The 53945-nt window shown below is 69.4% G+C and carries 60 protein-coding genes (1 of these 60 running past the window's edge); 31 read left to right on the forward strand and 29 right to left on the reverse strand.

The features are described 5' to 3' along the window. Positions 1–60 precede the first annotated feature (60 nt). The 3 genes from AVR91_RS16655 to AVR91_RS16665 all read right to left on the reverse strand — a co-directional run bounded on the left by AVR91_RS16655 (position 61) and on the right by AVR91_RS16665 (position 4422). Positions 61–1503 (reverse strand): ArnT family glycosyltransferase, encoded by a 1443-nt coding sequence (locus tag AVR91_RS16655; protein WP_063272610.1) that lies wholly within the window; start codon positions 1501–1503, stop codon positions 61–63. Positions 1504–1528: 25 nt separating this feature from the next. Beyond that, positions 1529–2824, reverse strand: coding sequence for a GGDEF domain-containing protein (locus AVR91_RS16660; protein WP_394329955.1), 1296 nt, complete (start codon positions 2822–2824; stop codon positions 1529–1531). 338 nt (positions 2825–3162) lie between these two features. Continuing rightward, positions 3163–4422: an MFS transporter gene (locus tag AVR91_RS16665; protein WP_063272612.1), complete on the reverse strand. Its 1260-nt coding sequence runs from the start codon at positions 4420–4422 to the stop codon at positions 3163–3165. 119 nt (positions 4423–4541) lie between these two features. Here AVR91_RS16665 and AVR91_RS16670 point away from each other — a divergent pair, with 119 nt between their 5' ends. Beyond that, entirely contained in the window at positions 4542–4832 is a 291-nt protein-coding gene (locus AVR91_RS16670; RefSeq protein ID WP_063272613.1) for a hypothetical protein, read from the forward strand. Here AVR91_RS16670 and AVR91_RS16675 read toward each other — a convergent pair. Continuing rightward, positions 4829–5767: a GlxA family transcriptional regulator gene (locus tag AVR91_RS16675; protein WP_063272614.1), complete on the reverse strand. Its 939-nt coding sequence runs from the start codon at positions 5765–5767 to the stop codon at positions 4829–4831. The two genes, AVR91_RS16670 and AVR91_RS16675, sit on opposite strands and share 4 nt — an antisense overlap. 92 nt (positions 5768–5859) lie before the next feature. On the opposite strand from AVR91_RS16675, the gene AVR91_RS16680 reads away from it, so the two are divergent. Together AVR91_RS16680 and AVR91_RS16685 are read left to right on the forward strand one after the other, a co-directional pair. Then, on the forward strand, positions 5860–6279 hold the full coding sequence (locus AVR91_RS16680) for a DUF6010 family protein (RefSeq protein ID WP_063272615.1): 420 nt from the start codon (positions 5860–5862) through the stop codon (positions 6277–6279). Positions 6280–6304: 25 nt separating this feature from the next. After that, positions 6305–6598 carry a putative quinol monooxygenase gene (locus tag AVR91_RS16685; protein ID WP_063272616.1) on the forward strand — a complete coding sequence of 98 codons (294 nt, stop codon included), beginning with the start codon at positions 6305–6307 and terminating at the stop codon, positions 6596–6598. Between the two features lie 6 nt (positions 6599–6604). Here AVR91_RS16685 and AVR91_RS16690 read toward each other — a convergent pair whose 3' ends face one another. Continuing rightward, positions 6605–7369, reverse strand: coding sequence for a hypothetical protein (locus tag AVR91_RS16690; protein ID WP_063272617.1), 765 nt, complete (start codon positions 7367–7369; stop codon positions 6605–6607). Between the two features lie 98 nt (positions 7370–7467). Between AVR91_RS16690 and AVR91_RS16695 the strand changes: the two genes are divergently transcribed. Genes AVR91_RS16695 through rnhA form a run of 4 tightly spaced genes read left to right on the forward strand, consistent with a single transcriptional unit; the run spans position 7468 to position 10848 of the window. Next, on the forward strand, positions 7468–8127 hold the full coding sequence (locus AVR91_RS16695) for a HEAT repeat domain-containing protein (RefSeq protein ID WP_063272618.1): 660 nt from the start codon (positions 7468–7470) through the stop codon (positions 8125–8127). Further along, entirely contained in the window at positions 8127–9110 is a 984-nt protein-coding gene (locus AVR91_RS16700) for a HEAT repeat domain-containing protein (RefSeq protein WP_063272619.1), read from the forward strand. Before AVR91_RS16695 ends, AVR91_RS16700 begins: the two co-directional genes overlap by 1 nt. A gap of 42 nt (positions 9111–9152) precedes the next feature. After that, complete coding sequence (gene dinB / locus AVR91_RS16705; protein WP_063272620.1) at positions 9153–10343, forward strand: DNA polymerase IV; 1191 nt, start codon at positions 9153–9155, stop codon at positions 10341–10343. Between the two features lie 22 nt (positions 10344–10365). Then, entirely contained in the window at positions 10366–10848 is a 483-nt protein-coding gene (rnhA, locus tag AVR91_RS16710; RefSeq protein ID WP_063272621.1) for a ribonuclease HI, read from the forward strand. Here the strand turns inward: rnhA and AVR91_RS16715 are convergent. The 4 genes from AVR91_RS16715 to AVR91_RS16730 all read right to left on the reverse strand — a co-directional run bounded on the left by AVR91_RS16715 (position 10845) and on the right by AVR91_RS16730 (position 14305). Further along, complete coding sequence (locus AVR91_RS16715; RefSeq protein ID WP_063272622.1) at positions 10845–11516, reverse strand: hypothetical protein; 672 nt, start codon at positions 11514–11516, stop codon at positions 10845–10847. The two genes, rnhA and AVR91_RS16715, sit on opposite strands and share 4 nt — an antisense overlap. Positions 11517–11712: 196 nt before the next feature. Next, positions 11713–12210: a hypothetical protein gene (locus AVR91_RS16720; RefSeq protein WP_063272623.1), complete on the reverse strand. Its 498-nt coding sequence runs from the start codon at positions 12208–12210 to the stop codon at positions 11713–11715. Next, positions 12207–13619, reverse strand: coding sequence for a sensor histidine kinase (locus AVR91_RS16725; RefSeq protein WP_063272624.1), 1413 nt, complete (start codon positions 13617–13619; stop codon positions 12207–12209). The genes AVR91_RS16720 and AVR91_RS16725 overlap by 4 nt, the downstream gene beginning before the upstream one ends. Continuing rightward, the gene (locus tag AVR91_RS16730) at positions 13616–14305 is read right to left on the reverse strand and encodes a response regulator transcription factor (protein WP_043848050.1); all 690 of its coding nucleotides are present in this window, start codon (positions 14303–14305) and stop codon (positions 13616–13618) included. The genes AVR91_RS16725 and AVR91_RS16730 overlap by 4 nt, the downstream gene beginning before the upstream one ends. 110 nt (positions 14306–14415) lie before the next feature. On the opposite strand from AVR91_RS16730, the gene AVR91_RS16735 reads away from it, so the two are divergent. Beyond that, a complete protein-coding gene (locus AVR91_RS16735; protein WP_072027727.1) occupies positions 14416–15363 on the forward strand; it encodes a phosphatase PAP2 family protein in 948 nt (315 codons plus the stop codon). 192 nt (positions 15364–15555) lie between these two features. Here AVR91_RS16735 and AVR91_RS16740 read toward each other — a convergent pair whose 3' ends face one another. Next, complete coding sequence (locus AVR91_RS16740; RefSeq protein WP_228709224.1) at positions 15556–17058, reverse strand: GGDEF domain-containing protein; 1503 nt, start codon at positions 17056–17058, stop codon at positions 15556–15558. A 148-nt stretch (positions 17059–17206) separates the two neighbouring features. On the opposite strand from AVR91_RS16740, the gene AVR91_RS16745 reads away from it, so the two are divergent. Beyond that, a complete protein-coding gene (locus AVR91_RS16745; RefSeq protein ID WP_063276232.1) occupies positions 17207–18427 on the forward strand; it encodes a cytochrome P450 family protein in 1221 nt (406 codons plus the stop codon). Here AVR91_RS16745 and AVR91_RS16750 read toward each other — a convergent pair. Next, positions 18424–20706: a tetratricopeptide repeat protein gene (locus AVR91_RS16750; RefSeq protein WP_228709225.1), complete on the reverse strand. Its 2283-nt coding sequence runs from the start codon at positions 20704–20706 to the stop codon at positions 18424–18426. The two genes, AVR91_RS16745 and AVR91_RS16750, sit on opposite strands and share 4 nt — an antisense overlap. A 390-nt stretch (positions 20707–21096) precedes the next feature. On the opposite strand from AVR91_RS16750, the gene AVR91_RS16760 reads away from it, so the two are divergent. After that, the gene (locus tag AVR91_RS16760) at positions 21097–22032 is read left to right on the forward strand and encodes a DMT family transporter (protein WP_063276230.1); all 936 of its coding nucleotides are present in this window, start codon (positions 21097–21099) and stop codon (positions 22030–22032) included. On the opposite strand, the gene AVR91_RS16765 is transcribed toward AVR91_RS16760, so the two are convergent. Beyond that, positions 21957–22463: a GNAT family N-acetyltransferase gene (locus AVR91_RS16765; protein WP_394329672.1), complete on the reverse strand. Its 507-nt coding sequence runs from the start codon at positions 22461–22463 to the stop codon at positions 21957–21959. The two genes, AVR91_RS16760 and AVR91_RS16765, sit on opposite strands and share 76 nt — an antisense overlap. A gap of 133 nt (positions 22464–22596) precedes the next feature. On the opposite strand from AVR91_RS16765, the gene AVR91_RS16770 reads away from it, so the two are divergent. After that, the gene (locus tag AVR91_RS16770) at positions 22597–22797 is read left to right on the forward strand and encodes a hypothetical protein (RefSeq protein WP_063276229.1); all 201 of its coding nucleotides are present in this window, start codon (positions 22597–22599) and stop codon (positions 22795–22797) included. Positions 22798–23090: 293 nt separating this feature from the next. Here AVR91_RS16770 and AVR91_RS16775 read toward each other — a convergent pair whose 3' ends face one another. Further along, positions 23091–23450, reverse strand: coding sequence for a VOC family protein (locus AVR91_RS16775; protein WP_063276228.1), 360 nt, complete (start codon positions 23448–23450; stop codon positions 23091–23093). A gap of 89 nt (positions 23451–23539) precedes the next feature. On the opposite strand from AVR91_RS16775, the gene AVR91_RS16780 reads away from it, so the two are divergent. From AVR91_RS16780 to fgd, 5 genes are all read left to right on the forward strand, one after another. After that, positions 23540–24733 (forward strand): zinc-dependent alcohol dehydrogenase, encoded by a 1194-nt coding sequence (locus AVR91_RS16780; RefSeq protein WP_063276227.1) that lies wholly within the window; start codon positions 23540–23542, stop codon positions 24731–24733. Positions 24734–24794: 61 nt separating this feature from the next. Further along, the gene (locus AVR91_RS16785; RefSeq protein WP_016333456.1) at positions 24795–25211 is read left to right on the forward strand and encodes a CBS domain-containing protein; all 417 of its coding nucleotides are present in this window, start codon (positions 24795–24797) and stop codon (positions 25209–25211) included. 15 nt (positions 25212–25226) lie between these two features. Next, complete coding sequence (locus AVR91_RS16790; protein ID WP_063276226.1) at positions 25227–25754, forward strand: hypothetical protein; 528 nt, start codon at positions 25227–25229, stop codon at positions 25752–25754. A gap of 43 nt (positions 25755–25797) precedes the next feature. Continuing rightward, the gene (locus AVR91_RS16795) at positions 25798–26274 is read left to right on the forward strand and encodes a DIP1984 family protein (RefSeq protein ID WP_228688357.1); all 477 of its coding nucleotides are present in this window, start codon (positions 25798–25800) and stop codon (positions 26272–26274) included. Between the two features lie 330 nt (positions 26275–26604). Next, positions 26605–27609 (forward strand): glucose-6-phosphate dehydrogenase (coenzyme-F420), encoded by a 1005-nt coding sequence (fgd, locus tag AVR91_RS16800; RefSeq protein WP_037344247.1) that lies wholly within the window; start codon positions 26605–26607, stop codon positions 27607–27609. 47 nt (positions 27610–27656) lie between these two features. Here fgd and AVR91_RS16805 read toward each other — a convergent pair whose 3' ends face one another. After that, complete coding sequence (locus tag AVR91_RS16805) at positions 27657–28070, reverse strand: SsgA family sporulation/cell division regulator (RefSeq protein WP_038515280.1); 414 nt, start codon at positions 28068–28070, stop codon at positions 27657–27659. Between the two features lie 536 nt (positions 28071–28606). Between AVR91_RS16805 and AVR91_RS16810 the strand changes: the two genes are divergently transcribed. From AVR91_RS16810 to kstD, 5 genes are all read left to right on the forward strand, one after another. After that, positions 28607–29530, forward strand: coding sequence for a tetratricopeptide repeat protein (locus tag AVR91_RS16810; protein WP_063276225.1), 924 nt, complete (start codon positions 28607–28609; stop codon positions 29528–29530). 60 nt (positions 29531–29590) lie between these two features. Beyond that, a complete protein-coding gene (locus tag AVR91_RS16815) occupies positions 29591–30097 on the forward strand; it encodes a winged helix-turn-helix transcriptional regulator (protein ID WP_063276224.1) in 507 nt (168 codons plus the stop codon). Positions 30098–30153: 56 nt separating this feature from the next. Next, positions 30154–30672: an SRPBCC family protein gene (locus AVR91_RS16820; RefSeq protein WP_063276223.1), complete on the forward strand. Its 519-nt coding sequence runs from the start codon at positions 30154–30156 to the stop codon at positions 30670–30672. Further along, positions 30672–31709, forward strand: a complete 1038-nt coding sequence (locus AVR91_RS16825) for an LLM class flavin-dependent oxidoreductase (RefSeq protein WP_063276222.1) — start codon at positions 30672–30674, stop codon at positions 31707–31709. The genes AVR91_RS16820 and AVR91_RS16825 overlap by 1 nt, the downstream gene beginning before the upstream one ends. A gap of 131 nt (positions 31710–31840) precedes the next feature. After that, complete coding sequence (gene kstD, locus AVR91_RS16830; RefSeq protein WP_063276221.1) at positions 31841–33583, forward strand: 3-oxosteroid 1-dehydrogenase; 1743 nt, start codon at positions 31841–31843, stop codon at positions 33581–33583. Here kstD and AVR91_RS16835 read toward each other — a convergent pair. Continuing rightward, a complete protein-coding gene (locus tag AVR91_RS16835; RefSeq protein ID WP_063276220.1) occupies positions 33568–34059 on the reverse strand; it encodes a DUF1772 domain-containing protein in 492 nt (163 codons plus the stop codon). The genes kstD and AVR91_RS16835 overlap by 16 nt on opposite strands. A gap of 499 nt (positions 34060–34558) precedes the next feature. On the opposite strand from AVR91_RS16835, the gene AVR91_RS16840 reads away from it, so the two are divergent. Then, positions 34559–35098: a TetR/AcrR family transcriptional regulator gene (locus tag AVR91_RS16840; RefSeq protein WP_063276219.1), complete on the forward strand. Its 540-nt coding sequence runs from the start codon at positions 34559–34561 to the stop codon at positions 35096–35098. A gap of 154 nt (positions 35099–35252) precedes the next feature. Here AVR91_RS16840 and AVR91_RS16845 read toward each other — a convergent pair whose 3' ends face one another. Together AVR91_RS16845 and AVR91_RS16850 are read right to left on the reverse strand one after the other, a co-directional pair. Continuing rightward, on the reverse strand, positions 35253–36815 hold the full coding sequence (locus tag AVR91_RS16845; RefSeq protein ID WP_063276264.1) for an amidase: 1563 nt from the start codon (positions 36813–36815) through the stop codon (positions 35253–35255). 339 nt (positions 36816–37154) lie between these two features. Beyond that, the gene (locus AVR91_RS16850; RefSeq protein WP_063276218.1) at positions 37155–37847 is read right to left on the reverse strand and encodes an IclR family transcriptional regulator; all 693 of its coding nucleotides are present in this window, start codon (positions 37845–37847) and stop codon (positions 37155–37157) included. Between the two features lie 229 nt (positions 37848–38076). Between AVR91_RS16850 and AVR91_RS16855 the strand changes: the two genes are divergently transcribed. Continuing rightward, entirely contained in the window at positions 38077–39480 is a 1404-nt protein-coding gene (locus AVR91_RS16855) for a serine/threonine-protein kinase (RefSeq protein WP_083737606.1), read from the forward strand. On the opposite strand, the gene AVR91_RS16860 is transcribed toward AVR91_RS16855, so the two are convergent. Together AVR91_RS16860 and AVR91_RS16865 are read right to left on the reverse strand one after the other, a co-directional pair. Then, entirely contained in the window at positions 39455–40312 is an 858-nt protein-coding gene (locus tag AVR91_RS16860; RefSeq protein WP_063276216.1) for an LLM class F420-dependent oxidoreductase, read from the reverse strand. The genes AVR91_RS16855 and AVR91_RS16860 overlap by 26 nt on opposite strands. Positions 40313–40338: 26 nt before the next feature. Then, positions 40339–41529: a cytochrome P450 family protein gene (locus tag AVR91_RS16865; protein WP_083737608.1), complete on the reverse strand. Its 1191-nt coding sequence runs from the start codon at positions 41527–41529 to the stop codon at positions 40339–40341. A 107-nt stretch (positions 41530–41636) separates the two neighbouring features. Between AVR91_RS16865 and AVR91_RS16870 the strand changes: the two genes are divergently transcribed. Continuing rightward, positions 41637–42713: a TetR/AcrR family transcriptional regulator gene (locus AVR91_RS16870; RefSeq protein WP_063276215.1), complete on the forward strand. Its 1077-nt coding sequence runs from the start codon at positions 41637–41639 to the stop codon at positions 42711–42713. Here the strand turns inward: AVR91_RS16870 and AVR91_RS16875 are convergent. Then, entirely contained in the window at positions 42710–43234 is a 525-nt protein-coding gene (locus tag AVR91_RS16875; RefSeq protein WP_063276214.1) for a GNAT family N-acetyltransferase, read from the reverse strand. The two genes, AVR91_RS16870 and AVR91_RS16875, sit on opposite strands and share 4 nt — an antisense overlap. 78 nt (positions 43235–43312) lie before the next feature. On the opposite strand from AVR91_RS16875, the gene AVR91_RS16880 reads away from it, so the two are divergent. From AVR91_RS16880 to AVR91_RS16890, 3 genes are all read left to right on the forward strand, one after another. Next, positions 43313–43681 (forward strand): winged helix-turn-helix transcriptional regulator, encoded by a 369-nt coding sequence (locus AVR91_RS16880; protein ID WP_063276213.1) that lies wholly within the window; start codon positions 43313–43315, stop codon positions 43679–43681. Between the two features lie 435 nt (positions 43682–44116). Beyond that, complete coding sequence (locus tag AVR91_RS16885; RefSeq protein ID WP_063272062.1) at positions 44117–44713, forward strand: TetR/AcrR family transcriptional regulator; 597 nt, start codon at positions 44117–44119, stop codon at positions 44711–44713. Positions 44714–44748: 35 nt separating this feature from the next. After that, on the forward strand, positions 44749–45510 hold the full coding sequence (locus tag AVR91_RS16890; protein ID WP_063272063.1) for a glucose 1-dehydrogenase: 762 nt from the start codon (positions 44749–44751) through the stop codon (positions 45508–45510). Positions 45511–45513: 3 nt separating this feature from the next. Here AVR91_RS16890 and AVR91_RS16895 read toward each other — a convergent pair whose 3' ends face one another. From AVR91_RS16895 to AVR91_RS16920, 6 genes are read right to left on the reverse strand one after another with little or no spacing between them, the layout of a single operon-like run. Then, positions 45514–47304, reverse strand: a complete 1791-nt coding sequence (locus tag AVR91_RS16895; RefSeq protein WP_063272064.1) for a thiamine pyrophosphate-requiring protein — start codon at positions 47302–47304, stop codon at positions 45514–45516. Between the two features lie 29 nt (positions 47305–47333). Continuing rightward, on the reverse strand, positions 47334–47837 hold the full coding sequence (locus AVR91_RS16900) for a hypothetical protein (RefSeq protein WP_063272065.1): 504 nt from the start codon (positions 47835–47837) through the stop codon (positions 47334–47336). An 11-nt stretch (positions 47838–47848) separates the two neighbouring features. Beyond that, positions 47849–49144, reverse strand: coding sequence for an NAD(P)/FAD-dependent oxidoreductase (locus tag AVR91_RS16905; RefSeq protein ID WP_063272066.1), 1296 nt, complete (start codon positions 49142–49144; stop codon positions 47849–47851). A gap of 2 nt (positions 49145–49146) precedes the next feature. Next, positions 49147–49413, reverse strand: coding sequence for a DUF4235 domain-containing protein (locus AVR91_RS16910; protein ID WP_007030245.1), 267 nt, complete (start codon positions 49411–49413; stop codon positions 49147–49149). Further along, positions 49410–49715, reverse strand: a complete 306-nt coding sequence (locus AVR91_RS16915) for a DUF3618 domain-containing protein (protein WP_063272067.1) — start codon at positions 49713–49715, stop codon at positions 49410–49412. The genes AVR91_RS16910 and AVR91_RS16915 overlap by 4 nt, the downstream gene beginning before the upstream one ends. After that, positions 49712–50125, reverse strand: coding sequence for a phage holin family protein (locus AVR91_RS16920; RefSeq protein ID WP_063272068.1), 414 nt, complete (start codon positions 50123–50125; stop codon positions 49712–49714). The genes AVR91_RS16915 and AVR91_RS16920 overlap by 4 nt, the downstream gene beginning before the upstream one ends. A gap of 136 nt (positions 50126–50261) precedes the next feature. Between AVR91_RS16920 and AVR91_RS16925 the strand changes: the two genes are divergently transcribed. The 3 genes from AVR91_RS16925 (at position 50262) to AVR91_RS16935 (ending at position 51643) form a co-directional block, all read left to right on the forward strand. After that, positions 50262–50723, forward strand: a complete 462-nt coding sequence (locus tag AVR91_RS16925; RefSeq protein WP_037344283.1) for an SRPBCC family protein — start codon at positions 50262–50264, stop codon at positions 50721–50723. A 97-nt stretch (positions 50724–50820) separates the two neighbouring features. Further along, the gene (locus AVR91_RS16930; RefSeq protein ID WP_063272069.1) at positions 50821–51285 is read left to right on the forward strand and encodes a hypothetical protein; all 465 of its coding nucleotides are present in this window, start codon (positions 50821–50823) and stop codon (positions 51283–51285) included. 28 nt (positions 51286–51313) lie between these two features. Beyond that, entirely contained in the window at positions 51314–51643 is a 330-nt protein-coding gene (locus AVR91_RS16935; RefSeq protein WP_063272089.1) for a DUF3140 domain-containing protein, read from the forward strand. Between the two features lie 179 nt (positions 51644–51822). Here AVR91_RS16935 and AVR91_RS16940 read toward each other — a convergent pair whose 3' ends face one another. The 3 genes from AVR91_RS16940 to AVR91_RS16950 form a co-directional block, all read right to left on the reverse strand. After that, positions 51823–52611, reverse strand: coding sequence for a SigB/SigF/SigG family RNA polymerase sigma factor (locus tag AVR91_RS16940; protein ID WP_063272070.1), 789 nt, complete (start codon positions 52609–52611; stop codon positions 51823–51825). Then, positions 52608–53060 carry an ATP-binding protein gene (locus tag AVR91_RS16945; RefSeq protein ID WP_063272071.1) on the reverse strand — a complete coding sequence of 151 codons (453 nt, stop codon included), beginning with the start codon at positions 53058–53060 and terminating at the stop codon, positions 52608–52610. The genes AVR91_RS16940 and AVR91_RS16945 overlap by 4 nt, the downstream gene beginning before the upstream one ends. 64 nt (positions 53061–53124) lie before the next feature. Then, on the reverse strand, positions 53125–53457 hold the full coding sequence (locus AVR91_RS16950; protein WP_063272072.1) for a hypothetical protein: 333 nt from the start codon (positions 53455–53457) through the stop codon (positions 53125–53127). Positions 53458–53568: 111 nt separating this feature from the next. On the opposite strand from AVR91_RS16950, the gene AVR91_RS16955 reads away from it, so the two are divergent. Then, positions 53569–53945, forward strand: the 5' portion of a protein-coding gene (locus tag AVR91_RS16955; protein WP_063272090.1) for a TIGR03557 family F420-dependent LLM class oxidoreductase. 586 nt of this gene lie beyond the right edge of the window; the window shows 377 of its 963 coding nt (coding positions 1–377); it begins with the start codon at positions 53569–53571; its stop codon lies off the right edge, out of view.

The following is a 53945-nucleotide window of genomic DNA, read 5'->3' on the forward strand; positions in this document are numbered from 1 at the left end:
ACGGTTGTCATGACACGGCCGCACACGGAGAACATACGACCGACCACCGACAGTTTCGGATCAGTAGTAGTGCCTCAACTCGCTCCAAAGCGCGGCCCAAGGCCGGGAAGTCCCCGCACACAAGGAAATCCGTACTCCCTGCTCGTCGTTTTCCACCCCGAGCCCGTTGTCGTGCACGGCCGCCTCGTGGCAGCCGGTGAACCACTCCGGAAGGTACGGACCCACCACGACCACGGGCCCCGAAGCCGTGGCGGGAGGTGGCCCCCAGTCCGCATAGGACATATGCCCCGAGTGCACCGCGGGAAGCCCGTAGTACTCCAGAGCCCCCGCCTGTCCGTAGTTCCGCGTGAAGATCACCGCGGTCGAGCGCTGTTCCGCCGGGATCCGCTCCCAGACCCGGGTGACCGAGGAAGCCAGCTCGGGCCAGCCCGCCTGCTCGCCTTGCTCCTTGTTCACCACCAGGACCGGCGCCAGCGCGGACACCGGCAGCAGGGGCAGTCCGACGACGAGTGAGATCGCGGCACCCAGCACGGCCAGCGCCGCCGCCCCGACACGACGCGAGACCCGGTCCAGTGAACGCAGGCAGGGTTCGGCGCCCGCCGCCGTGAGCAGCAACAGGAAAGGCGCCGAGTAGTACGGCTTTCCGCCCAGTACCAGCAAAATCACGCACAACACCGGAAAAGCGAGCGCCAGGGAACGGGCCCAGCGCAATTCCGGATCACGCCAGAGCCGGAGGCCGCCCGCGATCCAGACGGGCACCACCACCGGGGAAAGATAGAGCAACTGCATCGGCACGAACAGGATCCGGTTCTCCGCGCCGTCGTCCTCGCTGATACCGGAAGCCACGGTCAACAAAGGGAAATCATGCGCCGCCTGCCAGATCAGGCCCGGCGCGGCCAGCACGAGCGCGAGCAGGACGCCGACGGCGAGCCAGCCGCTGCGGAACACCGTCCGCGGGCCGACGGCGAGCACCGCCAGGCCGATCGAGGCGACCATCAGCAGGACAAGCCATTTGGCCTCCAGCCCGATGCCGACGACGGCGCCGATCGCGAGCCACCATCGTCCGTCGCCGGTGCGGAACAGGCGCAGGATCACCAGACCGAGCGCGCTCCAGATCAGCAGGTCGACGGTGGCCGTCGACAGCATGTGCCCGTCGACCACGACGAACGCCGCCAGCGCGGTCGTCGCGGCGGTGAGGACCTGCGCGCCGCGGCCGCCGCCGAACTCGCGGGCGACCAGGGCCAGCAGGACCACCGTCGCGGCGGCGCACAGGGTCGCGGCCACGCGCAGGCCGGCGGGAGTGGCGCCGAAGACGTCGGTGGAGATCCGTGCGAGCAAGGGTGTCAGCGGCGGCTGGTCGACATATCCCCAAGCGAGCCGTTTCCCCGCGGCGAGGAAGTACAGCTCGTCGCGGTGGAAGCCGTATCGCCCGGAGACCAGTGTCAGCACCAAAACCTGGATCGCGACCACCAGACCGACCGGACCCCGAGCGAATCGCTCCATCGCGCCTCCCCAGACGCGGCGAATCCTACTGCGCGGGCGGTGCCAATTCGACCCTGTTGCGGCCACCCTGCTTCGCCCGGTAGAGCGCGGTGTCGGTGGCGACGAGGAGGTCGTCGACGCTGGTGATGTTGGCCGCCGGGTACAGCGCCCCGCCGATCGACACCGTCAGGTCGGTCAGCACGGTGTCGCGATCGGGCAGCGCGACCGAGACCACCGCCACCTGGTGCCGGATCCGTTCGGCCACCTGGCGCAGCGTCTCCTCGCCGTGGATGTCCGGGATGACGATCGCGAACTCCTCGCCGCCCCATCGCCCGCAGACGTCCTGTTCGCGGACCTCGGCGCGCAGCGCGTCGCCGACCGCGCGCAGGACGAGGTCGCCGTTGGGATGGCCGTAGGTGTCGTTGATCGTCTTGAAGTTGTCGAGGTCGAGGAACAGCACGCCGAGTTTGCGGCCGGCGCGCGTGCGACCCAGCTGTTCTTCGGCCAGCTGACGCCAGCGGCGTTTCGTGACGAGACCGGTGGTGGCGTCGGTGTGCGCGTCGCGCCGGTACTGCGTCAGCAGCAGCCCGCGGTGCAGCGCGACCAGCGCGATGACGACGCCGACCAGCACCAGCGGGTTGGCCTGGACGAGGACGACGGCCGTCACGAGGCCGAGGCCGAGCGCGCCAGCCTCGAGGATCTGATCGCCGAACCCGGAGAACAGCTCGCCGATCGATTTCGGCGGCGAAGAGAGCGCGATCGCGACCATCACCAGCACGGTGTTGATCGCCCAGCGCAACGCCGCGGCCACGATGATGACGGCGAGATCACCCAGCCCGGCGAGCAACCCGGAGTCCGGTGCGCCTGGGTAGTGGCGCATCCCGAGGCTGAGGACGACGACGGCGGCCTGCGTGCCGCAAAGCACCGTCGCGGCGGAAAAGATCCACCGATGGGGGAGAACCGGCCGTTGGTGTGGCCAGATCCGCAGCCATGCGATGGTGTAGGTCACCACGACCATCGCGGCGGCGAGCACCGGCGGCAGCGCGATGACGGCGGCGACGCTCCAGACCGCCTTGGTGTCGACGTAGGCGACCGACGGGGCCCTGTCGTACTCCCGTTGGCGTTCGATCTGCCGGGTGCCCTCGATCGCGATGGCCGCGCACAGCGTCAAGACGCCGAACCGGACGAGATCGGTACCGGTCACCGGGACCAGCCGGGCCGTGGCGGCGGTCGAGAGGACTGCGATGAGATTCACGACCAGGACGTAGGAACGCACAGGTCGCGGCAGGCTCCACAGGTGCCAGGCCCTGAGCCGCCGCGCGCCGCCGAGTCGTCCGTCCACGCACCCTCTTCCGTCGGTGATCTACACCGTAATCGAACCGGGACTGCGACGACCGTCGTTGTCCGGACGATGAGAGTCGTGGCCCCGAATTCCCCCGGACAGCCCAACCGAAACGACGGAGGTGCACCGATGCAGGACAACAACTGGTGAGTCTTTTGCCGGATGAATCGCTATTTCGAGGGAGGTGAACGACATGCGGGACAACAACTGGACCACTCGGCGTGACAACAACTGGACGTGAGTGATCTCGCCCACGAGCGCGGCTTCGCGAAGGGAGGTGAACGTAGTGCGTGACAACAACTGGACGACCCGTCGTGACAACAACTGGACGTGATGTGTCAGGAACCGTGTTCGCCAACGGGTGTCGTCCCGCCGACCGGACCCACGGGATCTTCGGGTTCCTCAGGGCCGCGGCGGGACGACACCGCCCGTGACCAGCCTGCTCCGGCGACGAGCGCGACCACCACGCCGGCGATCGCCGCGACGGTGACCACGGTGGTCGGCGCGACGATCTGGGCCAGCAGCCCGGCCAACGCGATCCCCGCCGCCTGAGCCGCCCGCAACGCCGCGATCGCGACCCCGATCACCTGGCCGCGATGGGCGGGCGGCGCGGCGAGGCTGTACTGCGTCTGCGTGATCATGTCGTGCGCGGAGAAGACACCCGAGATCGTCCACAGCACGACGATCGTGACCAGGCCCGGAGCCCAGCCGGTCGGGATCAGCACCAGGCTGCTCGCCACCGTCAGCGCGCCCAGCACCCGGACCTGCCGTTCGCGCGGGATCCGGCTCAGCAGGAGACCGCCGAGCACCGAACCGACGGGATTCGCGGCCAGCAGCCACGGCAGCGCGCCCGCGCCGCCCAGTTCGGCGGCGACCGGGACGGCGAGGCCCTCGGGCACGACGTAGAAGCCGCAGCAGCAGGCGATGAGCAGCAGCCAGCGCAGTTTGCGGTCGCGTGCCACCAGCCGGCAGCCCTCGATCAGCGACGGACGTTCGTGATGGGCGGGTGCCGAGGGCGGGAAGCGGTCGAGCCCGAAACGGAGCATGAGCGCCGAAAGCGCGAACGTTCCCGCGTCGATCAACAGCGCCCCGGGGACGCCGAGCCCGGTGACGACGGCTGCGCCCGCGCCGAAGCCCACCACGAGCCCGGCCTGATACGTGGACGAGATGACGGCCTGGCCGACGACCAGCCGGTCCGGATCGAGCAGATCCGGCAGCATCGCCTGGCGGGCCGCGTGGAACGGCCCGGCCATGAGCTGGACGAGGAACAACAGCGCGGCCGCGGCCGGGAGCGGAAGACCGGGCACCGCCATCAGCGCGATCAGGACCGCGCGGCCGACGTCGGTCACCACCATCACGGTGCGTCGCGAGAACCGGTCCGCGACACCGCCCAGCGCGCCGCCGAGGAGATCGGGCACGAAGGTCAGCGCGTACGCCGCCGAAGCCCAGCCCGCCGACGACGTCCGGTCGAACACCAGCACCGTGAGCGCGACCCTGGCCAGCTGGTCGCCGGCGACCGAGAGCAGATGCGCGAGCCAGATCCGGCGGAATCCGGCGACCGCGAAGACGCTGCGGAACGACGCCGCTCGGGCTGGCATGCGCTTCAGGCTGTCCTGAAGCGGCCACTTTGCGCAACCCTCGGAAAAAATCCGTCCGCCGTGTCGAACCAGGGCGGTCCCGTTCGACGTGTCGGTAAGAGTAAGGAACGGAGAATCCGATGTCGCATTCACTGGGCCCGCTGGCGAACAACCTCGCCGCCTACGCCATCTACTCGACCGCGCAGACCGAGATGCGCCACGCCTACAAGCTGATCGAGGCCGGCGACTACCTCGGCGCCGCCGCGGAGATCGAGTCCGCCGCGCACGCCGCCGAGGTGCTCGCCCGCGCCACCTCCGAGCTGGACGCCGAGCGTTCGGAACGATGGCTCAGAGTCGTCGTGGCGCGGAGGAGGTTCGCCGACCAGGCCCGGGCGCGGGCGTCGGACACCGCGCTGGCCCTCGCCGCTTAACGGAAAGCGCGCCGGTAGGTGCCAGGGCTGACGCCGGTCGTGCGCTTGAACCGGTCACGGAACGAGGTGGGCGAACCGAAGCCGACTTCGGCGCCGATCCGTTCGACGGCGTACTCGGTGGTCTCCAGCAGATGCTGCGCCTGCCGGACCCGGGTCCGGTGCAGCCACTGCAACGGCGTCGTCCCGGTCTGCTCGCGGAAGTGCCGGATCAGCGTGCGCGTGCTCATCCCGGCGCGTGTGGCGATGTCGGCGAGCGTGAGTTCGCGCGCGAGATTTTCCTGCATCCACAACAGAGTCGGCTCCAGTTTCGCGCCACGGGGCGCGGGTGGATGCCGCAACGCGATGAATTGAGCCTGGCCCCCCTCGCGTTCGAGCGCCATGACCGAGAGGCGGGCGGCGTCGGCCGCGATCGCGGAGCCGTGGTCCCGCCGGATCAGGTGCAGGCAGAGATCCATGCCCGCGGCGGCGCCCGCGGACGTCAGGATCTGCCCGTTGTCGACATAGAGAACGTCGGGGTCGACGTCGACCTCCGGGTACGCCGCGGCCAGCGCGTCGGCGGCGACCCAGTGCGTGGTGGCGCGAAGGCCGTCGAGCAGACCCGCGGCGGCGAGAACGAAGGTGCCGGAACAGATCGAGGCGATCCGCGTGCCCCGCGCGGCGGCAGCGTTCAAGGCGTCGTGGACGGATTCCGGCAACGGCCGGGTCGGCTCGGCGGTGCCGGGGACGATGATCGTGCCCACCTCGCGCAACGCGTCCAGCCCCCTTGGCGCGCGCAGGGTGAAGTGACCGGCGTCGACTTCCGGATGTTCGGCGCAGACGACCACTTCGTAGCCCGGGGTTCCGTCGGCGAGCCGGGTCCTGGTGAAGACCTCGATCGGTGTCGAGAGGTCGAACGGGATCACCTTGTCCAGCGCGAGGACCGCGACGGTGTGCATGACCGCAACGTACCCGCCCGATGGCGAGATCCCGTTGGAAGGCGTCGTTCACGCCACTGGGAGCGGGTCCCGCCCGGTTCTAGCGTCGAACCATGATGATCATCGCGCCGATTCTCGTCGGCCTCGTTTACGTCGTCCTGATGTCGCTGATCCACGAGCCGCACCGCCGCCGCTTCAACGCGGTCATGATCGCCGGCGCCGGCGCGGCCTACGCCAGCGGCGGCGGGCTCGGGATCTGGGAACTCGTCTTCACCGCACTGATGGCCTATGTGGCGTACCGCGGGCTCGAATCGTGGACGTTCATCGGGATCGGCTGGCTGCTGCACACGGCTTGGGACATCGTTCACCACCTGAAGGGCGCCCCGATCATCCCGTTCCTGGACGATTCGTCGTTCGGCTGCGCGATCTGCGACCCGGTGATCGCGATCTGGTGTTTCGCCGGCGGGCGATCGGTGACGGATTTCTTCCGCGCCCGTGTCGGTTCGCGTCGTCCGCGTTCGTCGGTGGGGTGAACCGACCGGACGAAAGGAGCCTGAAATGACGGTGATCGTGGCGGGAAAGGTGTACGTCGACCCGGCGGAACGGGACCGGTACGTCGAGGGACACCAGGTGATCGTCGAGAAGGCGCGGGCCCATCCCGGCTGCCTCGACGTGGTGATCTCGGCGGACACGCTCGAACCGGGCCGGGTGAACATCTTCGAGTACTGGGAATCGGAGGAGGTGCTGAACGCCTGGCGCGCGATCTCGCCGAGGCCGACGTACTCCGCCGAGATCCGCGACGGGGAGGTGTTCAAGCACCGGGTCTCGTACTCCGGCCCCCCGTTCGACTGAGCGAGTTCAGCGGCGTGACCCGGCACCCAGGCCTGCTTCGCCCGCCCACCCCCACGCGATGAAGGTCAAGGCAAGGACGCCGAGCAGCGCGAGGTAGACGGCGACGCCCGGCGGTATCAGCTGCCGGAGCGCCGACAAGCACGCGAGGCTTCCCGCGAAAACGGACCATCCGGCACCGGCGAAAGCGACACACGCGGCGAGGGTGCGGGCGGTTCCGCCGGCCGACCTCGGAACGGCTCGGTAGGCGATCGCACCGGCGACGAACGGAGGAATGCCCCACGCGAAGACGGCGGCGCCTATCGCGATACCGGCGGGTGTGGTGACCTCCCAGCCGCCGATCGTGTTCCGCACGAGCCGGAAGGAGGAGATGTAGGTGTCGCCGATGTCCAAGAAGTGCGGTGTGGTGAGCGCGTGCACGGTGCCGATGAGACCGAGGGTGGCGAGCGTCGCCCACACCACGAGCATCGCCTTCGCCTGCCACGCCATGCGCTTCGCTGTCCCGCGTGGGACTTCGGGGCGCTCGGCCGATCCGGCGTCGGGCGCCGTCGGATCGCGTTCGGATCTCAGTGCGTTCCGGATCGCCGAGAAGGTCACCGCGGCCGCCAGCACGCCCAGCGTCGTCCAGATGACCGGCTTCCATCCGGCACCGATCTCGCCGACGGTGTTCGTCGCGAGGTTTCCCACCACGCCGGTCAGGATCGACGCCACGGTCGCGACTCCCGCGGCGGCCGCCGTCGCGCCCGGTGATAGCCGCCGCACGTGGACCCCCATCTCACTACGTTGACCGGGATCCATGTTAGTGCCGTACACCGGTTCGGGTTCGGACTTGACCTTGACATCGTGACAAGGTCTTCACTGGAGCGCAGGAGGTGATTCCCATCAACACGACACAGAGGACTTCACCGGACCTGCGCGTGCTCGACGCGCTCGGCTCCGAAAGCTCGTCGACGCGGCTCCAGGCGGCGCTGGCGGCCGGGACGCATCCGGACGTCGGGTTCGTCGGCCCGCTCGTGGCGCGGTGCGCGATCGAGCCGGACTTCTACGTCCGGGACATGCTGACCTGGGCGTTGACCCGGCTGCCCGCCGAGAAGACGGTGCCGGTGCTGCTGGCCGAGCTCGGTTCGGAGGTCGCCCAGGCCCGGAGCCAGGCGTTGCACACGCTGTCCAAGATCGGGGACCGCGCCGCGTGGCCCGCGATCACGCGGTCGCTGCTGCACGACGCCGACGACGAGGTCGCCCGCAGCGCGTGGCGTGCCGCCGTCGTCCTCGTCCCCGACGGGGAGCGGGCCCGGCTGGCCCGTGACCTGGCCGACCAGTTCGGCCGGGGCGACCGGACGGTCCGGTTGAGTCTCAGCAGGGCGCTCGTCGCGCTCGGACCGGTGATCGAGCCCGTCTTGCGGAAGGCTTTGGCGAGTGCCGATCTGGAGGTGTGCGCGCATGCCCGCGCCACGGAGCGGCTGCTGCGCGACCCGGACTCCGGTTTCGACGAGTCGAAACGGATCGTCGCGCTGGGACCGGAGGGAGCCTGATGCTGATCGGTGAGGTGGCGCGCCGCTCGGGGGTGAGCAGCCGGATGCTCCGGCATTACGACTCCCTCGGGCTGGTGCGGCCGACCGGCCGCACCTTCGGCGGCTACCGCGAGTACTCCGACGAGGACATCCGCCGGATCTTCCACGTGGAGAGCCTGCGATCCCTCGGCCTGTCGCTGCGCGAGATCGGCCGCGCCTTGGAGGATCCGGCCTTCGAGCCGTCCGATCTGGTCCGCGACCTCATCCGGCGGACCGAGGAGCGCCTGAGCCGCGAGCAGGAGCTGCTCGACCGGCTCCGCGCGGTCGACGGTTCGGCACCCACGGGCTGGGAAGGGGTTCTGCGCATCGTCGAGCTGCTGCACGGGCTCAACTCGCCTCACGCGGCTCGGCGGCAGCAGACCGCTCTGGCCCCGGCCGAGGTGCCCGCCGAACTGCTGGCCGGGGCGGTCCTCGCCGAAGCCGATCCGAACGTCGCCGGAGCACTGCGGTGGGCTCTCGCGAGGGCGGGCGGCGACGGCGTGGCGAGCCTGGCGTCCGGTGCGCGTTCCGACGACGTCGACGTCCGGCGGCGCGCGATCCTCGCGATCGCCGGGATGCCCGGTGATGAGGCGACCGCGGCGCTGGCGGAGGCACTCGGCGACCGGGACCGGGCGGTCCGCGCCCGCGCCGCGCTGGCCCTGGGGTCGCGCGGCGAGAGCGCGGCCGTGCCGGAACTCGTCCGCATGGTGGTCGAGGGCACGTCCGACGTCGAGGCGGCCGAGGTCCTCGGCGCCTTGGCTCGCGACGACGGTGTCGCGAGCCGGATCATGAGCGCGTTGACCGGCGAGCTCGCCGCTGGTGACCCCGCTACGCGGATCCGCCTCACCCAGGCCCTCGTCGAGATGCCGCCCGCGCTCGCCCTGGACGTGCTGCGTGACCTGGCCGAAGACGACGATCCCACCGTCGCCCTCCTCGCTTCGGCCCTCGCGGGAGCGCTCGGGTGAGACGGCTTGGCCACTGGGCCGTTTGATGCGAACATATGTTCTATGACGACCGAGGGTCCCATCCTGCACGCCGACCTGGACTCGTTCTACGCGTCGGTCGAGCAGCGTGACGACCCGAAGCTCCGCGGGCGGCCGGTCATCGTCGGCGGCGGGGTCGTGCTGGCCGCCAGCTACGAGGCGAAGGCGTACGGCGTGCGCACGGCGATGGGCGGCGGCCAGGCGCGGCGGCTGTGCCCCGACGCGATCGTGGTCCCGCCCCGGATGCGCGCGTACTCGGCGGCGAGCAAGGCGGTTTTCGAGGTCTTCGGCAACACGACACCGCTCGTGGAAGGCATTTCGATCGACGAGGCCTTCCTCGACGTCGGCGGGCTGCTGAAGATCGCGGGCACACCGAGCCGGATCGCCGCGAAACTGCGGAAGGACGTCCTGGAGCAGGTCGGTCTGCCGATCACCGTCGGCGTCGCCAGGACGAAGTTCCTCGCGAAGGTGGCCAGCGGGGTCGCGAAACCCGACGGCCTGCTCGTCGTGCCACACGACAAGGAGCTGGAGTTCCTGCATCCGCTCCCGGTCGAGCGGCTGTGGGGCGTGGGCAAGGTGACGGCGCGGAAGCTCCGCGAGCGTGGGGTGACCACGGTCGGGCAGATGGAGGGTTTCGGCGAGAAGGAACTCGTCCGGATGCTCGGCCGCGGCGTCGGCGCCCATCTGCACGCCTTGTCCCACAACGACGACCCGCGTCGCGTGCAGACGGGTCGCCGCCGCCGGTCCATCGGGGCGCAGCGCGCGCTCGGCAGCAGGCCGCGTTCGCCCGCCGAGCTCGACGCGACGTTGCTGACGCTGGCCGATCGCCTCGCCCGCCGCCTGCGTGCGGCGCACCGGGTGTGCCGCACCGTCGTGCTGCGGATGCGATTCGCCGATTTCACCAAGGCGACGCGTTCGCACACCCTCATGGAGGCGACCGAACAGACCGGCGCGATCGTCGCCGCGGCGCGTGACCTGCTCGCCACGGCGAGACCGCTGATCGACGAACGCGGTCTCACACTGATCGGGCTCGCCCTCACGAACCTGTCGAAGGACGACGCGATCCAGCTGGCGCTGCCGTTCGGGGCGAAACCTAGGGACGCGCTCGACTCGACGCTCGACACCGTCCGGGACCGGTTCGGTTCGAAGTCCATCACGCGCGCGGTGCATCTGGGGCAGGTCGAAGAGCCGTGGGTGCCGCTCCTGCCGGACTGAACCTCGTCGCTAGGGTGTCCCGGTGGCGGAAGTCGAGATCTACACCGATGGCGCGTGCAGCGGGAATCCGGGTCCCGGCGGCTGGGGCGCGGTGCTGCGGTACGGCACCGTCGAGAAGGAGATCTACGGCGGGGATCCCGGGCCGACCACGAACAACCGGATGGAGCTGACCGCGCCGATCGAGGCGCTGGAAAGCCTGAAGCGCCGGGTCACGGTGGACATCTACACCGACAGCACCTACGTCCGGAACGGCATCACCAGCTGGGTGCGCAACTGGAAGAACAACGGCTGGATGACCTCGGCGAAGACACCGGTCAAGAACGCCGACCTGTGGCGCCGTCTCGACGAAGCCGCGTCACGGCACGAGGTCGAGTGGCATTGGGTCAAGGGCCATGCCGGGCATCCGGAGAACGAGCGAGCGGACCGGCTCGCCGTCAAAGGCGTGGAAGAGGTCGTGGGGCGACCCGTGATCCAGCCCGGCGAGCGGTCCGCTCGGCATCGTTAGCAGCTGACGTTCACCTTCGCGCTCTTGGCGAAGGAGACGTGGACGTGGTCCATGTGGTTGGCGGTCGCGCCGCCGCGGTCCTCCATGGTGTCCCAGCCGCTGCCGTCGTTGTAGCGCTGGCGCCAGATGACGTACGTGATGCCGAAGTCCTTCTGGTTGGCCATGAGGTATTCGGCGATCGCGTTGCCGGTGGCGGTGTCCACCATGAAGTCCAGCGCGAGGCCGGACGGGTGGTCGCTGGCGTTCGCCCGGCCGGCGACGCCGCCGACGTTCTTCACGCCGAACTTGGCCTTCACGTGGTTGCCGACCTGGGCCACGTGCGGCTTGGTGCCGGCGAGGCTGGTCGAACACGCCGTCGCGGCGGGCACGGTCTTCTTGACCGGGGCGGGGGCCTTGGTCGACGTCGTCGGCTTCGGGGGAGCCGAGGAGGTCGACGGCGGCGGGGTGGTCGTGCTGCTGGAGGGCGGGGTGCTGCTGGTCGACGGCGGGGGAGTCACGCTGGAGACCGGGGGAGCCTTCAACGCGAGCGCGGCGCTGGCCGCTTCGACGTCAGGGGAACCTGCGGAGGTCAGCCACATCGACGCCGGGAGCGCCGTGGCGACCGCTGCCGCGATACCCGCGGGGAGCTTCCACTGCGGAGCCTTGATCTTGCGATGTCTGCCGGCCATTTCTCTGATCACTCACCACTTCGGGGACGGGAACTCGCGTCGGGGGCCGCGAGCTCCGGGCAACATTACGAAAAGGACACGGCAATGTCACGCCCGAGTGTGTTCGCCCACAGTTACCTTGATCGTTGAACCAAAAGAGGCTCACGTCCGTACAGATACGAGAAGTGCTTTTATGTGAGCACTGTGAGTGACGAAATCAGTCCGCTTTGCAGGATTGGAAGTACACGTCCTCGTTCGGCGAGATCACGTTCACCCCCGGGGAATGCGGCGCCCGGCCGGTGGCCGTCGAGGCCGCGATCACGGTGCAGACCAGCTGATTGATGGCCTGGTTGGACAATTTGCGCACCGAGTACGGCAGCGAGAGGCTCGACGGGTCGCCCGAGTAGACCCGGAGCTTGCCCAACTCCGGCGGGACGAACGTGGTGAGTCCTTGCGCGGCTTCCCGGTCGGTCGGTCCCTGCAGCAGCAGCGTGACCGCGCCCTCGGGGGAGATGAAGCCCTCGCTGGGCCGGGTCACCGGGATGACCCGGCCGTCGGAGACGAAGTACAGCGTCAGGCCGCCGAGCACGTTCGGCCCCGTGGTGGCGCGGATCGACGGCCCCGGCCCGGCCGGGACGACACCGGTCGGCTGGACACCGCACGCCGCCGCCAGCGCCGCGGCCGCGAGGACGAGCAGTACGCGGGGCTTCCTCATGGCGTCGCTCCTTCGGCCCGGTGCGGCAGGTGTAACACGAACCGGGCGCCGTGCCCGGTGTCGGCCGCGGTGATGTCGCCACCGTGCAGGCGGGCGTTCTCCAGCGCGATCGCCAGCCCGAGCCCGCTGCCCTCGGAACGGGCGCGGGCGGTGTCGGCCTTGGTGAACCGGTCGAACACATGCGGCAGCACCTCGGGGGCGATCCCCGGCCCGTGGTCTTCGACCGCCAGGGTGACGCCGTCGCCGTCGGCGCGCAGCCGGACCTCGACCGGGGGCGCGCCGTGGCGGAACGCGTTGCCGACGAGGTTGGCCACGATCAGGTCGAGCCGCCGCCGGTCCACCCGGGCGAGAACGCCCTCCGGCAGGTCGGTGACCAGGTCTTCGCCGTCGCGCCAGCCGCGGGCGTCGAGGCTGTCGCGGATCGCCGTCGCGAGATCCCATTCGTCGAGCGCGAGTTCGGCGCGGCCCGCGTCGAACCGGGAGATCTCCACCAGATCCTGCACCAGCCGCGTCAGCCTCCGGGTCTCGCCGGAGACCAGCCGTGCCGCGACGGCGGTGTCCGGCGGCAGCGCCTCCGCGTCCTCGTCGAGGACGTCGGTGACCGCGTTCATCGCCGCGAGCGGGGTGCGGAGTTCGTGTGAGACGTCGGCCACGAACCGGCGGGCGTCGGCCTCCATGGCTCTCAGCTCACCGACCGTGCGCTCGAGTTCGGCGGCGGTGTTGTTGAAGGTCGTGACCAGTTCGGCCAGCTCGTCGGAACCCTTGGCGGGCAGCCGGACGTCGAGCCTGCCTTCGCCGAGCTGTGCGGCGGCGGTGTTGAGCGCCCGGACCGGCCTGAGCACCTGTCTCGCCGCGAGCAGGGCCAGTGCCGCGGCCAGCGGAAGGGCCAGCGCGGCCGTCTGCCAGGCGGATTTCGCGAGTTCGTCGATGGCCTGTTGCTGCTGCACGAGCGAGGTGAGCGAGTACACCTCGACGCCGCTGTTCTGCATCGTCCCGTCGGGTTGCCTGGCCAGCACCGGCAGCCCGACCAGCAGTTCCGGGATTCTTTCGCGGTCGACGCGCTGGAACTGGATGCGGTTGTCGGTCGCGACGGTCTGGCGCAGCTCGGGGGAGAAGGTGTTGAGGTCCGGGCCGTTGACCGACCGCAGGTTGCGGTAGACCGCGACGGCGTTCAACCGCAGGCTGCCCGCGAAATCGTTGAGCTGGTCCTGGGTCGGCGGCGTGGACAGCGGGCGGCCGTAGGCGGCGACCCGGTCCTTCAGCTGGTTCATGGCCGCGTCCTGGACGGCTTCGAGGATCGCGGTGCGGGCCGAGACGTAACTGGCGCCCGCCGCGGCCGCCGCCCCGATGATCGTCATCGCCGCGAAGGCCAGGATGAGCCGGGGCCGCAACCCGGAGAGCAGCCTCATGAACGGCCGAACCGGTACCCGAAGCCGCGGACGGTCTGGACGTGTTCGGGTTTCGCGGGCACGTCTTCGATCTTCGCGCGCAGCCGCTGGACGCAGGCGTCGACCAGCCGGGAGTCGCCGAGGTAGTCGTGATCCCAGACGGCGGAGAGGATCTGCTGACGGCTGTAGACCTGACCCGGCGTGCGCGACAGCTCCAGCAGCAGCTTCAGCTCGGTCGGGGTCAGTGAGACCGGCTCGCCGTTCTTCGTGACGACCAGCCCGGCCCGGTCGATGACCAGGCCGCCGTGCCGTTCCCCGGCGGCGTCGTCGCTCGCGGGCTTCTCGCTCACCGCGCGGCGCAGCACCGCCCGGATCCGGGCGTCGAGCACCCGCGGCTCGATCGGTTTGGTGACGTAGTCGTCGGCGCCCGCCTCCAGCCCGGCCACGATGTCGAAGTCGTCGCTGCGGGCGGTGAGCATGATGATCGGCACCTCGCCCGCCGAGCGGATGCGGCGGCAGGTCTCGAAGCCGTCGATACCGGGGAGCATCAGGTCCAGTACGACGATGTCGGGCTGGAACACCCGCAGTTTCTCCAGCCCGAGCTCGCCGCTCTCGGCGGTGTACACGGTGTGCGCCTGCCGTCGCAGCGCGAGTTCCAGCCCCTCCCGCACGGACGCGTCGTCTTCGATCACAAGGACACTTGCCACGCCGCCATTATTCGGATGTCTCGGCGCGTGTGCGACTCGGCTCGATCTTGTAGCAGAACCATGACATTGTCCGGACCTCACGGCTAAACGGCGTGGGGACAGTGGGACGCATGGCCCTACTCATCCACGAAGCGAAGCCGACCCCCGCCCGCCGTCCGCTGCCGGGACGGCACGCCGAGACCCGGCGGACCCTGTCCAGGGCCGTGTTCCAGCTCGCCACCGGACTGGGACTGGCCGCCGCGTTCGTCGTGACCTACGTGCTGTTCGTGCACACGTCGGCCGGGCAGCTCGCCGAGAACGGCGTCGTGCGGAGCGCGCAGTCCGGTCAGTGGTCCACAATGGACTGGGCGGGACCGCTGCGCGACCAGGACATGGTGCTGGTGATCGGCGCCGCCGGGATCGGGCTCGTCGGCCTGGCGCTGCTCCGGCGCAAACCCGGTCTCCTGATCCCGGCGCTGACCGTCCTCGTGCTCCCGCTCGTCGCCGCTCAGCTGCTCAAGCTCTACGTCCTCGTCCGTCCCGAACTGCCCGACGGCGGCCGCGGACCGGGACACAACAGCTTCCCCAGCGGTCACGTCAGTGCCGCCATGGCCATCCTGATGGCGCTCGCCTTCGTTCTGCCCCAACGGTTCCGCCCGGCGATCATCGGCATCGGCGGCGTCGCAGTCGCGTGGGTCGCGTCGTCGACCGTCGCGCTGGGCTGGCACCGGCTCAGCGACACGGCGGGCGCCTGCCTGCTCGGCGCGTCGTTCGCCTGCCTGCTCGCCGCCTGGCTCACCAGCCGCCGCCGCGACCTGCGCCGCACGCCCGCCTATCTCGTCGCGCTGGCCACGGTGCTGCCGACCGGGATCGTCCTGATCGGCTTCGCGGTGCTGAGCACGGCGACCGACGGCGCCGCCCAGTTCGTCGCCGCGCTGGTGCTGGCCGCGCTGTCCGCGGTGGGGGTGGTGCTGGCCGCGCTGTGGCCGCTGTGCGGGTCCGCCTTCGAACGGCGGACCGGGATCGAGACCCGGGTGGTCGACGATCTGCTCGAGACCCGCCTCGTGACCCGCCGCTGACGCGGGTCTTCGGAGGCGCTCCGGAATGTCACGTATGGGACCGTTCGGGTCCCGTACGTGGCATCGGTGCTTCGCGGGGCGCGTTGCGAAAGCCACTTTCGCAACGTTGAAGGTTGCGAAAGTGGCTTTCGCAACGTCGGTCGTGGCCAGGACCGGCCTCCGCCGCCGAACGCATTCAGAGGACTAAACGCGTCAGTCGCGGCGCGAGTCACCAGCCCGGCTCAGGGGTGACGTCGGGGCCCGGGGCGAAGGCGGGACGACGGAGGGCGCCACGACCACGCGGTTCCGCCCGCTCCGTTTCGCTTGGTACATGGCGGCGTCCGCGGCGCGGAAGAGTTCGCCGTAATCCGTCGAGTGCTCTGGCGACAGCCCGACGCCGATCGACACGGTGCAGCCGTGGATCGGGCCCACCGCGCGGGGTTCGTTGGTGGCGTGCCCGCTGGCGAGTTCGGTCAGGCCGGTGATCGCGGTCTTCGCGACGGCCACCCGGATCCGCTCGGCGATCCGCATCGCCTCCTCGCGGGTGGTGTCCGGCAGCAGTACCGAGAACTCCTCGCCGCCCCAGCGCCCGACGACGTCGGTGGAGCGGGTGTTCTGCCGCAGCACGGCGCTGACACAGCCGAGCACGATGTCGCCGCCGGAATGCCCGTACTTGTCGTTCCACTGCTTGAAGTGGTCGAGGTCCAGCATCAGGAACGCCGTCGGCCGCCGCCCGGTCTGGTCTTCGAGCAGCCGGAGCGCGGCGGGCGCGTGGAACGAGTCCTCGGTCAGCAGCCCGGTCTTCCGGTCGCGCTGGCTGCGCGCGATCGTGTCCGCCAGCGCCTGCGAGAGCCGGGTCGAGCGCAGCGCGATCCCGATCATCACCAACGGCACCAGCGCGATGTTGACCGCGCCGAGGATCGTCGTGCACGCGGCGAGCTGCAGCGCGTAGACGAAATCCGCGTTGTCGGCCCAGCTGCCGATCAGCTTCTGCCGCCGCCAGCCGCCCCACGCCAGGCCGCGCGCGATGCTGATCAGCAGTGTCTGCGACGCGAAGTACCAGAGCGCGGCGCCCACCAGCGCGACGGCGGCGACCGCGATGTCGCCGGGACGCTGGGGGAGCGTGCCCGATTCGAGCCAGGTGTGCAGTGACGTCAGCTTGGTGATCATGTGCACGCCGAGGATGGAGGCGGCGTGCGCGGCGGTGGTGAAGAGGAAGGTCGTCATCGCCTTGTGCGCGATGGAGTAGCGCTGCACGCGCACCATCAGCAGCAGCGCGAGCGACAACGCGGGCGGCAGCAGGACGGCCGCGCCGCCCAGCCAGACGGCGGTCTGGTCGATGTGCTCGCCGCGCCGGTCGTCGGCCCGGCGCTGCTCCTCCGGATGCTGGGTCTGGACGAGGTACCAGATCGTGCAGCCCGCGATCACGCCGAAGCGGACGAGATCCGTCGTCGTGGCGGACGACTTGAAACCGCTGTAGAGCGCCCAGGACGCGACCGCGATCTCGGTGCCGAGCATCCAGAAGACCGCCGCGGGCGGCAGACGCCACAGTTCCCACCCGGCCGGATGACGCAGGGTGTTCCAGGCGCGGCCGCGCAACCGCCAGACGCGGGCGGAGGCGAGGCCGACGGTGTCGGCGAAACCCCGGAGCGAACCACGCGGCCGCGCCGAGACCGCGTCACGGTCGTGCTTGCCGAACTCGCTGACGAGGGTCACCTCCCACCCGTTACGCACCGCACCCGCATCGATCTTGCTGGGTCACCACAAGGGGGTGACAGGGGGACCGCGTTGACGATCGCGTGAGACAGCCGGATACCCACGTTCGCCGGACGCGTTTCCGCCGCGGGCTGGCATCGTGGCTCGTATGCCTGACGCCGCATACGACGCCGCCGCGGTCCCCGCGATGTTCGGCCCGGACTTCGACAGGGATCCCTCGCCCGCCTACGAGTGGCTTCGGAGCAACGCGCCGGCGTTCCGGCTCCCGCTGCCCGGAGACACCTGGACCTGGCTGCTGACCCGGCACGCGGACGTCGTTTCCGCCATGGCCGACCCCCGGTTGTCCAAATGCCCGTCCGTCGCCGCGGAGCACTGGCGCAAGGCCAACCTCGGGCTGCCCGCCGACCACCGGCCGACGCTCATCGGGCATATGAACAACGTCGAAGGCGACGAGCACGCGCGGCTGCGCAAGGCCTGCGCCGGCGCGTTCGGCCCGCGGCGGCTGCAGCATATGCGCGACCGCACGCATCAGCTCGCGAACGAGCTGCTCGACCCGATCCTGGACCGGGGCGAAGGCGATCTCGTCGAGGATTTCGCGTACCCGCTGGGAATCCGGTCGATCTGCGAACTCATCGGCATCCCGGACAGCCTGCTCGACGAGGTCCGCCCGCCCGCGCTGGTGGTCGCCGCCGGCGACGTCACGGACATGGCGTCGATGCTCAAGGCGACCGACGATCTCGACGCGCTGCTCGCCGACGTCGTCGCCCGCAAACGCGCCGAACCGGGGGCGGACCTGATCAGCGATCTGCTCACCCAGGAGGCGGCCGGGAAACTGACCGAAGACGAGGTCGCCGCGACGGCGTTCCTGTCCCTGATCGCCGGGCACGAGACGACGATCAGTCTCATCGCGTCCACCGCGCTGACCCTCATCACGCATCCGGAGGAGGCGGCCCGAGCCCGCGCCGACGGTTCACATCTGACGCTCGTCATCGAAGAGGTCCTGCGCCGCGACACCCCGCTGCAGAACACCAGCTGGCGGTTCGTCACCGAGCCGATGGAACTCGCCGGGCAGCGGATGGAGGCGGGCGATCCGATCCTGTTGTCGTTGCTGGCGGCCAATCGCGACCCGGAGGTACACCCCGAACCGCTCGCCTTCCGCCCTGGCGAGCGGCCGGTGCGGCACGTGGCCTTCGGGGTCGGACCGCATATCTGCATCGGCGCCGCGCTCGCGCGGATGCAGGCGTCCGCGGCACTGGAGACGTTGTTCGACCGCGCGCCGTCGATGACGCTGACCGTGCCGGAGGACCGGCTCGTGTGGTGGCCGAGCGCGATCACGCGCGGCCTGCACAACCTGCCGGTGAAGCTCTAGACGGCGCCTTCGAGGCGGCCCCGGAGCACGTTCGCCTTCCGGTCGTCGAGGTCCATGACGAGCTGGAGCGCGTCGCGCCAGACGGCCATCGCGTCGTCGGTGTGGCCCTGGGCGGCCAGCGCGCAGCCGCGTTCGTCGAGCGCGTCGGCCTGCCCCCAGACGTCGCCGCAGTTGCGGTAGGCGGTCAGCGCCTGCTCGCAGTACCCGAGCGCCTGGTCCAGATCGCCGAACCGGCGGCAGGTCCTGGCGAGCGGCACCAGCGCGAAGCCCATTCCGTGCTGGTCGGCGTCCTTCGCGTAGGCGTCGAAGGCACGCAGACCGTGATCGAGGGCCAGGTCCCGTTCACCGAGGTCGCGGTAGGCGCGGCCGAGATGGACCCGCGCGGTCGCTTCGCCGAGCTGGTACCCGATCCGCGCGTTCACCTCCACGCTCTGCTCGGCGAGCCGGACGGCTTCGGCGTAGTCCTCGCGTTCGTGCGCGATGTTGCCGAGCCCGACCAGCGCCCAGCCGAGGCTCGGGTTCTCGCCGATCTCCTCGGAGATCTCGACGGCCTGGCCGAACAGGTCACGCGCGCGATCGAGGTCACCGCGTCGCCGGTGCGCCTCGGCGAGGTTGATCGCCGACCACGCCAGCCCGCCGAGGTCACCGCCCGCCTTCGCGGACTCGATCGCCACCTCGTGGCTGGAGATCCACGTCTGCCACGGCCTGCCGAGCAGGTGGTAGTCGAACAGCTCCACCGGCAGCCGCCAGCCGACCTCGTACAGCCCGTGGTCCAGTGCCAGCCGGGCGACGCCGGTGATACTCGGCATCTCCGACGCGCACCAGATGTAGGCCTCGTCGAACGTGGCGAACCGGAGCGGCTCGACACCTTCGGGTGCCGGCCCCAGATCGATGTGATGGTCGCGGGCCGGGGTCAGCGTCCAGCTCGCGGCGTTGGCCGCGTACAGATACCAGTGGGTCAGCCGGGAAACCGCCGTCTGCCGCTCGTCTTCCAGGCGCTCGGCGTTGGCCTCTTCGGCGGCGTACACGCGGATCAGGTCGTGGAACCGGTAATACTGCGCGCCGACCTGCTGGACGAGATGCGCCTGCACGAGCCGGTCGAGCAGCCGTCGCGCGTCGTGCCCGGGCAGCCCGGCGAGCGCGGCCGCCGCCCCCGCGGTGAACCGCGGGCCGGGATGGAGCCCGAGCAGCCGGAACATCCGGGCGGTGTCGGCCTCCAGCGCGCGATACGACCAGCTGAAAGCGGCCCGGACCCCGACGGTGTCGTCGTCGACCGCGAGCAGTTCCAGCCGCCGCCCCTCGGCGACGAGTTCGCGGGCGAGGTCGCCGACGCTCTGATGGGGATGGCCGGCGACCCGTTCGGCGGCGATGTTCACCGCGAGCGGCAGCGCCGCGCACAGCCGGACGAGCCTGCCGACGCCTTCGGGATCGCCCGCCGCGCGTTCGTCGCCGATGAGGTCGGCCATCAGCCGCGTCGCTTCGAGTTCTCGCAGTGGCTCCAAGGAAACCTGGACCGCGCCGCTGCCGACGACCAGCCCGGACAACCGCCGCCTGCTGGTGATCAGCACGGTGGTGTCCGGGGTGCCGGGCAGCACCGGCCGCACCTGAGGTGAGTCGAGGGCGTTGTCCAGTACGACGAGGGTGCGCTGGCCGCGCAACAGGCCGCGCAGGAGCGCGAGCCGCATGTGCTCCTCGGCGGGGACCCGGTCGGGGCGGACCCCGACGCAGCGCAGGAGGTCGTCGAGGATGTCGGCGGGTTGCGCGGGGGAGCCCGCCGCGTAGCCGCGCAGATCCGACCAGAGCACGCAATCGAACTCTTCTTGGCGCCGGTTCGCCCAATTCAGCACGAGCGCGGTCTTCCCGACCCCGGGCGGTCCGGCGACGAAGACCACTTTCGCCGTTTCGGTGAACACCTTTTCGTCCAGCAGCGCCAAATGTTCTTCGCGGCCGACGAAATGATCGGGCGGCGGGGGAAGATGCACATACGGTTCGGCTCGGGCGGCCTCGGCGAGCACGATCAGGGTCCCGCCCGCGCCCAGCGCGCGATCGCAGGCTTCGGCGAATTCCGCGCTCGGCGGGGTGAGCCCGCGTTCGACCCGGCTGATCAGACTTTTGTCGACATAGGCGAGTTTCTGAAGCTCGCGCAACGCCAGCCCGCAGGCCTGCCGCCGTTGCCGCAGGGCGCGGCCGAACGTCGACGCGGCCGTCGAAACCGGCCTCGGTTCCGCGCGTGCTTTCCCGGTCTCCCCGGATCTGGCCGAACCGGAATTCTCGGTCACCAGAAGCACCTTTCTCCCCGCTTCGCGGCAGATCGTGCCACAACCTTCCCATTGCCTGGGTCACAACACGGCCACCGGGTGTGCGCGGGTGCGAAGTCTGCCCCCAAACTGTGCGAGAACGCGCCCGTTCCCCACCGGTGCGCCGGTCGAAAGGGAGGTGGATCATGCGCGACCGCGAAATGTGAGCAGGCCCCGTTCCGCCTTGCGAACACCGGGCGAGTGCTGATCTCCTCGGAAACCGGTCGTGGCCGTCGCTTCCGGCGGCCACGACCGGGTCCTTCCGGAACATGTAGGACCGCTTAACGTCGGTGTAGATCTTTTCACTTGTCCTGACGAGTCGCCCGAGGCAGCTTTGGGAGAGGTATCGAGCGGCCCGGCGAAAGGAACGAAGTGAGCATCGGCGCACCGGGAACCCTGGCCCGGATGGGCGTTCTCGCCCTGCTGTGGGGCTCCGGGTTCCTGTGGATCAAGCTCGCGCTGACCGGGCTGCCGCCCGTTCAGGTGACCGTCGTCCGCTGCGCCCTCGGCGCGGCCGTCCTTCTCGTGCTGAGCCGCTGGGCCGGGCAACGCCTCCCGCGCGGCCGCCGGATCTGGGGAAGGCTCCTCGTCGCAGCCTTCTTCTGCAACGCCTTGCCGTTCGCGTTGTTCAGCATCGGCGAACTGACCGTCGATTCCGGTGTCGCGGGGGTGATGAACGCGACGACCCCGCTGTGGTCGTTGCTTATCGGCATCGGGATCGGCACCGAACGGCGGCTCACGGTGGTCCGTGTGGGCGGGCTGGTCCTCGGTTTCGCCGGCATCCTGCTGATCTTCGCGCCCTGGGAGAAGAGCGGCCTGCTGGGCTGGGGGACGCTGGCCCTGCTCGGCGCCGGCATCAGCTACGCGATCGCTTTCGCTTACATGGGAAGGAAACTCGTCGGCGAAGGCGGTCCGATCGCGATCTCCGCCGCGCAGTTGCTGACCGCCACCGGGCTCAGCGCGCTCGCGCTGCCCTTCGACGCGGCACCGGCCGGGCCGCTGAACGTGACCGCGGTGCTCGCCGTAGTCGTCCTCGGGATCTTCGGCACCGGCGTCACCTTCTACCTCAACTACCGGCTCATCGCCGACGAAGGCGCGACCTCCGCGGCGACCGTCGGCTATCTGCTGCCGGTCGTCTCGGTCGCGCTGGGCGCGATCGTGCTCGGCGAGGACCTCGGCCCGCGGGTGCTCGCGGGGATGGCCGTGGTGCTGGTCGGAGTCGCGCTGACGCGCTACGTGAGGTCTTCGGCGAGCAGGTCCATCAGCAACCCGTCGTGCCAGCCCTCGCCGTCGGTGTCGCGCTCGTAGCCGCGCATCACGCCGACCTCGCGGAAACCGACGGCCTTGTAGCAGCGGATGGCGGCGTCGTTGTCCACGGCGGGATCGATCACCAGCCGATGGTGCCCGCGATCGTGCAGGAGGTGCCGCGCCATCGTGCGGACCGTGTCCGTGCCCAGGCCCCGGCCGTGCGCCGCCGGGTCGAGGAAGAGGTCGACCGACGCGTGCCGGTACATCGGGTCCTCCTCCTCGCCGTACTGGACGAAACCGCGGACGACGCCGCCTTCGAGGACCGTGAAACAGGCCGTCGTGGGGTCGTCGAACGGCCAGGTGGGGGAGTCGTCGACCGAACCCCAGCGCGCCCCGACCTCGGCCGTGCCGCGGATGCGCCGCAGGTCCGGGACGTGGGCCTCGGTGACCGGGGTCAGGGTCACGATCTCCCCGCGCAACTCGGTGGTCAGTTCCCGCTCCGTCCGCTCGTCCGAATGGCGTCAGTCTAGGGAGAAACCGGCGGACGTGCCGCCGGACCGCAAGAACACGGGGGCTTTCCCGGCCGGAATCCGGTATCAACGAAAGAGACGACGGAGGTGGGTCATGGGGAACCCGTTCGAGGAATTGCGTCCGGTGGAGGAACTGGCCGACGGTGGGGCGACGGCCGTGCGGGCGGCGGTGCTGCGCAAGGCGACCCAAGCGGTGGTCGCGAACGCCCGCGACGCGACGGACTGCCGGATGCTGCTGGAGATGCTGGGGCTGCATTCGGAAAGGCCGGTCCGGACCGAGGATGAAGCCGCCTGAGGCCGCATCGGTCTCGTGAGTGGGCAAGTACGTGAAGGCCTCCTTCACTGCGCTAGACGCAATGAAGGGGGCCTTCACGTACTTGGGAAGGTGTGAAGGTCGAGTTTCCTCGGCTGAGCCGGGGAAGGGGTCCTTCACGCGCGGCCGCGTGACTGCTGGTGTTCATGGGGCCCGCGTAGCGCCTCGCAAGTCCGTGAAGGCCTCCTTGAGGGACCCAGAGTCCCTCAAGGAGGCCTTCACGGACTTGGCCGGGGAACCAAACCGCAGCCGGAATCCCTAAGTGGCTGAGTGGGTCAGCGCCGCGGCAGCACGCAGAATTCGTTGTCTTCCGGGTCGGCCATGACGACCCAGTCGTCCGACTCGGGGTCTTCGACGATCCTGGCGCCGAGTGACACCAGCCGGGCGACCTCTTCGCGCTGCTCGAGTTCTGTGGGCGCGAGGTCGAGGTGCAGCCGGTTCTTGCCCGACTTCCCCTCGGGAACCGGCTGGAAGAGCAGGCTCGGCACATCGGGGCTCTTCAATTCGACATAGGTCACGCCATGACCGTCGGTCCACCGTTCGGTCTCGGGGTAGCCGAGTGCTTCCTTCCAGAACGCGGCCAGTGCTTCGGCCTCACGGCAATCGACGGCGACGGCGAGCATCCGGGTTCGCATGGATCCACGGTGGCACGGAACGGCGAGGTTTGCCGGATGCGCGGACGGGCATCCGGCGGGGAGCAGAGCCACTCGCCGAAGGGAGCACCATGAAGGCCGTCACCTGGCACGGCAAACGCGATGTCCGGGTCGACACCGTCCCGGATCCGAAACTGGTCGAACCGACCGACGCCATCGTGCGGATAACCTCGACCGGTATCTGCGGGTCGGACTTGCACCTTTACGAGGTCCTCGGTGCCTTCATCGACGAGGGCGACATCCTCGGGCACGAGCCCATGGGCGTCGTCGAAGAGGTCGGTTCCGGGGTGACGAACCTGAAACCCGGCGATCGCGTCGTCGTCCCGTTCAACATCTCCTGCGGCCACTGCTTCATGTGCGACCGCGGCCTGCAATCGCAATGCGAGACCACCCAGGTCACCGACCGGGGCAAGGGCGCGGCGCTGCTCGGCTACACCAAGCTCTACGGGCAGGTGCCGGGCGGCCAGGCCGAATACCTCCGGGTCCCGCAGGCCCAGTACGGCCCGATCAAGGTGCCGGACGGCCCGCCGGACGAACGTTTCGTGTACCTCTCCGACGTCGTGCCCACGGCCTGGCAGGCCGTCGACTACGCGGACATCCCCGAAGGCGGCACGGTCGTGGTCTTCGGGCTGGGCCCGATCGGGCAGTTCTGCTGCCGGATCGCGAAACACCGGGGCGCGGGGAAGGTGATCGGCATCGACCTGGTGCCGGAACGGCTCGCGAAGGCCGCCGCGGCCGGCGTCACCACCTTCGACACACGTGAACACAAGTACCTCGGCGACCTCATCCGCGAGACCACCGGAGGCCGGGGAGCGGACTCGGTGATCGACGCCGTCGGGATGGAGGCGCACGGTGCCCCGATCGGGCGAATGGCGCAGAACCTGGTCGCCCTGTTGCCCGACCCGATCGGCGCGAAGATCACCGAGAAGGCCGCGATCGACCGGCTCAGCGTGCTGTACGCGGCCATCGACTGCGTCCGGCGTGGCGGGACGATCTCGCTGAGCGGCGTCTACGGCGGCATGGTCGATCCGCTGCCGATGATGGACCTGTTCGACAAGCAGATCACCCTGCGGATGGGACAGGCCAACGTCCGTCGCTGGATCGACGACATCATGCCGTTGATCACCGATTCCGCCGATCCGCTCGGCGTCGAGGGTTTCGCGACGCACAAGATGCCGCTGAAGGACGCGCCCCACGCCTACGAGATCTTCCAGAAGAAACAGGACGGCGCGGTCAAGATCCTTCTGGAGCCGTCGGCGGCTTGAGGTGTCGGCCCGCGGATGCCGGGTATCCGGTGGACGAACCCCTGACGGAAGGAGCGATGGGATGACCACGGCACGAGACATCATGACCGCGAACGCGACCTGTGTGTCCGCCTCCGAAACCGTGCTCGACGCGGCCAAGAAGATGGCCGCCGAATCGGTGGGCGCGGTACCGATCTGCGGCGAGGACGGCAAGCTCAAGGGCATGCTGACCGACCGCGACATCGTGGTGAAGGTCCTGGCCGAAGGCAAGGACCCGAGGGCGCTGCACGCCTCGGAACTGGCTCAGGGTGAGGCGGTGACGATCGGCGCGGACGACGACGCCGAGGAGATCATGCGCACCATGGCGAACCACAAGGTCCGGCGGCTGCCGGTGATCGACGGGCACAAGCTCGTCGGCATCGTGGCGCAGGCCGACGTGGCCAAGGCCCTGCCCAACCCGGACAGCGGGGAGCTGGTGGAAGCCCTGTCCTACGACTGACGGCATACTCGCTCGGTGGCGTTCTTCGACATCGAGGGTTACGAACCCGTGTGGCTCTCCGGACTCCAGGAGATCCGGAGAGCACACGGGGATCGCTTGCGCGCGCTGGTGGGCAAGCGGCTGCGGCATGTCCATCTGACCTGGTTCGTCGAGTACGCCGAGTGGCTCTCCGACGCGCCCGTCGTGGTCGACTTCGGTGACGAACGGCTGGAGATCACGCACTGGAAGTTCGACGAGATTTCCCTGACCTGGAACACGATCGACCCGTACGGGAAGTCCTCATGGGACTGGGGAGATCCGGCCGAACCCAATCCGCTCCTGTGGCGGCGGGACGTCTTTCCGGAACTGTCCGCTTTGGAGGGTCAGGTGCTCCAGGACGTCGAGCTGCTCGACTGCGCGACGCGGGACATGGCGAACGGCATGGTCGCGCTCGGCTTCGTCTTCCCGCACGGCCGGTTCACCGTGTTCAACGCACTCGACGAGAACGGCATCGAATACACCGAGCCCGACTCGTCCTATCGGAGGCATTCGCTCGCGGGCTGAAAACGGGATGCGCCGGTCTTCGATCTTGGTGATACTTCCCGGCATGTCCCGGATCAAGCTGGCCGAAGCGCTCGTCTCGCGCGCCGACGCGGCCAAGAAGGTGGAGGCGCTGCGCTCCCGGATCGTCGACAACGCACGGCACCAGGAGGGCGAGGAACCGTCGGAAGACGCGTCCGCCCTGCTCGTCGAAGCCGAAACCGCGCTGGACGAACTGGAATCACTGATCCAGCGGATCAACCGGACCAACGCCGCGACCCCGCTCGGGGAGGGCACGATCACCGACGCGATCGCGCGCCGCGACGTCCTCCGGCTCAGGCACGGTGTCCTGACCGCGGCCGCCGACGCCGCGGCCGGGCGCAACCAGGGCGGTTACGGCCGTCAGCTCCGTTCGGAACTCCGCTACCTCTCCGCGCTTCCGGTCGCGGAGCTGCGGTCCCGTGCGGACCGGGTCGCGGGGGAGATCCGGGCGGTCGACGTCGAGATCCAGCGCACCAACTGGGAGACCGACCTCCTGGACTGAACGTGGAAAGCAGGTAGCCCTCCGGGAAGCGGGCACAAGCCGAGGGCCGGCGGTGTTCCGGCTCGCCTGGTACGTGGCGGGCAGCGTGGGGTTCGACTCCCCGATCACAACTTCGCCCAGCACGACGCACAGGTGACGGCGCAAACGGCACAGTTCATCACCACGTGCCGGTCCCGGAGGGTGAGGGCGGGTACGGGGTCTTTCCACGCATTCCCGGTGACACAGTGGTGTTCCCGACACTCTTCACCCCGCCGAGGCATGGGCGGGGCTGATCCACTCTGTGCCAAGGTGAAGAGCGGAACAATCCATGAGCCCAGGTGGTGACCCCGGATGGCACTGAAGATCGGTTACAAGGCGTCGGCCGAGCAGTTCGGCCCGCGCGACCTCGTCGAGTACTCCGTGCTCGCCGAGCAGGTCGGGCTGGACAGCGTGATGGTCAGCGACCATTTCCAGCCCTGGCGGCACCAGGGCGGGCACGCGCCGTTCTCCTTCGCGTGGATGGCGGCGGTCGGCGAGCGCACCGAGCGGGTGGTCCTCGGCACCAGCGTGCTGACCGCGACCTTCCGCTATAACCCGGCCGTCGTCGCGCAGGCGTTCGGCACGCTCGGCAGCCTGTACCCGGGTCGTGTGCTGCTCGGCGTCGGCAGCGGTGAGGCCCTCAACGAGGTCGCGGTCGCCCGTATCGAGTGGCCCGCGTTCAAGGAGCGGTTCGCGCGGCTGCGCGAGGCGATCGACCTGATGCGCAAACTGTGGTCCGAGGAGCGCGTCACGTTCGAGGGCGAGTACTTCCAGACCACCGACGCCACCGTGTACGACCGGCCCGAGGGCGGGGTGCCGATCTACATCGCGGCCGGCGGCCCGGTGATGGCGAAGTACGTCGGCAAGCAGGGTGACGGTTTCATCTGCACCAGCGGCAAGGGGATGGAGCTCTACACCGAGAAGCTGCTGCCCGCGGTCGCGGAAGGCGCGGAGCAGGTGGGTCGCAGCACCGGCGACATCGACAAGATGATCGAGATCAAGCTGTCCTACGACCCGGACCCGGCGCAGGCGCTGGAGAACACCCGGTTCTGGGCGCCGCTGTCGCTGACGCCGGAGCAGAAGGCGGGTATCGAGGACCCGGCCGAAATGGAGAAGGCCGCGGACGCGCTGCCGATCGAGCAGGTCGCCCGCCGCTGGATCGTGACCTCCGACCCGGCCGACGCGGTCGAGCAGATCAAGCCGTACGTCGAGGCGGGCTTCAACCACCTCGTCTTCCACGGTCCCGGCCACGACCAGGAGCGGTTCCTGCGGTCGTTCTCCGAGCAGGTCGTCCCGGGGCTGCGCGAACTCGCCTGACCCGATGTTGGCGGGCGGCACCGCGCGAGCGGTGCCGCCACCGGCCGTCAGGACTCGGTGACGAGCTTGCCGATCTCCTGGTCGAAGTCGAACCATTCCGGCTCGGACCCGGCGGGGACGACGTCGTAGGTGCGGTCGAGGAACTCGGCCAGTTCCTGCGCCGGGGCTTCGAGGACCGCGCACCCGTCGGGCGCGCTGAGCGCGAAGATCACGATCGAGGTGTCGTCGGCCGGGCTGATGATCACGTCGCCCTCACCTGATGGGGTGAGAAGTCCGTCCGCGAGGAGATCACGGCCGAACATCCAGCGGACCGTCCCGCCGCCCGAGTGATAGGCCACCACGACGGCGTACGGGTCTTCGGGGTCGTATTCGAGATCGGCCTGCACGGGGAGCGGGTCCGCACCGAAAGTGCGCAGGCCGAAGACGATCGTCCCCCGGATGAGGTCGCTTTCCTTGTCCAACGCTTCAGCCCCTTACGTTCGGTTGCTGTTGATCTTCAGCTATTGATAACGCAATGTGAAGCCTTTTCGTGACCCGAGTTGACAAGGTTCACACGTTCGGCTGAGAGCTGCGTCTCACGTGCTCACGGACGGTCTCCGGTGGGCACGTGGGGTGAGCGGGCGGGAAATGCGGTCAGCCGTGCAAAAGAAACGGATTCCGCACGTGCATATTCCGGTGAACGATAATGGCAGCCGTTCGGCGGAGTGAATCGCTTTTCCCCGTGGTTAACATCATTGTGCGTCGTTCGCGTATTCCAGGAGATCGACGTGGCTCCGTCCTGGACCCCGGCGAGCATGGTCGTTGAGGATAGGGAAAGGAGCGGTAATGGGCGTACGCATCACCGTCGCCATTCCCAGGCAGGACGCCGGGCGGCGGAACACGGTTCACGGACCGCGTTGCCGGGTGGTCCCGGGATCCTCGTCGGCCTCGCCGGGTGCGGTGACCGCGCCGGCGGTGCCCCGTGTCCAGGGGCGGCGCCGTGATTGACCGGCTCCCGATGCGGGTCGGGCAGGCCGACATCGACCGGCTCGAGGGTGTCATCGCCGCACTCCGGGCCCGCGACTACCGGGAAGGCGGCGGGTCCTGCCGTGAACTGCTCCAGGTGCTGGAGCCTTACGGCGCCGCCCTGCGGCGCGGGATGATGTCCGAGCCGCTCGCCCGTCGGCTGGCGGGGGTGGTCGCCGATCTGCACAACCTCAGGGGCTGGACGGAATTCGATTCCGGCCGCCCCGTGCGGGCCGAGCGGCACTTCCGGTGCGCGCTCGAACTCGCGGCGGAGGCGGGCGACGACGACCTCCTCGCCAACATCCGTTACCGGCTCGGCCGGATGTATCTGCATCACCGCTCGCCGTCGGAGGCGCTGGAGCAGTTCGCCCAGGGGCAGCTCGCGGCGCGCCGCGCCGGGCGGCCGCTTTCGCAGGCGATCCTGTCGGCGAACGAGGCGTGGGCCTACGCGCTGCTCGGCGACGTCCGTCAAGCGCTGGACAAGCTTTCCGTTGCGCCGGAACAATTCGCGGACTCCGCCGGCGACGCCGTCCCTTCGTGGTCCGCGTTCTTCACGGCCAACGACCTGGCCGCGATGATCGGCACGGTGCGCACCGAACTCGCCAGGCTCGTCGACGTCCGCCATTGCCGGGAGGCGATTCCCGCGCTCACCCGGGCCATCGACGGCTATGGCCCGGACATGCCGCGCAGCCGGTCGCTGACGATGATCTGGCTCGCCGTCGACCACGCGCTGGAAGGCGATCTGGACCGGGCCGCGGAGGTCGGTCTCGCCGCGATGGAGATCGCGGACGGGATCCGTTCCGCCCGGACGCGAGATCGTTTGAAACCCTTGTCGGAAAGCGTGCGGAAGAGAGTCGGCGATATTAATGCGCGAGATATCCTTGACCGGATCGCAACGTTTCGGGCCAGTGCCTGAGTGCCGGGGAATAGGTGGAGGAATGACCGGATCAATTTCGCCGGGCGTAGGCTCGCGGGTATGAAACGGACTTCGTTCGCGCAGTGGCCGTGTTCGATCGCGCGCACCATGGACCTGCTCGGCGACTGGTGGACGCCGCTGGTCCTGCGCGAGGCGTTCTACGGGATCCGCAGGTTCGACGAGTTCCAGCAGGAGCTCGGCATCGCGCGGAACACCCTCGCCGACCGGCTGCGCCGCCTGGTCGGGGAGGGGCTGCTGGAAAAGCGCGCCTACCAGGCCGACCCGGTCCGTTATGACTACGTGCTGACCGAGAAGGGCGCGGATTTCTACGGTGTGCTCGCCGCGATGTCGCGCTGGGGCGACCGCTGGCTCTCCGAGGAGGCCGGACCGCCCGTCGTCCTGCATCACGAGACCTGCGGGCAGGACACGCACGCGGAGGTCGTCTGTGCGCAGTGCTCCGGGCCGTTGACCGGGGAGAACACCCGGGCGCGGCTCGGGCCCGGCTATCCGCCGAAGCTCGCGGACCGGCCCGACGTGGTGCGCCGCTTCGCCGCGCAGGAGGTTTGACAACGTAAGTCCATCTACGCAACTATCGAGGTCACGAGCATGAGAGGCGGGCCACGATGGAGTGGACGGGCGCCAAGTACGCCGACAAGCCGACGGTCGAGGTCGAGGCGTGGGTCGACGCCGTCCCGGAACGGGTCTGGTCGATCGTCTCCGACGTGCGGCTGATGCCGGAGATGAGCCAGGAGCTCCAAGCCGCGGAATGGTGTGACGGTGCGGAAGGCGCGGCCGCGGTCGGCAGGCGGTTCGTCGGCCGCAGCAAGCACGACGCGCTCGGCGAATGGGAGACCACGTCGCACGTCGTCGAATGCGACGAGCCGCGCGTGTTCACCTGGGCCGTGCAGGACGCCGAGACGCCCACGGCGCTGTGGCGATTCACGCTCGAACCCGAGAACGGCGGGACGAAGCTCCGGCAATGGATGCAGCTGGGGCCGGGACGGTCGGGTCTCTCCCTGGCCATCGATCAGATGCCGGACAAAGAGGAGAAGATCGTCTTCGTCCGGCTGCGCGAGTTCGAGAAGGCGATGACCGGGACCCTCGCCGCGATCAAGGCGAGGGCCGAGGCGGACGGCGCGTGATGCGGACGGCGACCACGGTCGAGGCCTCCCGTGGCCCGCGGGAGACGCTGGATTTCGTGCTGGAGGCGGAAAAGCTCGGTCTCGACGAATGCTGGGTCGCCGAGGCGTGGGGATCCGACGCGCCGTCGGTGCTCGGCTATCTCGCGGCGCGGACGGAACGGATCCGGCTCGGCTCGGGCATCATCCAGCTCGGCACCCGGACCCCGGTGGCGATCGCGCAGGCCGCGCTGACCCTCTCGGAGCTTTCCGAGGGCCGGTTCGTGCTCGGGCTCGGTGCTTCGGGGCCACAGGTGATCGAGGGGCTCCACGGTGTTCCCTTCGCCCGGCCGCTGACGCGGATGCGGGAGACGGTCGCGATCATCCGTCAGGCGTTCGCCGGAGACAAGATCGCGTTCTCCGGCAAGGAGTTCGAGATCCCGCTGCCGGGGGAGAGCAGGCCGATGCGGCTGTCGACGGCACCGAATCCGGACATCCCGATCCATCTGGCCACGCTTTCGCCGAAGCTGCTGGAGCTGACCGGGGAGATCGCGGACGGCTGGCTGGGGACCAGTTTCGTGCCGGAGGGAGCGCAGGCCTACTTCTCGCATCTCGACGCCGGCCTCGCGAAGGCGGGCCGGACGCGGGCGGACCTCGAAGTCTGCCAAGGCGCCGAAGTCGCGTTCGCCAGGGATGAGGACGAGCTGCGCGGGATGGTCGCGAGCCGCAAGGCCGAACTCGCGTTCAGTCTCGGCGGGATGGGTTCGGCGAAGACGAACTTCTACAACAACGCCTACAGCAGGCAGGGCTGGGCCGAGGCCGCCGCGGCGGTGCGGGAGCGCTGGCAGGCGGGCGACCGGGAAGGCGCGGCCGCGCTGGTGACCGACGAGATGGTGCTCGGTACGACGCTGATCGGCACCGAACCGATGGTGGCGCGGCGGCTGCGGGTCTGGCGGGACGCCGGCGTCGACACGGTCCGGCTGTATCCGGCGGGCGAGACGGTCGCCGACCGGCTCGCCACCCTGGGGCGCGCGCTGGACCTGGTCCGGGCGCTGGGCTGAATGCCCGCGCCGGTTGAGGTGACCGGCCGAGCGCGGCGGTCACCGCCTGCTCCAAGCGGGTAGAACTTGTTTCACTTTTGCCGTCGGCTGGAGAACATGACCTCGCTCGATCCCCCACGCGAGGAGGATTCATGGGTCCCGATCTGTCCCGCCGTCAGGTCCTGCGCGGCACCGGGCTCGCGCTCGCTTCGGGGCTGCCGTTCGCGGGGACGGCTTCGGCCGCCTCCTCGGTGGTCGGCGAGTACGACGTCGTCGTGGTCGGGGCGGGCGCCGCGGGAATGACCGCCGCGCTGACAGCGGCCAAGCGCGGGCTCAGCTGCGTGGTGCTGGAGAAGGCGGCGAAATTCGGTGGCTCGGCCGCCCGGTCGGGGGCGGGGATCTGGATTCCGTGCAACTCGGTGCTGGCGCAAGCCGGTGTCCGCGACACTCCGGAACAGGCCGCACGGTACTTGGCCGCCGTGGTCGGCCCGTCGATCCCCGCTTCGCGACAGGAAGCTTTTCTCGCCAACGGTCCGGCGATGTTGTCCTTCGTGATGGCCAACAGCCCGATGCGGTTCCGGTGGATGGAGGGCTACAGCGACTACTACCCGGAACTGCCCGGCGGGATGCCGGACGGCCGCTCGATCGAGCCCGACCAGCTGGACGGGAACATCCTCGGCGCCGAACTGGCGAACCTGAACCCGCCTTATCTCGCCACGCCCGCCGGCATGGTCGTGTTCAGCGCGGACTACAAATGGCTCGCGCTGGCCGCGGTCAACCCGAAGGGGGCCGCGGTGGCTGCCGCCTGCCTCGCCCGAGGCACGGCCGCCGCGCTCGCCGGGCAGAAACCGCTCACCATGGGGCAATCGCTGGCCGCGGGACTGCGGGCCGGGCTGCAGCGTGCCGGTGTCCCGGTCTGGCTGAACACGCCGTTGACCGATCTCGTCATCGAGAACGGGAGGGTCACCGGGGTGACCGTCGCGGCGGGTGTGGTGAAGGCGCGGCGGGGTGTCATCGTCGGCTCCGGCGGGTTCGAGCACAACGCCGCCATGCGGGCCGAATACCAGCGCCAGCCGATCGGTACACAATGGACTGTCGGCGCCCGGTCGAACACCGGCGACGGGATCCTGGCCGGAAAGCGCGCCGGAGCGGCGCTGGACCTGATGGACGACGCCTGGTGGGGCCCGGCGATCCCGCTGCCCGGCGAACCGTACTTCTGCCTCGCCGAACGGACCCTGCCCGGCGGGCTGATGGTGGACGCGGCGGGCAAGCGGTTCGTCAACGAAGCGGCGCCGTACAGCGACGTCGTGCACACGATGTACGACCGGCACCCGACGTCACCCGCCATTCCCGCGTGGTTGGTGGTCGACCAGCACTACCGCAACCGGTATCTCTTCCGCGACGTCGCGCCGCTGCTGCCCCTGCCGGCGGAGTGGTACTCGGCGGGCGCGGTCAAGAAGGCGTGGACCGTCGAATCGCTCGGCAGCGCGATCGGTGTCCCGCCGCAGGCGTTGCGCGCCACCGTCGACCGGTTCAACGGGCAAGCACTGTCCGGTGTGGACAGTGACTTCCATCGGGGCGCCAGCGCCTACGACCATTACTACACCGACCCGTACGTCCTGCCGAACTCGTGTCTGGCGCCGCTCTGGGAACCGCCGTTCTACGCGTTCAAGATCGTGCCGGGCGACCTCGGTACCAAGGGCGGGATGCGCACCGACGCGCGGGCGCGGGTCCTGCGGGCGGACGGTTCGGTCATCCCCGGCCTGTACGCCGCCGGGAACGCCAGCGCGGCGGTGATGGGCAACAGCTACGCGGGCGCGGGGTCGACGATCGGGCCGGCGATGACCTTCGGGTATGTCGCGGCGAACGATCTCGCGGATCAGGCTTCGAGCTGACGGGCCCGGTCCGGGAGCTTGAGTCGTGAGACGACGATGACGAGCGCGAAAGCGGTGAGGGCCGTGACGGTCCGGACGACGTTGTAGGTCTCCCAGCGATCGAGGATCGCCGCGTGGTCGGCGGGTGCCGTGGTGACCGCCCAGACCTTGATCCGGCCGTTGATCGGGACGTTGCCGAAGCGGGTGACCAGGAACGATGTCACGACCAGTGCCGCGGCCACGGCTGCCAGCAGTCGCGGCCGTCCTCGGCTCAGCAGGGCGAGCGCGAGGGAGCTGATCGCCGCGAGCGCCATCGCGGTCTGCATGACGACGCCGTTCCGCTGCATCAGGGCCGTGTGGAAGGTCAACCGCACGTCGAGCGGGACGACGTCGAAGGTGGCGGCGACGTTGACCGCGCCGTAGCCGAACGCCCCCGCGAGCAGTCCCGTCGACAGGAGGGCGACGCCGGTGACGAGACCCCACCTTATCTTTGACATGGTGTCAAAGGTAGCGGGCTCGGATAAATCTGACAACGTGTCTGAGTTAGCTGAGGGTAGGCGTCGGTACAGGTGTCGTGAGTGGCGTTTCGGGTTCTGGTGGACCGGCGTTTGCTTACCTACTGGACTCCGCGACCCGAGCTGCCCCTCGACGATGGAGGATTTGGGACATTCAACGTCCCAAATCCTCCACGCTCGACCGTGCCGCGGCGGGCGTCCGGATGTCGTCGAACTCCGAGATCGAAGGCGGAACTCGCGTGATCAGAGGCGGAACACGCGAGTGCGGCATCCAGTCACGCGTGTTCCGCGCCGGATCACGCGAGTCACGCCTTTGCGCACACCGCGCCGTGTCTTCCGACCAGTGGGTACATAGGACACGGTTGGCTCTAACCCGAAACGCCACTCACGACCCACGCGACCCAGGCGTTCCTGCCAGTTGTCGCGCGCGCACCCGTTAAGGTGAGGCGTTCACGTGGCATCAAGGGCTGGGGGGTCCGCCATGATCGACAAACGTGCCTATCACCACGGGGATCTCCGTCGTGCGCTCGTCCTCGCCGCGCGGGAGCTCCTCGTCGAACGAGGTCCGGAGGGGGTGAGCCTACGCGCGGCGGTCGCGAAAGTGGGTGCGTCCACCGCGGCGCCGTATCGGCATTTCCGTGACAAGGACGCGCTGCTGGTGGCGGTCGCGCTGGAAGGGCATGCCGGGTTGCAGGGGTGCCTGCGTGGGTGTGGTGCCGGGACGGTCACCGCGCTCGGGCGTTCCTACCTCGGCTTCGCTCTGGAGAATCCCGCGTTGTACCGCTTGATGGCGGGTGCCGGGATCGGTGACCGTGCCGCGTATCCGGAGCTGGCGGAGGCGCACCGGGCGACCTGCTCGGTGCTGGCCGATCGAGTGGGGGAGCGGAATGATCCGGACGGTTTCGCCGTCACGCTCTGGTGCCTGCTCCACGGGCTCGCCACGCTGGTGATCGACGGCCACGTCGAGCGCGATTCCGCCGTGGCGGAGGCCGAGCGGAGCCTGGGGCTCCTGGTCCATTAGCCGACGCGCGCACTGTGTGGATTTCGGGGCGTTGGACGACCAGAAATCCACACGGTCCGCGCGTGACCGGTCCGATCACGACGGGGTGTGTGGATATAGGGACATTGAACGTCCCTATATCCACACACCCGCGGTGTCTCTCACGACCCCGCGCTCAGCCGATCGACGGGATGAAGGTCGGCAACCGCCGGACCTTCGTGTCCTGCTCGAAGGCGTACGCGATCGCCAGCAGCGACGGTTCGCTGAACCGTCCGCCCATGATCGACAGGCCCAATGGCAACGGCCCGGCGTAGGCCATCGGAACGGTCATGTTGGCGTAGCCCGAAACGGCCGCCGGGCCCGACGAGTCGATCAGCAGCGCGCCGTCGCCGACACCGAGCTGCGTCTTCCACGCGGCGTTGTTCGTCGGCGCGACGATCGCGTCCAGTTTCGCGCCGCGCAGCGTTTCGTCGAGGCCGCGCCGGGCGGCGCTCGTCGCGGCTTCTCGCATCGCGCGATACGCCGGATCGTTCAGATCACCGGTGGTGGCCTGCGAACGGTCCCAGAGATTGTGGGTCCAGTACGGCATTTCGATCGCCGCGTTGTCGAGGTTGTACTGGATCAGCCCTGCCAGATCGGCGGGATGCTTGCCGCCGGTGGAGGCGAGGTAGGCGTTGATGTCGTGCTTGAACTCGGTCCGGATCGCGGGGAACTCGTTGGCCGCGATGACGTCCAGGTACGGGATGGTGATCTCGACCGTGGTAGCGCCGAGCTTCCGCAGCCTGGTCAACGCCTGCTCGAACGCCGCCTTCGTCGTGTCGTCCGGGGTGTACACCTCACGCCAGATACCGATCCGCTTCCCGCGCAAAGCGTTGGGGCGCAAGAACTTCGTGTAGTCGTCGATGGACTGCTTCGCGGCGTCGACGGTGATCGGGTCGCGGCGGTCGGCGCCGTTGAGCGCCGCGAGCAGGATCGCGGCGTCCACCACGTTGCGCGCCATCGGGCCCGCGGTGTCCTGCTGCTTCGACACCGGCACGATCCCGCTGCGGCTGACGAGCCCGAGGCTCGGCTTGACGCCCACGATGCCGTTGGCGCCGGACGGGCAGCTGATCGAACCGTCCGTTTCGGTCCCGACCGCGACGGTCGCCAGGTGCGCCGCGACGGCGACCCCCGGGCCGGACGACGAACCGCACGGGTTGCGGTCGAGGACGTAGGGGTTCGCGGTCTGGCCGGCGAGCGGGCTCCAGCCGTTCGACGAGCTGGTGGAGCGGTAGCTCGACCACTCCGAAAGGTTGGCCTTGCCGAGGATGACCGCCCCGGCCTCGCGCAGGTTCTCGACCACGCCGGCGTCACGGTAGGGGCGCGACTCCAGCAGCGCGGTCGAGCCGGCGGTGGTCGGCTGCCGGTCCGCGGTGTCGATGTTGTCCTTGAGCAGCACCGGGATGCCGTCCATGGGCCCCTTCGACCGGTGCCGGTGCCGCCGCAGGTCACTCTCCGCGGCGAGCCGCAGAGCGTCCGGGTTCGTGGAGAGCACCGCGTGCAGCGTCGGGTTCAGCTTGCGGATCCGGTGCAGGTAGAAGGCGGTCAGCTCGACCGAGGACAGCCGTCCGGAGCGCATCGCCCGCTGCAGGTCGGGGATCGTCGCCCGTTCCAGATCGATCCCGGCCACCACGGGGCGGCCGGACCGGTCCGCGGCCCATGCCGGGACGGCCGTGGTGGCGGACGCCACGGACACCATGACGAGGAACGCCGCCACGGCCGCGCCCCGTCTTTTCGAGAAATGTCTTGTCAAGGAATTCCCTCCTTGGTCGAAAGAATTCCTGAACAGTACGTGTGACGCCCCGTTTCGGAAGTGCCGGAAAAGCCCTCCATGCGGTGATTTAATCGCCTCGTGAACGCATCTCCCGGTAGGCGATCGGTCACGCAAACAGCCTGTGCCCCACGGTTTCTGCACGGGGTGACACCGGTCGCGGACGCACCGTGAGGCGATTTCCGGGATTTCGTCGGAAATATTCCGCCCGTATTCGGCCTGCCACCCGGTGCTCGCGTTGGTCGGGGATTGTTCGGGGTTCGCCGATCATCCGGCGCGGTTCGGCCGCGAGCTTTCGGCGAGCGCGGCACCGAAGGAGCGGGCGGTGCTCGTCAGCACGGTGACCGCGGAAACCGGGTCGCGGCGGGCGGGCAGGACGGCGGCGAGTGCCGCGCCGACCCGGCCGTCCGGGGTCCGGACGGCGACGGCGGCGCAGCCGAGCCCCTCGGCGATCGTCTCCGACTCCGCCGCGAACCCGGCCGCGCGGATCTCCAGCGCGTCGGTGTCCGGTTCGGCGAGCGCCGGATGATGGGCGGCGAGGAGCCGCCCGGCGGCGGTCCCGGGCGGCAGCGGGCTGCCCGGCCACACGGGGACGTCGTCGGCGGGGAGGACGGCCCCGGCCGCGACGAGCGCGCGACCTTCCCTCGGGACCACGAGCACCAGGCTCGCGCGCATCCGCGCCGAAAGCACGGGCAGCCATTCCTTGGCGAGGTCCCGCAGTTCGGGCTGCCAGTACCGCCCGAGCCGGAACACCCGCGAGCCGATCCGGTAGCCGCGGCCCGCCCGTTCGACCGCGCCCAGATCGGCCAGCTGGTCCAGAAGCCGGTGCGCGGTCGTCTTCGGGAGCCCGGTGGTCCGCACGAGCTGGGCCAGCCCGGCCTGCCCGCCGTGCTCGTTGAGTGCTTCGAGCAACGCGAACGCGCCTTCGAGCACGCCGCGTCCGCCAATGGTCTCCCGCATCGCCGCCCTTTCCCCGAAACAGGCCACACCGGAGAAGTAAAGTGCGCCCCCGGCCTGCCGGGATACGAACTTCCGGGCAGCCGATGGGGCGGTGTTCCGCTGAACGGCCCCTTCGCCGACGTGACCGACACCGCGTCGCGAACCACCCTGCCGGGTCCGGCGTCCCGGCGCGTTCCTGGCATGCTGGCAAGGTTCGCGCGAACACCACAGCTCCAGGGGGACGTCGATAATGGAGGAGATCCGCCGCCTCGCCGATCGGTTCGATCTCATCGAGCCCGTCGGCGGTGGCTCCATGGGCACCGTGTGGCGGGCGCGCGACGAGAACCTGGAGCGCACGGTCGCGGTCAAGGAACTCCTTCTGCCGCACGGCGCGGGGGAGCAGAAGGCCGACGAGGCCAAGAACCGGGCCCTGCGCGAGGCCAGGATCGCCGCACGGCTGGTGCATCCGCACGCCATCACCGTCTTCGGGGTGATCGACGAGCAGGACCGCCCGTGGATCATCATGGAGTACCTGCCCTCCACCAGCCTCGCGGAGAAGCTGCGCGAGGGGCCGATGGAGGTCGACGACGTCATCCGTCTCGGCATCCAGCTCTGCTCGGCGCTGGCGGCCGCGCACCGCGCGGGCATCGTCCACCGCGACATCAAGCCCGGCAACGTCCTGCTGGGCGACGACGACACCGTCAAGATCACCGACTTCGGGATCTCGCGGGCGATGGGCGACGTCCAGCTCACCGCGACCGGCGAGATCTCCGGGACACCGGCGTTCCTGGCGCCCGAGGTCGCCCGTGGCGAGGACGCCACGTCCGCTTCCGACGTGTTCTCGCTCGGCGCGACGCTGTACACCGCGCTCGAAGGCGGCACGCCGTACGGCACGGCGGAGAACCCGATCGCCTTGCTGTACCGCGCGTCGAGCGGCGAGATCACCCCGCCGACCAGGTCCGGGATCCTGACCCCGCTGCTGAACCGGCTTCTCGACGTCCGGCCGGACAGCAGGCCGACGATGTCCGAAACCGAACGGGAACTGCGGGCCTTGGCGGCAGGGGAGCCGACGACGCTCGTCGCGGAGGAGCCGCCGCCCAAGGCGCGCAAGGGAATGCTGATCGGCGTGCTCGCGGTGTTCCTCGTGCTCGCGGCGGCCGCCGCCGCGGCCGTGGTCGTGGTGCTCAACCGCGACGACGACGCCCCGACGGGGCAGGCCCCGCCGCCGGCTTCCCAGTCGCAATCCGCGGCCCCGACCACTTCGGAGCCTGCCTCGCCGCCGCCTTCGCCCTCCTCCGTGCCGTCATCGACGCCGCCCCCGTCCTCGTCGTCCTCGGCCGCGCCGCCGCCCGCGCAGACACCGGGGCAGGCGCTCTCGGCCTACTACGCCCTCATCCCGGGGAATCTCCAGGCGGGGTTCGCGACACTGAGCGACAACTTCAAGCAGACGAGGAACCAGAGCTTCGAGCGGTATTCGAACTACTGGCGGCAATTCAGCGCGGTGACCGTGTCGAACGTGACCGAATCCGGCACCACGGTGACGGCGACGCTCACCTACGTGCGGGCCTCCGGCGGGACCACGACGGGGCGGGAGACCTTCGTCCTGGTCCAGAAGGACGGCCGGTACCTCATCGACTCGCAGCGGGCAGGTTGAGTTTCCCGGCGAGGCGCTGAAGCCAGGCCTCGACCTCCTCGGGGGAGCGGTCCGGGAGACCGAAGATCGTCTCGGTGACGCCGGCCGCTTCCAGTTCGGCCAGCTTTTCCGGATCCGGGCGGACGCCGAGCGCCGAGATCTCCGGCTCCCCGGCACGGCCCTCTTCGTGCCAGATTTCGCGCAGCCGCCGCGCTTTGTCCTCGATGTCCGTGTCGCCGGGTGTGGTGAGCCACCCGTCGGCCGACTTCGCGATCCAGCGGAACGTCTTCTCCGTCGCGCCCGCGCCGACGATCACCGGGATATGCGCCTGGGCCGGTTTCGGCCAGGCCCAGCTCGCACCGAACGAGACGAACTCGCCCGCGTAGGAGGCTTCGTCCTGCGTCCAGAGCGCGCGCATCGCTTCGAGGTACTCGCGCAGCACGGTCCGGCGTTTGCCGCCGGGGACGCCGTGATCGGCCAGTTCGTCGACGTTCCAGCCGAAGCCGACGCCGAGCGTGACCCGCCCGGCCGAGAGATGGTCGAGGCTGGCGATGGTCTTCGCCAGCGTGATCGGATCACTCTCGACCGGGAGGGCCACCGCCGTCGCGAGCCGGATCCGCGTGGTCACCGAGGCCGCCGTGGCCAAGGCGACCCATGGGTCCAGCGTTCGCAGGTAGCGGTCGTCCGGGAGCGACGAGTCGCCGGTGCGTGGGTGCGGAGCCTCCCGTTTGACCGGGATGTGCGTGTGTTCGGGTACGTGGAAGGCGTCGAAGCCGGCGGCTTCGGCCGCCCGCGCGGCCGAAGCCGGACTGATCCCCCGGTCACTGGTGAACAGCACAATCCCGTGTCTCACAGGCGGTCACGTTATTAGAACGTGTTTCAGTTCGCAACCGTGGCGTGCAGCGTGACCGGCAGGGCGTTCAGCCGCCAGGTGCCCGGGTCCGGGATCCGCAGGAGGCCGTCGGCGAGCGCGAGATCGGGGAACCTGCGCAGCAGCGCGGTGAGTGCGACCTCGACCTGAACCCTGGCCAGCGAAGCGCCGAGGCAGAAATGCGGCCCGTGGGCGAAGGCGAGATGCCACGCCGGTCCCGCCGCGCGGCGGATGTCGAAGACGTCCGGTTCGGGGAACGCCCTCGGGTCCCGGTTCGCCGCGGCGATCGCGACGGTAACAGGTTCTCCTTCGGGGATGAGGACGTCGCCGATCCGGACGTCCGTGGTGGCGAACCGGGGGAGCGTCAGCAACTGCGGGCTCTGCCAGCGCATCACCTCCTCGACGGCGCCGGGCATGAGCGTCGGATCATCACGGAGCTCGGCCAGCTGTTCGGGGTGGGAAAGCAGGATTTCGACGGCGTTGGCGATGAGATTGCCGGGTACCTGGCCGCCCAGTGCGAGTTGCCAGACCAGTGCGACCAGTTCGGTTTCGCTGAGCCTGTCGCCGTCTTCGGCCTGGATTCTGAGCAGTTGCGAGAGGACGTCCTCGGCCGGTTCGAGCTTCCGCTTCGCGATGGCGGCGAGTGCGCCCTCGACGATGCCGGGGACCGCCTTCGCGAGCCCTGCCCCGTCGCCGGCCGAGACCAGGGCGCCGTACTCGCGCCAGCGAGGACGGTCGACCTCGGGGATGCCGACCAGTGCGCAGATCACGTCCACCGGAAGCGGGCGCGCGAACGCGGTGACCAGATCGATCCGGTCTTTCCCGGTGAGCTCGTCGAGGAGCGTTTCGACGAGCCGCTCGATCCCCTCGCGGAGCGCGGCGGCCTTGCGCGGGGTGAACGCGGGGGCGACCAGGCGCCGGAGCCGGAGGTGCTCCGGGCCCTCGACCTCCTGCATCGTCCGCATGTACGGGCGGCAGTGGTCGGGGATGTCCATGCGCTGATAGCTGTTCGCGCTCAGGGCGAAACGCGGGTCGCTCAGCATCTTCCGTGCCTCTTCGTGGCGCAGGACCGCCCACATCGAGAACCCCGGCGCGGAGAGTTTGGCGATCGGGGAGCGCTCACGGACGGGGGCGTAGGCGGTGAACGGGTCGCGCAGGACCTCGGGGTCGGTCAGGAGGATCTCGGGAACTTCGGACAAAGTGGCTCTCCCAGTTCGGATGCTCAATTCAGATGTTCTCATCATCTGAATGGTCAAGGTATCTTGATCCGGGTCCGAGAGCAATCGTGCTGGCTGACGGGAGGCCGATGGTCCGGCTGAGCAGGGCGGAGACGCAGGAGCGCAATCGCGCGAAGGTGCTGGCCGCCGCGCGCGACGAGTTCGCGGAACAGGGCTTCCGGGATGCCAAGATCGACGTCATCGCCGAACGGGCGGAGCTCACCCGCGGGGCGGTCTACTCCAACTTCCCGGGGAAACGCGCGCTGTACTTCGCCGTCCTCGCCGAGCTGGCCGAACAGTCCGCCGGAGCGCCGCACGCCGTGCCCGGCGAGACGCTCGAAGGTGCGCTGGGTGCGCTGGCCCGGGCCCGGGTGGCGGCGTTTCCCCTGGACGACGAGCAGGCGGGTCTGGTCCGCGACCTGATGCCGGAGGTGCTCGCGGACGAGCACGTCCGGCGCCCGTTCGCCCAGCTGGTGAAGCTCAACGGACTGCTGCTCGGGCTCGCGCTGGAGCGGCTCGACCCGCCGGAGCGGCCGGCGGGATCGCCGATCCCTCGTCGGGTCCGGCTCGCCGAGACCGTGCTGATCTCGCTGCACGGCGCCGGCCAGCTGGCGGTCACCGCGCCGGGGCTCGTCGAGCCCTTCGATGTCGTGAGCGCCTGCGAGCGGCTGGCGGGGATGGTCTTCAACGACTGGTGGGCGCCGCCGGTGATCGTCCCCACGGCGCAGGCCGCCGACCGGCCGTGGTCACCGCCCGGGGCCGTCGACCTCGTGCGCGCGGAATCCTTCGTACCCGGCGACGGCGTGGTCGTCGTGCTGGGCACGCACCGGCTGGCCGCCGCGGAGGAGGCCGTCCGGGCCTCGGGCCGCGACGTCACCGTCGTCGCCGTGACCAGCGATCCCGCCGAGCTCGTGCCGCTGACGCGGCTGATCGTCGCGGAGGTGTGCGGCGGTCTGCGGCAGGCGTTCCCGGGATCGTCGTGGCCGGGAGTGCGCGTGGTGTGCGACGCGACCGGGACGCTGGCGGCCGCGGCGGGGGTGCTCGCGGTCAGTGACGAGACCGAGGTCGCGATCCGGGTCGAGCGGGGCCGGATCGTCGCCACCGCGGACGGGCGCGGCGCGGGATACGCCGTCTCGGGCGAAGTGTCCCGTGTGGACAGCGCCTAGACCGTGTCGGTGTGGCGGATCCGGTACACCTGCAGGCGAAGCCCGTAGTACTTGTCGGTTTCCCCGACCCAGACCATGTCGAGCCGTTTCGCGGTCGCGATGGCACGCGTGTTGTTGGGCCGGGCGACCGCGAAGAGTTCGTCCGTGTCCTGGGTGAACGCCCAGCCGATCAGCGCGCGGGCTGCCTCGGAGGCGTAGCCCTCGCCCCAGGCGTCCGGGTGCAGCTGCCAGCTGATCTCCAGGTCCTCTTCGTACGGTGGCAGCAGATGGATGCCCAGCCCGCCGACGACCATGCCGTCTTCCTTGCGCTGCACCGCCCATCTCCCGCGCGGCGGCACGAGGTTCGGCTGCGCCTGCTGCCAGGCCTGCAGGACCGAACGCATGGCCGCCTCGTCGGTCACCCGGTCCATCGCCGGGGTGAGCCAACGGGTCACGTCGGTGGTGCCGTAGATCGCCAGCGCGGCTTCGGCGTCGTCCTCGGACCAATCACGGACGACGAGCCTTTCGGTGGTCAAGTCCATAACAGAACGTTACGCGCACGAACGGGGCCATGGGGTGTCCGGATCATGACAACTCGGCAACCCGCGTACCTTGGGTTCATGCGCGCCGACGCCTCGACCACACCCGAACAGGCCTGCCCGATCGCCCCGGTGGTCGACCTCGTCTTCAGCCGCTGGACCACGCCGATCCTGTGGGCGCTCAACGAGTTCGGCAGGCAGCGGTTCGTCGAACTCGAGCGGCGCATCGGCTCGATCACGCCGAAGGTGCTGACGCAACGGTTGCGGCAGCTGGAACGCGACGGTCTGATCACCCGGACCTATCACGCCGAGGTGCCGCCCCGGGTCGAGTACGAGATCAGCGACCTCGGGCGGAGTCTGGCGCCGCTGTTCGCGACCCTCGCGGACTGGTCGACGGAGAACCTGCCGAAGGTGGAAGAGGCTCGGTCGGCTTACGACTCGGGTAGCTGAGCGGCTGTTGGTGTCCGGGCCCGCTTCGGGGTCGGGCGGACGCGTTGCGAAAGCCACTTTCGCAACCTTGAACGTTGCGAAAGTGGCTTTCGCAACCCCTCGGGTCAAGGCCGGCACCCAGCGGGTCCGGCGAGTCACCAGGACACGGTTGGCTCTAGCGACCAAAAACACTCACGAGGCGACACCTGCGACCGAACGGCCGCTCCCCGTAGCCGACCGGGAGGTGAAGGCTCCTTTCGTCGCATCAGACTCGGTGAAGGGAGCCTTCAGCCCACCACTCCGCTAGTGCCTACTGACGCAGGTTGGATCAGCCGCAGCCGCCCTCCGCGTAGGTACTTAGGCACCCTTGGCTCTAACCGTCCTGAACACTCACGGGCCCAGTGCCAAACCAACCCTTATTTGACCGATCGGTCCAGATGTGGTTAAGCTCCTGTCGTGTCCCGGGTGAAGGAATTCGACGTCGACGCGGCCTGCGAAGCCGCGCTGGAACTGTTCTGGCGGCAAGGCTATGAAGCCACCTCCGTCAGTGACCTGGTCGCCGAGCTCGGCATCGGCAAGGCGAGCCTGTATGCGACCTTCGGTACCAAGCACGAGCTGTACCTGACGGCCTTGAATCGCTACATCGCCCGGGGCAACGAGCGGTTCGTCGAGGACTTCGCCGGGCCGGGGCCGGCGCTCGCGGGAGTGCGGCGGCTCATCGACCGCTATCTCGCCGAAATCCTGGGCGAATCGGGGCGCAAAGGCTGTTTCGTGGTCAACGCCGCCATGGAGATGATGCCGAAGGATCCCGAGGTCGTGCGGGTGATCGAGCGCAGCTGGGACGCGCTCGAGCTGGCGGTGCGGATGGCGTTGAGCCGTGCGAAGGCGCAGGGCGAGCTCGACGCCACCGCCGATCCTGAAGAGCTGGCGGGCTTCCTGCTCACCGTCCTGCAGGGCATGCGGGTACTGGGCAAGGGGCCCGATCCCGCGGCGCGGGTCAAGGCGACGGCGAGGCAGGCCATCGCAGTTCTCGAAGCCGCTCGCAAGCATTGATAATGGAACGATCGGACCAGAAAGTGGTAACCACTGTGGGGAAGCGATTCAGCGGCAAGGTCGTCCTGGTAACCGGGGGAGGATCCGGGATCGGGCGCGCCACGGCGGCGGCCTTCGCGCGCGAAGGTGCTCAGGTCGTCGTTTCCGGGAGAGACGGCGAGAAGCTGCGTCAGACCGTGAAGGAGATCGAGGCGGACGGCGGGACGGCCGACGCGGTGACCGCGGACGTGAGTGTCGGCTCCGAGGTCGAGCGTCTCGTCGCCGAGACCGTGCGGAAACACGGCAAACTCGACATCGCGTTCAACAACGCCGGCATCCTCGGCAGTCCCGCGCCGACGGCGGATCTCGACGAAGACGGTTTCGACGCCGTCGTTCGGACGAACCTCACCGGCACCTGGCTGTCCATGAAGCACGAGATCGCCCAGATGCGTAAGGGTGGCGGGGGAGCCATCGTCAACATGTCGTCCAACATCGGATCGCACAGCCGGCTGCCGGGTATGGCCGCGTACGCCGCTTCGAAGGCCGCCGTGGACGTGCTGACCCGCACCGCCGCCCGCGACCACATCGCCGAGGACATCCGGATCAACGCGGTCAGCCCGGGCGCCACCGACACCGATATGTCGTTCCGGCCCGGTGAATCCGAGGCCGACCGCGCCGCCCGGCTCGGCGCGGTCATCCCGCTCGGCCGGATCGGCGCGGTCGAGGAGATCGCCGCGGCGGTCCTGTGGCTGGCGTCGGACGAGGCGGCGTATGTCGTAGGACACGACATCGTCCTCGACGGCGGCGCCAGCGCGTGAACCTCAGCGGCGCGAGGGCAGCAGTTCCTGCATCTTCGTCTTGATGCCCTGTGTCAACAGGTGCCAGGCGTCGGGTTCGCCCTTGAGGACGGCTTCGGTCATCGACTTCACCTGCTCGAAGGTGGCGTGCGGCGGAATGGGCGGCACCTCGGGATCGCAGCGGACGTCGAGCACGGTCGGCACGTCGGCCGACAGCGCGACGTCCCACGCCTCGCCGAGCCGGGCGGGATCGTCGACGGCGATCCCGCCGAGGCCGATCTCCAGCGCGAAGTCCGAATAGGACACTTCCGGCAGGGTCTGCGACGGCTCGAACTTCGGCGCGCCGCCCATCGCGCGCAGTTCCCAGGTGACCTGGTTCAGATCCCCGTTGTGGAACACGCAGATGACACAGCGCGGGTCCGTCCACAGTTCGCGGTACCGGGCGATGGTCAGCAGTTCCGCCATCCCGTTCATCTGCATCGCGCCGTCGCCGACCAGTGCGATCACCGGCCGGTCGGGATGGGCGAACTTCGCGCCGATCGCGTAGGGGACACCGGAACCCATCGTCGCGAGGGTCCCGGAAAGCGTGCCCCGCATGCGGCCGCGCATCCGGAGATTCCTGGCGTACCAGTTGGTGGCCGAACCGGAGTCGGCGGTGACGATGGCGTCCTCGGGGATCCGCTCGGACAGTTCGTGCACGATCCGCATCGGGTTGACCGGTTCCGCGTCCAGCATCGCCTGGCGGGTCAGCGTCTCCTGCCACTCGCCGACGTTCTTCTCGATCCGCTCGCGCCAGCCGTGCTCGGTTTTCCCTGCCAGCAACGGGATCAGCTGCTGCAGGGTGCCCTTCGCGTCGCCGAGGAGATTGACCTCGGTCGGATAGCGCAGCCCGAGGAACCGGGGATCGATGTCGATCTGGACGCCCCGCGCCTGGCCGAATTCCGGCAGGAACTGCGCGTACGGCATGTTCGAGCCGACGATCAGGAGCGTGTCGCAGTCCCGCATCATCTCGTACGTCGGCCGCGTGCCGAGCAGTCCGATGGAGCCGGTGACGTACGGCAGGTCGTCGGACAGGACGTCCTTGCCCAGCAACGCTTTCGCCACTCCGGCACCGGTCAGCTCGGCGACCTCGCGCAGTTCGGTGACGGCGTTGCGCGCGCCCTGGCCGACCAGGATCGCGACCTTCTCGCCCGCGTTCAGCACCTCCGCGGCGCGGGCGATCTCGTCCGAGGGCGGGATGACGCTGGCCCGCGGGTGGTCGGGCGGGGAGGACGGCACGTGCTTGAACTCGTGCTGCGGCGGCTGATAGGTCTCCTCCTGCAGATCCGCCGGAATGATGAGCGCCGTGGGCGCGCGCTGGGCGATGGCGGTGCGCAGGGCGCGGTCGAGGGCGTTCGGCAGCTGCTCGGGAACGTTGACCTCGACGAGGTACTCGCTCGCGACGTCCTTGAACAACGCCTGCAGGTCCACCTCCTGCTGGTAGCTGCCGCCCATCGCGCTGCGCGCCGTCTGCCCGACGATCGCCACCACCGGCACGTGGTCGAGTTTGGCGTCGTAGAGGCCGTTGAGCAGGTGGATCGCCCCGGGTCCGGACGTCGCCATGCAGACGCCGGGCCGTCCGCTCAGCTTCGCGTATCCGACGGCGGCGAACGCCGCCATCTCCTCGTGGCGCGTCTGCACGAAACGTGGCTTGTTCTCCGCCGCGCCGAACGCGGTCACCAGCCCGTTGATGCCGTCGCCGGGATAGGCGAAGACCTGCTCCACGTCCCATTCGCGCAGCCTGGTCAGAACATGGTCCGCAACGGTTTCGCTCATGGGCGCCGGATACCGCCCCTCCGCGCCGGCTAAACGTCCTCGAGGATCTTGGTGACCCCCGCGACGACGTCCGGATGTCCGAGCGGCAGCGGCGGCGGGACCCGGTTGTAGGGCTCACCGGTGCTGTGGGGCAGCACGGCCACCGCGGTCCCGGCGGAACGCACCCGTTCGGCCAGCTCGGAGGACTCGTCCGGTACCGGGTCGACCAGCAGGACGTGGGCCGCCGCGCCGGGATGGCGTTCGGCCAGCCGCAGCGCGTCCGCGGCCGAACCGCCGGCGGCCACCACGTCGATCGGCGGGCCGCCGGGTTCCGCGTCGCCGAGGACGTCTTCGGCCTGGCTGAGCGCGCCGTCGACGGGCAGCCTGCACCAGATGATCTGGCGCTGGGCCGCGAGCGGCCGCCACGTCGCCGGGAGTTCACCGTGGTTGCCCTCGCCGGCCGGGTCGAGGACCAGCAGCTTCGCCCCTTCGTCGCCGCCGTCGGTGACGACCGAGGGGCCTTCGGCGCGGACGGGATCGGATTCGGCGGTCATGGTCGTCTCCTCTAGCAGTTCGTGCGGGGGAGTTCGGGGGAATCCGTGTCCAGCGGCACCGAACCCGAGCGGACTAGTCCTAATTGGACGGTCTGCCGTTTCGTCACCGCGTCCAGCGCCCAGTCGGTGGCGGTCCGCAGCCGGTTGCCGGGCATGGCCAGCAGGTGGTAGCCGCGGGTGACCGCCTTCGCGGCGAATCCGGAAAGCGGGATGTGCAAGGGATTCGCGGCCGCCTGATGCGCGCCGAGGTCGACGACGAAGCCGAGATCGTGGTGCCGGTAAGTGCCGTGCGACCCGTGGCCGAGGGAAGCCGCCACGTTCTTGCCCGCGAGTTTGCCCTGCCGTTCGGCGTGCTGGGCGGTCATCGGCGTGTACTCGCCGGGCCGGGTCAGATCCGGCACGGCCGCCGCGTCCCCGCACGCGTAGACATCGCGCCGTCCGGGGACGTTCAGCTGCGCCGTCACGACCAGCCTGCCCTTGGCGGTCTTCAAGCCCAGGTCCTCGATCAGCGGATCCGGCCGGACGCCGACGCACCACACCAGGGTGTGGGTCGGCACGGATTCACCGGAGGTCAGGGTGACCCCGTCCTGCCCGGCGTTCTCGATCGACGTCTTCATCAGCACCTCGACGCCGCGTGCGCGCAACACCTCGTCCGCGGTGGTGCCGAGCCGCCGGTCGAGTTCCGGCAGCACCCGGTCGGCGAGATCCAGCAGGAGCCACCGGATCTTCTGTTCCTTCAGTTCGGGATGCCGGGCGGCGAGCGCGGCGGTGAAGGCCGGACCCTGCGCGGCGACCTCCGTGCCGGTGTAGCCGGCGCCGACCACGACGAACGTACAGCGCGCGTCGCGTTCGGCCGGATCCTTCGCGGAGGCGGCGAGCTCTATCTGCCGGGTGATGTGGTCCCGCAGGTACAGGGCTTCGGGCAGCCCGCGGAAACCGTGGGCGTATTCCGGTACGCCCGGGATCGGCAACAGCTTGTTGACACTGCCCGCGGCGAGCACCAGGCGGTCGTAGCCGAGGTGATGCTCACGGTCCTCGGGGTCGACGTAACTCACGCTACGGGCGTCGAAGTCGACGGATTTGGCGGTGCCGAGCACGAGACGCACCCCGCGCAGCGTGCCGGGGATGGACACCGAGATCCGGCGCGGTTCCAAGATGCCGGCGGCGACCTCGGGCAGCAGGGGGAGATAGAGGAAGTAGTCGGTCGGGTTCAGCACCACGATCTCGGTGTCGTCGCCGACCGACTTGAGCAGCGTCTTCGCCGCGTTGTACCCGGCGAAGCCACCTCCGATGATCACAACGCGCATCGTCAGTCCTCCGTGGGCCAGTCGCCGGTCGCCTTGCGGTAGCCGACCGCGCCGGCCCGTTCCGTGGCCGCCTTCACCGCGCCGAAGATCGCGCCCTGCGCGGCGGCCGCGACGATCACCTGGGTCCAGGTGAAGTCGCGGTCGGTGGCGTTCGGCGCGTCCTCCTCACCGCTCACGCGTTTCCAGATCTGTTTGAACGCGATCCCGGCGAGGACACCGCCCGCGGCGCTCACGACCATGTTCAGCGGTTTGTAGAGAACCTTGTTCACGACGCAGACCTCTTTCGCAGGATCAGCCGGATGGTGACGAGCAACGCGAGCACACCGGCGAAGATCGGTACGGGGTTGGCACGGACGATTTCGGTGCCCTGGCGGAACTTTTCGGCCGCGGGCTCGGAAACCTTGTCGGAGATCGCGGCGCTGGCCTGATCGACCTTCGCGTCGAGGTTGTCGTTCACCCTCGCCTTGACGTCCATCTTCTTGCCCAGCGCGTCGAGGGTCTCGGTGAGTTCTTCGCGCGTCACGTCGCGATCGGCGCGGGCTTCTTCGGCGTTCTTGGGGAAGTCGGTCATGAGCGCACTCCCTGCTTCACGGTGTCGACATCGTCACGGACACCCTCGATGGCTTCTTCCGGCACCGGCGGGGTCGCGCTCGTGACCTCCTTCTTGCCGACGATGGCGGAAAGGCCACCGATCAGCAGGAGCGCCGCGCCGGTCACCACGGCCGCCAGCCACGCGGGCATGACCAAAGCGAGGGCCAGGACCACGGCGGCGATCAGGGTCGCCAGGCCGAAGAGCGCGAAAACGCCGGCCGCGCCGAACAATCCGGCGCCGACTCCCATCTTCTTCCCCTTGCCCTGCAACTCGAACACGGCCAGCCGCATCTCGTCGCGGACCAGGTGCTTGACCTCGTCACTGAGATCGGAAACCAGTTCGCCGACCGACCTGTCCTCGGGCGGCTTCCGGTGGGTCTCTTCGATCATGGGGCACCTCCTCGGAGTGTTCTGCCCGCCGGGTACCCGGCCGTCCGCCGGGTCAATCACAGCGTGTTTCGCTCCACTGAGCGCCGGGTAGCCGGGGAGTGCCGGCTCGAAAAGCACCCAACCGACAGGAGGATGCATGAGCACGATCACCGAAATGGTGGACGTCGAAGTCCCGGTGAAGACCGCGTACAACCAGTGGACTCAGTTCGAGAGCTTCCCGCAGTTCATGGAAGGTGTCGAAGAGATCCGTCAGATCGACGCGACCCACACCCACTGGGTGACCAAATTCGGTGGGGTGAGCCGGGAATTCGACGCGACGATCACCGAGCAACATCCCGACGAACGTGTCGCGTGGACGTCGGACTCCGGTCCCGACCACGCGGGCGTCATCACCTTCCATCGCCTCGACGACAACAAGACCCGTGTCACGGCGCAGATGGAGATCGACCCGGAAGGCTTCGCCGAGAACGTCGCCGACAAACTCGGCGTACTCGACCGCCGGATCAAGGGCGACATGAAGCGGTTCAAGGAATTCATCGAGAGCCGCGGCCGCGAATCCGGCGCGTGGCGCGGTGACGTGGACCGCCCCGGCAGCTGACCACCGCCCGGGATCCTCCCCTGGAAGGCGGCGTTTTCCAGGGGGAGGTCCCGGGTATCTCATGGGGTGAGGTCCATTACGAAGGGAGCGTTCCGGCATGACTACCAACGCATACGTGGCCTTCCTCGTCATCGGGGTGGCGCTGGTCATGCTCGACGGTCTGATCATCTACCAGAGCGGTAAACGCTACCTGCGGGGTTCCCACGGGGATCCGGCCGCGGGCGCGTCCATGACGTGGCTCGTGACGGTGCTGTTCCACCTCGCGACGTTGGGCGTCTTGGCGCTGCTGTCGACCATCGACATCGGGGGCAGCGACCTGCCCGGTGTGGTGGGCAGGCTAGGCGTTCTGCTGCTGGTGCTGGCCATCGCCCATGCGATCACGCTCAGCGTGCTTTCGCGGATCCGTGGTGAGCAGGAGGCCGAAGCGGTCATCAACCGTCCCCGGCAGCGCGTCGAGCCCGAACAGCAGGGCACGACGGTGACTCCGGTTCCCGGGCAGGACGGTCGTTACCCGACGGCGAGCCCGTCGATCGAACACCAGGCGCCGTACACGACGCCGTAGAAGTCGAGTGCTGGCAGGAGGTTTCGCCGTGCACGAGATCGATGACGAACTGTGGGAAGAGTTCCACCGCGTGGTGAACATGACCTCGCGGGAACTGGCCGACTGGCTGCGCACGCGGTCGGCCGACGACGAGGACGAGGCACTGCCGGATCAGGCGGGTACGCCGACCGGGCGGCATGTGCTGGGCATCCTCGGCAAGCGCCGGACCGACCTCACCGCCGAGGACGAACGCGTGATGCGCTCGGTCGTCCGCCGAGTGGGGGACGAGCGGCGGGACGATCTGGAACCGGTCGCGGGCCAGGCGCATTGGCGGCACAAGCTGATGTCGATGGGGCACGACCCGCTGAAACCCGCTTGATCCTTGTACGTGAAGGCCCCCTTCACTGCGCTGGACGCAGTGAAGGGGGCCTTCACGTGTGCTTGGAGCCGGAACACGCGTGATCAGAGCCGGATCACGCGGGATTGGGGGCGGAACAGAGAGTTCCGCCCCCAATCACGCGTGTGCGGTCTTCAATCACGCATGATCGCCGTTCGGTGCTATTCCGAGAGCTTCCCGCGCAGCTGTTCCAGCGTCTGCGACAGGAGTCGTGAGACGTGCATCTGCGAGATGCCGATCCGTTCCGCGATCTGCGTCTGGGTGTAGCCGCCGAAGAACCGCATGACGAGGATCGCGCGTTCGCGCTTCGGGAGTTCCCGCAGCAGCGGTTGCAGCGCCTCGTGGGTCTCCACCAGGGCCATGTCGTGGTCCTCCTCGCCGATCGTGTCGGCGAGCGAGAGGGCCTCGGTGGCGTTGTCGTGGACCGGCTTGTCGACCGACAACGTCTGGTACGCCTGGCCGGCCAGCAAACCTTCGCGCACGTCGTTGACCTCGAGACCGAGGTATTCGGCGAGTTCGGTCGGCGTCGGCGCGCGGCCGAGCCGCTGGGACAGCGCGGCCGTGCCCTGGCTGAGCGAGACGTGGAGTTCCTTGAGCCGCCTCGGCACGCGGACCGACCAGCCGGTGTCCCGGAAGTGACGCCGGACCTCGCCCATCACCGTGGGCACGGCGAACGAGAGGAAGTCGTGCCCACGGCCGGGGTCGAACCGGTCGACCGCGTTGATCAGGCCGATCCGCGCCACCTGAACCAGGTCCTCGCGGGGTTCGCCCCGGCCGGAGAACCTGGTGGCGATGTGCTCGGCCAGCGGCAGGAGCTCGGTGACGAGCCGGGCACGCAGATCTTGGCGGCGCGGAGAGCCCTCCGGCAGTGACGACAACTCCTCGAAAAGAGGCTCGCAGTGGGCGTAGTCGTCAGCCTGCCGGGTGAGTGTCTTGCGCTCGCCACTCACCCGTCGCTCGTTCCCGGGGTCAGGACGAGCTCGATGGTCGTCGTGCCCCCCAGTTCGCCGGGGATCGGTTCGCAGCGTGCGGTCACCGACCCGGTCAAGGTCGTCAAGACGTGCCAGCCGAAGGTCGTCTCGCTCGGCAGATAGGGCTTGCTCGTCCTCGTCGAGATCGAGACGGCGATTCCTTCCGGTATCTGGTGAAAGACACAACAAAGAACGGCTCCCAGTTCTGCGGGCTGGACGAGTTGGGAACAGGCTTCGTCGACGGCCATCTTCGCGTCTGAAATGGCGTCCAAGCCGAAGTCCGCGCGCGCCACCACACCGTGGGTGAGCGTGCGGACGAGGGGGATCTGCTCCGCCTCGGCGGGCAGGCGGAGTTCGACCCGGTCGGACACGCCGTCCGACTGGGATCGGGTCTGCGGGGTCAGGCCACCCCGCCCGTATGCGTCCATTACGAAATCCATCCGTCCTTGGCCGTGGGATGACCGCGACGGGGATCCGCCGCGCGACGCGTGCTCAACGGCCCAGAGCTCGTTGAAGCTCCTTTTTGGACATCTTCGACCTGCCCTTGACGTTCCGCTGCTTCGCTTCGTTGTAGAGCTGGTCCCTCGTGGGGCCGTTCGGGCCCAACCGGTTGCCGGACCGCTTGCCACCTCGCCGCTGCGGTGACATGTCCTTCAGCGACGTCCGGCTCGCCTCGCGAGACTCGCCCGCCTGTGCGCGGTTCTTGTTCACCGTCCGCGCGGCGATCTCCTCGGCCCGGTCGGTGCTCGCGCCCCGGTCCTTCGCCGAGTCCTTGATGTGCTCGTACTGACGTTCTCGTTTGTCGCTCCAAGCCTGCTGCGGCATCGCGGCTCCTCTCCTTCTGCGGGTCAGGTACCCCGATCGATTCGCCGGATAAACGTCCGGTTGACGCCGGGAGCGGGCGGGTACGCGGAGGTCGACGCGAAGGAGGCTTCGATGCGCATCGGCTACACACTCATGACCGAACAGGCCGGACCGAAGGACCTGGTGGGATACGCCGCCGGAGGAGAGAAGGCGGGATTCGACTTCGAGGTGATGAGCGACCACTATTCGCCGTGGCTCGACGAGCAGGGGCATTCGCCGTACGCGTGGAGCGTGCTGGGAGCGGTCACCCAGAGCACCGAACGGGTCGAACTGATGACCTTCGTGACGTGCCCGATCATGCGGTATCACCCGGCGGTGGTGGCGCAGAAGGCGGCGACCGTCCAGGCGTTGTCCGACGGCCGGTTCACCCTCGGGCTCGGCGCGGGCGAGAACCTCAACGAGCACGTCGTCGGCCGCGGCTGGCCGCCGGCGAACGTCCGCCACGAGAT

This window comes from Amycolatopsis keratiniphila subsp. keratiniphila, assembly GCF_001620365.2.
Lineage (GTDB): Bacteria > Actinomycetota > Actinomycetes > Mycobacteriales > Pseudonocardiaceae > Amycolatopsis > Amycolatopsis keratiniphila.

Coding starts and splice junctions, on each gene's coding strand:
- AVR91_RS16930 (WP_063272069.1), top strand. CDS start 50,821: ATGACTACCAACGCATACGTGGCCTTCCTCGTCATCGGGGTGGCGCTG.
- AVR91_RS16850 (WP_063276218.1), bottom strand. CDS start 37,847: ATGCGGGAGACCATTGGCGGACGCGGCGTGCTCGAAGGCGCGTTCGCG.
- AVR91_RS16665 (WP_063272612.1), bottom strand. CDS start 4,422: ATGCCAGCCCGAGCGGCGTCGTTCCGCAGCGTCTTCGCGGTCGCCGGA.
- AVR91_RS16895 (WP_063272064.1), bottom strand. CDS start 47,304: ATGAGCGAAACCGTTGCGGACCATGTTCTGACCAGGCTGCGCGAATGG.
- AVR91_RS16690 (WP_063272617.1), bottom strand. CDS start 7,369: ATGGGGGTCCACGTGCGGCGGCTATCACCGGGCGCGACGGCGGCCGCC.
- AVR91_RS16880 (WP_063276213.1), top strand. CDS start 43,313: ATGCGCGCCGACGCCTCGACCACACCCGAACAGGCCTGCCCGATCGCC.
- AVR91_RS16685 (WP_063272616.1), top strand. CDS start 6,305: ATGACGGTGATCGTGGCGGGAAAGGTGTACGTCGACCCGGCGGAACGG.
- AVR91_RS16785 (WP_016333456.1), top strand. CDS start 24,795: ATGACCACGGCACGAGACATCATGACCGCGAACGCGACCTGTGTGTCC.
- AVR91_RS16745 (WP_063276232.1), top strand. CDS start 17,207: ATGCCTGACGCCGCATACGACGCCGCCGCGGTCCCCGCGATGTTCGGC.
- AVR91_RS16855 (WP_083737606.1), top strand. CDS start 38,077: ATGGAGGAGATCCGCCGCCTCGCCGATCGGTTCGATCTCATCGAGCCC.
- AVR91_RS16875 (WP_063276214.1), bottom strand. CDS start 43,234: ATGGACTTGACCACCGAAAGGCTCGTCGTCCGTGATTGGTCCGAGGAC.
- dinB (WP_063272620.1), top strand. CDS start 9,153: ATGACGACCGAGGGTCCCATCCTGCACGCCGACCTGGACTCGTTCTAC.
- AVR91_RS16795 (WP_228688357.1), top strand. CDS start 25,798: ATGTCCCGGATCAAGCTGGCCGAAGCGCTCGTCTCGCGCGCCGACGCG.
- AVR91_RS16715 (WP_063272622.1), bottom strand. CDS start 11,516: ATGGCCGGCAGACATCGCAAGATCAAGGCTCCGCAGTGGAAGCTCCCC.
- AVR91_RS16770 (WP_063276229.1), top strand. CDS start 22,597: ATGGGGAACCCGTTCGAGGAATTGCGTCCGGTGGAGGAACTGGCCGAC.
- AVR91_RS16720 (WP_063272623.1), bottom strand. CDS start 12,210: ATGAGGAAGCCCCGCGTACTGCTCGTCCTCGCGGCCGCGGCGCTGGCG.
- AVR91_RS16775 (WP_063276228.1), bottom strand. CDS start 23,450: ATGCGAACCCGGATGCTCGCCGTCGCCGTCGATTGCCGTGAGGCCGAA.
- AVR91_RS16675 (WP_063272614.1), bottom strand. CDS start 5,767: ATGCACACCGTCGCGGTCCTCGCGCTGGACAAGGTGATCCCGTTCGAC.
- kstD (WP_063276221.1), top strand. CDS start 31,841: ATGGGTCCCGATCTGTCCCGCCGTCAGGTCCTGCGCGGCACCGGGCTC.
- AVR91_RS16725 (WP_063272624.1), bottom strand. CDS start 13,619: ATGAGGCTGCTCTCCGGGTTGCGGCCCCGGCTCATCCTGGCCTTCGCG.
- AVR91_RS16655 (WP_063272610.1), bottom strand. CDS start 1,503: ATGGAGCGATTCGCTCGGGGTCCGGTCGGTCTGGTGGTCGCGATCCAG.
- AVR91_RS16950 (WP_063272072.1), bottom strand. CDS start 53,457: ATGCCGCAGCAGGCTTGGAGCGACAAACGAGAACGTCAGTACGAGCAC.
- AVR91_RS16905 (WP_063272066.1), bottom strand. CDS start 49,144: ATGCGCGTTGTGATCATCGGAGGTGGCTTCGCCGGGTACAACGCGGCG.
- fgd (WP_037344247.1), top strand. CDS start 26,605: ATGGCACTGAAGATCGGTTACAAGGCGTCGGCCGAGCAGTTCGGCCCG.
- AVR91_RS16925 (WP_037344283.1), top strand. CDS start 50,262: ATGAGCACGATCACCGAAATGGTGGACGTCGAAGTCCCGGTGAAGACC.
- AVR91_RS16735 (WP_072027727.1), top strand. CDS start 14,416: ATGGCCCTACTCATCCACGAAGCGAAGCCGACCCCCGCCCGCCGTCCG.
- AVR91_RS16680 (WP_063272615.1), top strand. CDS start 5,860: ATGATGATCATCGCGCCGATTCTCGTCGGCCTCGTTTACGTCGTCCTG.
- AVR91_RS16820 (WP_063276223.1), top strand. CDS start 30,154: ATGGAGTGGACGGGCGCCAAGTACGCCGACAAGCCGACGGTCGAGGTC.
- AVR91_RS16920 (WP_063272068.1), bottom strand. CDS start 50,125: ATGATCGAAGAGACCCACCGGAAGCCGCCCGAGGACAGGTCGGTCGGC.
- AVR91_RS16810 (WP_063276225.1), top strand. CDS start 28,607: ATGCGGGTCGGGCAGGCCGACATCGACCGGCTCGAGGGTGTCATCGCC.
- AVR91_RS16815 (WP_063276224.1), top strand. CDS start 29,591: ATGAAACGGACTTCGTTCGCGCAGTGGCCGTGTTCGATCGCGCGCACC.
- AVR91_RS16900 (WP_063272065.1), bottom strand. CDS start 47,837: ATGACCGCCGAATCCGATCCCGTCCGCGCCGAAGGCCCCTCGGTCGTC.
- AVR91_RS16840 (WP_063276219.1), top strand. CDS start 34,559: ATGATCGACAAACGTGCCTATCACCACGGGGATCTCCGTCGTGCGCTC.
- AVR91_RS16845 (WP_063276264.1), bottom strand. CDS start 36,815: ATGGTGTCCGTGGCGTCCGCCACCACGGCCGTCCCGGCATGGGCCGCG.
- AVR91_RS16700 (WP_063272619.1), top strand. CDS start 8,127: ATGCTGATCGGTGAGGTGGCGCGCCGCTCGGGGGTGAGCAGCCGGATG.
- AVR91_RS16780 (WP_063276227.1), top strand. CDS start 23,540: ATGAAGGCCGTCACCTGGCACGGCAAACGCGATGTCCGGGTCGACACC.
- AVR91_RS16915 (WP_063272067.1), bottom strand. CDS start 49,715: ATGACCGACTTCCCCAAGAACGCCGAAGAAGCCCGCGCCGATCGCGAC.
- AVR91_RS16870 (WP_063276215.1), top strand. CDS start 41,637: ATGGTCCGGCTGAGCAGGGCGGAGACGCAGGAGCGCAATCGCGCGAAG.
- AVR91_RS16835 (WP_063276220.1), bottom strand. CDS start 34,059: ATGTCAAAGATAAGGTGGGGTCTCGTCACCGGCGTCGCCCTCCTGTCG.
- AVR91_RS16670 (WP_063272613.1), top strand. CDS start 4,542: ATGTCGCATTCACTGGGCCCGCTGGCGAACAACCTCGCCGCCTACGCC.
- AVR91_RS16825 (WP_063276222.1), top strand. CDS start 30,672: ATGCGGACGGCGACCACGGTCGAGGCCTCCCGTGGCCCGCGGGAGACG.
- AVR91_RS16945 (WP_063272071.1), bottom strand. CDS start 53,060: ATGGACGCATACGGGCGGGGTGGCCTGACCCCGCAGACCCGATCCCAG.